Consider the following 57,671-nt stretch of genomic DNA (forward strand, 5'->3'; position numbering starts at 1 on the left):
CGCAAGCATTGATTTGGCGGAGAAAGGAGTGCTTCATACGGTCGCGACGAACCTGAGTATATACTTGTAGGAAGCTAGGAGCTGGTTCGGTTGGTTTAATTGCCATGTCAATACAGTTAATTACATATTAAAGATAGTAATAATCAGAGATATATACGACGTTTCTAGCCCAAAAGAGGCAAAATGCCGTGCAACGGTCTCNCATGTCAATACAGTTAATTACATATTAAAGATAGTAATAATCAGAGATATATACGACGTTTCTAGCCCAAAAGAGGCAAAATGCCGTGCAACGGTCTCCGAAATGAAGTCAGGCATTGCCGAGGTACGGATAAGTCAAGACGAAGCGACCGACAAACTCTTGACAGAACTTCAAACCAAACAAACCACACCTGAAATAAAGCTCTCCAAATACTACCTTTTCGATGTCAAACGCTGGGCAGAATGGCTCATATGGGGAGTGATGGTTGCTGTCCTTGCCTGCGTCATCGGTTGGGCAGTACATCTCTACGGTGTCAATCAAGCCCTTGATAGTCTTGCTCTCCGTTATCGTATCCTACGAATGGAGCTCGGCTATACACAGCCAAACATCGCCAGCCTTGATAGCCTTTTCTCCTCCGAAGACTCAGACGACAGCATCCGCAAGCTCCGCTCTCGCGTCACGAACTACGAACTTGCCATCGAACGCCAAGCCGATTTACTCTTGCAGCAACAACGGATCACCCAAGAACAAGCAGAAGTTCAAAAGGCATTAGGGAAATAATGATTTGCATAGCTCGTAAACCGCAGGCAAAAACAATACTATCAATGAGATGAAGCTTACTCGTAAATATAGTAGGTAAGGTTGGATATAAGCTTTAGTAAAAGGTTGTTTTTATCCTTTTACTAAAGCAACTCTATTTCTTGCTCTGTGAACCAATCTTTGCTTATGACTTGATTTTTAACTTTATTAGGATCATTTGTATACATAACAATTGCAAGTGATTCTTTTGCACGTGTACATGTTACATAAAACAGGCGTTGTGTCCTGTTAACCGATGACTCTTCCCCCGCTTCAATATGCTCCATATCTGTTCTGGTTAATTCTTTTACACCGAATAACTTATCATAGCTAAACATGAAGCCTTTTGCTTCAGAATCATCAATAATAACCATAACTCTATCAAACTCCAGACCTTTCACACCTTGATGTGTATCAAAGCATGTACGTTGATTCACATAATCATCATATCTCCTAACCATACTTATTGGTAAATTCATAACCTTAGCCCATGCCTGCAACTCCTCTTCCAGTTCATCATTAATATCATCAGGTGTGAGCTCACTGGCTTGTCTTATAACCTCAGGAACTGTTAGTAATTGAGAGTTCCAGACGGCTTTAGCAACCTCACGGATAGATTGATCATCATTGACTTTATTAGAGACTTTACCAGCTTCTTCTCTACAACGTAAGTAGAGTTTGTATGGATTCTCTATATTTTGCTTGCTTAATAATGGTGAATAAGCCTTCAATATATCTAAGGCAATCCGACCATCCGTTTTGATCGAGTCCGCAATAGGTAGCACCATTTTTGTGAAGAATTCCAATTCTGACACAGTACCCTGCAGCAAAGTCATCTGGTACTTGGTCACTTTGGCTAATGGTCCAAAAAACTGCTCAAAACCCAATCGCTTTGCTGCCATCATGTGTTCCAAGGTCAGTATTTTGACATCAGCATTTGACTCAAACCATTTTGCATCTTTAGTAAGGTTACACATTGATTTCATAACCGTTTGTTCAACCTTATTCTTATTTATTCCATCGCATTGTTGAACAACAAATAGTCGAGTGAATCCTTCAATAGCATTTTCACGTGAAGTCTGTTCTGCATGAGTGTCTATGTCTTTGCCGATTGTGTTCGCCAGCTTTACAATTCGCTTAGCACAACGATAGTTCATCTTTTTGACTGGTTGCTCCCACTCTGGGGGAATAATACTCACCATATTATCTTTCCCATCAGTATAGATTCGTTGTTTTTGGTCTCCAAGAAGTCCAAGCGTAAACACATCACCGAAATTCTTTTGAATTTCAAAAAAAGCATCCACAAGTTCTTTCTTTGTATCTTGGCTCTCATCTATCAGCAAAATTGGGTATCGTTGTGCGATGATTTGTTGCAACATCCTACTATTCAAAATCATTTGTGCCGAGATTTTTATGACCTCTGCATGCTTAAGCGCATTATACTCTAGATTACTACCATTGGGATTATAGACAAACTTTTCTATCGTACGTGATTTTTCCAGCTTTTCCTTTAGATATTCACACTTAGCAACATTAGTGGAATATGTTTTTGTATTCTTATTCTTTGCTGCCTCAATTTTTCTGCTCAGCTCTTGTATATCTTTCTCAATATACTGACAATATAGTTCTCTTATGTCTTTTGGATACCACTTGATAACATCCCACACAAAACTATGTATAGTGGATATATGAAAAACCGAGCTATGCCCCAAACGATTTATAATCTCATCTGTAGCTGCATTCGTAAACGTAATTACAGCCACATTCTTACCTTGTAACAACAAATCTGCACCAATTCTGTCACGTATTTTCTTTAATAGAAGTACCAAAGAGTACGTCTTCCCAGAACCAGCACCAGCAAAGAGAAAAAAACTCTTGCGAGGTGTTGCTAGAACACATTTCTCTAGGGTATCGTCGACATGTGAATCAATATTATTATTTGACATAATCTACTCTTTTGAGTCCAAACATTTTTTCAACCATTCCAAACCTTCTTGAATATAGGCCGGAGCATTCATTTCACAGAAATCCTCTTTATATAAGAGGGAGTTTGCAAAATCTGCTTTTTGGAAGCCTCCTTTACTTTCCAGTTTATCAAAGATTGACTTCTGTAAATCCTCAGCAGAATGATTTTGCTGTAACAAGTTGGCGATCGTAGTAATAGTACCCATCTTCTTTAGTCCATCTTGCCTGAACAGTTCTAAGTTGGAAAAGATCAAAGCGTCTTCAAACGTATAGGGGCATATTTCTGTGTATTCGTCCTTTTCTTTAGTCCAATTTATTTTGATTGGAGTCTGAAAGGCGATTCTGACATTATCTATAGTCTTACTATTCCCTTCAAGTGTGATAAGGTCATCGATCAGGCCCTTATCTGGTAACCAGCTCCGTATTGATGGATTGCCTGTCTTATATCCTTTTCCTCGGGTCGTAATTACAGCTTTATGCTTTACTTTCCCATTTTCTTCAACAACTTCTGTAGCATCTATATCGGTCACTATCAAAGTAGGAATTCCTATTTTGTTTATCAAACTACGAAAACTATGAGCATGACGACCATTTACTTCAACGACAGAAATATAAAACGAATCAAGTCCAGCTTTAGCAAGGAAACTTGGGACAAGGATTTTTTCTGCAGGTCCTTCAACCAATATCACTGCATCAGCAAAAAACATATCACAATGTGTTAAGCGGATATATCTTGTTACAAACCGCTTAGTTTCGTCACTAGAGCCAAAGGTGTTTGACAAATTTATAACATCTGAAATAGGTATCTTATCTCCTGCATTATCCATCACTCGTCTAAAGTAACGCATACAACTCAAATCAAGTTCGTTAACAATATGATTAGAGTGCGTGCTTAGTACTAGCTGAGTATTAAGCCATGGCTCGTCCTTGATAATTTTGTTATTACATAGAGCTTCAAACGCTTTCTTTACAAATACTTGCTGTGCTTGTGCATGAAGATGTGCTTCAGGTTCTTCCACAAACACCAAGTGGATAGGTTCTATATTCTTCCTCTCACTTGATGTCTTTAACCACTTCTCTCTGAAATCCATCAATTTCAAATAAATGGAAATCAGATTTCGGTAACCTAATCCATTATATTTCTCAGGCAAGGCTAATTCACCCAATCCTTGGAGCGCAAACTGCACCGCAGAGTCATGCTTAATCGCCTCCTCTATCTGAATCCTACTGCATATCTTAATTTCGGGGTTCTGAAACCCTGGATAGTTGATATTCCTCAATTCTGCAACTGGTGTTTCAAAGGTCTTGGTTAATTTCGCATTGTAAGTTTCATTTGCTTTTGCAATTCCGCTGACAAGCTCTAAATCACCTGGTAGTAAAATTTCTTCTTCTGGATTTGAATTTGAATAATACCTTTGAAATTGTCTTGATAAAGTGTCGATCTCGCTATCCGAATGACCATTTGGATCTGAGAAATCTCTTGAAGCCAAAATGGCATCCACCCTTATTAGTCCTTCCAATGGATTTTTATCAAGTGCATTATCTGGAGTAGGCTGAACCTCATGATCATCTTTTGGTTCTATTTCTGAATCAATAATATAGTATTTTACATCAAAATAGTCTCTTAGGTTTGACCCTTTGCCTAAGAACTCACTAAGATTCTTTGGGAACAATTCTGGCGAAGATGCTTTCTTCCATTCTTCGGTAGATTGTAATTCTTGAGCTTTCTTTTTAGCATCTCTGTAGGCAATATATAGCATCTCAACGTCTTTGGGAACATATTGACCTCGAACACCAACTTTCCTTCCATTCCATGTGTTAAGCGATGGGATTAAGTGGTACACCTTGTATTCCTCTCCATCTTCAACGTTAATCCAAATATCCATTGATGGAACAATATTGTCCCATTTATGTGCGTCTAGCAATTCAGCATCTACTGAGTCTTTAGTCAACCATTGATCTCCAAGATTATTGATCTTTACCCAGTTGGTAGCAGTAAATTCCCTGAGAGTGAACTTTTCGTTGTTGTTTAGAAACCAAACAATTGCACTTATAGCAGAAGTCTTTCCACTATTATTAGCTCCGACGAATACCGTTTCTTTTTCACCGAAGTCTATATGGCAATTCTTTAGTTTGCGAAAATTTCTAATATGAACTGATTGTATCTTCATGTTTCTATCTTATTTCTAGTATTTCTTCCAAGCCCTCAACGATTGGATAAACATCACGGTTCCACTTATTAATTCTGGTGGTAATAATGGACAAATTCTTCATTTATAACGAGACATATCTTACGCTAAAGCCTTCTCTAGAATTGTGCAGTGTATTTAGCTGTTCCTTTTTGCTCTGAGTAAACTGGACATTTTCCCAATACTGAACATATTCGAGATTATTGCTATTATTAATACCACATAAAACATTATTTAATGCCCTTCCCAATCACCTGTTTTGTTGCCTCAATCTCTCGTCGGCATAGAGAACAACATCCTTGATTACTAGCTTCTGGATAGCAGAAATGAAGGTTCCCATTTTGGAGAAGTCCACCTGTCCATGGAAGCAAGGAAGCAGTATCTTGTCTTTCTGAATCTTTCGATTGCTCACGCTATATCCCCACGAGTACTTATGTCCAAGGCTCTTATTGATACAAGTAACCAAGTAGAGTTGCTTGAGCTTAGTTCGATGTTCAGAATCATATAGACGCAGCGTAAGGTTATGGCTATCATTGGAGAAAAAATCGCATTCTTGATAGGTAACAACAAATGTCTTTCCTCCAATGAATATACAGTTCCCTTCAGTTATCAACTCTTCCCGATACGAGATATAGGAACTAACAGCATTATTCTCTCTACTAGCACATAAGTAAGGGGTAGAACCACTTCCTTCTACAATTTCATTTGCTAAAATATTACCAGCATTGCGAACATCAAAGACCTTGATCACATCAAACTCTCCCCATTTGACACTCCCAGTCTCGAAATCCTTAATAGCTTGCTCCTCTTCGGGAGTAAGACTATAGTCTTTGAGTCCTGTTATAGTGAGATAAGCGTTTAGCTCGGCTAAACGTACAGCGTTTAGCTCGGCAATAAACTTTTCCATAAATTCAAAGTCTGGTGCTCCTGAACGAGACGGCAAGACTAAGACTTGCTTCTCAAGCACTTTTACTTTGAAGCTACTAGCCCCCCAAGCAAAAGCTAAGAATGTTTTTTGAAGACAAGAGATAAAGAATTGAGCATTTTTATGATTAAACTGAGAGAACCTAGGCCTCAACACTTTTATTTTGTCTCCTGTAAAATAAGGCAGAGGCTGATAATACATTGTCGCGGTATCTTGCCCAAAAGATATCGTATTAGACTCATTGAGAAATTCTTCATCCTCCTCAATAAAACCTCTAACTCCATTGTTCTGGCTTGTCCTAACTACATAAGGATATCCTTTGCGACCAATAACAACCTTATTGGCATCAAATCGCCTCTTTGGAGAAAGTATCTCAAACAAATTACCGAGTCTGTATTCGCCCCACTCAACGCTCTCAAGCATCTTGTTGAGTGGGGCTTCTATTTTCCCAGGCTATCTTCGCCAGCGGATTGTCCTTTGAGCAGATTTGAGACTTCCCAAGCGAGGTATTCAGCCACCGTACGCTTAAAGTCATTCAATGTTGGACGCGTATCTATGGGAGCTGACTTATTCCAGTCCGCGCCATTCTTCGGATCTATGGGTGCCTCGTAGTACTCTTTCTCTGTGAATATATTGAGGTATTGTTTGCCATATAGAACTAGATTTACCAGTTCATCGTAACGCTCCTTAGCTCGGTCGGTGTCACGGAGGTTAATACTTGCTTTTTTTCGATTCGTACGCGTATAGCCATCGTTGGAGAAATCTATGAACCTTACGATATGCTTTGGATCATGCTTCTCCCCAACCTTGAACACATAGATATTCGTCTGCACACTGGATTTTCCGAGAAAGAGGTCTATTGGCATCTTAATGCTTGCGATGAGCGTATTGTGGTGGAGTATACGCTTATTAATGTCTCGTGCCTTGCCACTACCTGCTGAGTTTTGGATGATAATTGCTGCGTAACCTTTGTTCATCATACTGAGCGCACGCTCAACAAAGTTCATGCCATTCCCTTCTGCAGAATAAGGGGGGTTAAGAATGAAAGCATCAGCAGGAAACGCAATTTTATTTTTTCCGAAGCCGTACTTACCGTCAAAGTCAGTGAGCGAGTTTTTGTTGAGAATGTTGGAGCTACCATCACCCATCAATATCATATTGAGAATCGCGAGCATATATACGCTAGATAGGAGCTCTAAACCGAGTAGTTGCTCTGCTTTGATGAGGGCTTCTTTATGGGCGAGTTCGTCTGGAGAACTAATCGTGTTGCGTGCATCATTGAGCATTTCATTCATTGCGGCTACCAAAAGACCTGCCGATCCAGTCGCAAAGTCCCAAACATAAGAGTCTTTGTTCACCCTAGCCAGGCGTACGAGAAGCTGTGCTACATAAGAGGGCGTTAGCACAACGTCATTGAGCTTATCCTGAGTAAAGCCAAGCCACGAATACATCTCATTGAAGAGTTTACCTGTGAAGTCCGTTGTCAGACCAATCTTATAATAGATACCTAGGTCATCTATAATCTTGCAGAAGACACGCTTAAGCTGACTCTCACCATTTTCAACTTTATTGATATTCTCTGTGGTGAGGGTATTCTGCAGGGTACGCACAATGAGATCTCGTTTCTCTGTCGGGATAGTTTTCTCTCCGAGAAATGCTTTAATCTTGCGCATAATAATCTCTCCATCCGTATTTCCCTCTTCACTGGATGACTTCAGGTCTGTCTTCTCTAGTGGAGCGACCTTACCTGGGACCCCTAGTGTAGCAATAATAGAGGCTGCTACGAGGTACACTCGGTCATTCTCACCAAGCCCCTTTTCGGTTGGGTAGATATCATTATTAAGCTTCGTAAGACTAGTATTTATCTCCTGCTCTCGTTGCTCTTTGAGGCGCTGTAGTTCTTCGGGAGTAAGGCTTAGTTTGTTCACACGATCAATAAAAGTATCGAAGTTCTCAGCCTTGAGAAAAGATAAGTCTTCATACTTTCCGACCTCTTGCCCTACCCCTAGATTACTCTTGGATACATAGTAGACTCCAATCTCATGCAGAAGTTTGCCTCTCTCGTCGCGATATCCTGTTACCCCAATAGAGATGATGTCGGTATAGCCCGTGTGGTGTAATATGGCGTTGGCATAGTGAATAGCTCCATTGACCGCATAGCTGTTGATGTTCTTAAAATTAGGCTCATTCTTAGCCTTCTTATTATCGACTAGACCCTGAGCATCGAGCTTGACCAGCTTATCTTTGTAGCCTTTATACTCAATCAAGATTGGGTAATAGTTGAGTTGTTTGTCTTGCAGGAGGAGTTTCGCATCAGGTCGGTTGGCTCCACTCCCTCCGTTTTTGGTGAAATACTCCGTGAGAGCTTTGTCTATCTCTGCATTGAGACTCTCCTGCTCTAGCTTATAGTCTAACTTGTAAGACTTGAGCCAACCATTAACTAAGTCAGCGATATTGGGTTCTACCGATTGAATACCTTTTGCCATTATATCAAATTTGTTTTTATTCTGAACGTTATTGCTACTCGATAATGAAACTAAGTCGATTTCTAATCAATTGAATATACTGTTCCTGCATCTCCTCAGGAAGGAAGCTCTGGAGGATGCAGGTTTCCCATTCGGAGAGGATGCGCCCAAAGCGAGCGAAGATGTTGTCGCACACTTTCTCATCCAGTCCTGAGGCTGTCATCGCTTCGAGGAAGTGTTGGCGAGTGAGTTTGCGCTTTTTACCACAGAGGGTCAATGCAAGTTCTTCTGTATCCTCAGGAATAACAAGTGCCGTAGACAGCAGGTCATAGGCTGGAGTGAGTTGATATTCATTTCCCTCTGGAGCATAGAGCGAGTAATTCTTGAGGTGCATATCGGCATTACCTATCAGCCACGAAAAGAGTACCTGCTCCCAGTACTTGACAAGATCAAGTTTTGGCACAGAGCTATACTTGGAGATCAGCTTGGCTACCTGCTCGTGTGAGCCTTTGTATTTATATTCGGTCAGACGCTCTGATAGCTGACACATATCTTCCATTGGGAGCTTCTCCCCCTGCTCTGTTCGATCTATGCGACGAGTGATATAGCATAGCTCGCTATCGCTAAATCGCATCAATACATGAGGAACTGTTTCAATCTTGGCAATCTCTGCAAGGTGCATCGACACATCCTCCAACTCGGGGAGATGCGGATAACGCTCTGTTTGAGGTTTAAGGATAAACCGTCCCCACAAGCCAACGATGGTAAATCGCTTGGGCGAATTGCTCATTTGGTCAAAGTCGAGAGACAGCTTGGGTTGTACTCCTGTCACTGTGGTCTGCGAACGAACAACCTCATCAGCCAACACTCGTACTTCGCTACTTGTATAAGGCAATATCGGAGCTTGGGGCGCCCCAAACAATTTGCGACAACACTTGGCATGGTAATCCACCTCTCCATCAACCAAAGGTTCGTAGCAGTATAGGCATCTATTCTTCATCTTCAGTCGTATTTAGGGGTTCGATACTTACCGCTCCTATGCAGTCACGGCAACAAGCCAACAGCAAAGCCATTCGATCCCTTGCTTCTATCTTCCAATTCTTCTGAGCAATATCTAACAGCCATCCCTCTGGGATAAGTCCATCGAAGAATGGATGAAGCGTATTGCTTTGAAAAGGTTCTTCTCGCAAAGGCATTGTTAGGCTTATGCCTTGAGCTTCGGGCATAGTCAGATAGTCTTTGTCGTAAGCAAAGGAATAGCCCTCATCACTTTCTGTGAGAACGCCTGCTTTGAGTGTCTTCCAATAAACAATTGCCTGCTTCATCGATTTATAATGTTTTTTTTTGAGATTTTTGAAGACTAACAACCTCAGAAGAAGTATGATTGTCGTAAAAGAGTACAACATTTTTTTTCCCAGTCAGGGAGCTCTGATAGACAATGCCATCTATTGGTCCTCTGGACAGATAGCGCAGATATTCTGTAAAAACCTGAGTAGGGATATAGATTTGTTCATCCTCTATAGAAGATGGATGAGTGATATTATTATGAAATTTATGAAGAAACTTATACTCTTCATAGTATTTAGGCATCCAGAAAGACAACTTTGACGGAATGTTTGATAAGTCTACAACACTTAATGCTTTAGTTACAGAAAACTCTCCTACGTCAATACTCATAGGATTACAGTAGTTTTTTATTTCTCTCAGTACTGTATCCTCATCAAAAGCACCATAAAATAAAGATATCCCTTCTGCACTCATTCTATTGCTTTTAGCATATTTCGATGGGGGAGAGGTCAAATCACTAAAATCAGAAAAGCAAGACGCTAAGTCTTCATTGGGTCTTCCTCTGTAAATAATAAAACCTACTGGTATTAATCGAAGTAAAATGGATTCACACAACTCTTTAATCTCTGTTAATATATCACCTCTCCACTCCTCTTGGGGAACAAACTGAGGAGAACAAAAAAAGGTATACCTTCTTTGATGCTTTACTATTTCAACAAATGAATTCCATTTCCTTGAAAATTCTTCATCTAAGTCTTCTTTGAAAAAGTCGTTCTTTATCCATTGGTTATCATTGAAGCAAGAAATGATGTCTGAGTTCAAATTGCTATCAGAAGTCTCTAATCCATACGCACAAAGCATATCCACTGTATCTTCGTATTGTTCTGGATAAGTTGGAGCGATAAAAGGACCGACTCTATGAAATCCAGGTATCTCTTCATCCTCGTCATCATAAAATGAACTTGCGAGAAAAAGCCCTGCATCATCAATTGGGCAGAATCTACCTGAAAGTTTAGATCTCACAAAATCAATAAAAGCATGCATATTCACTACTGGAACAACTGTTCTAGAGCAATATGTACAAGTTCCTCTATTCCCATTATCCTCTATCCACTTATTGATGTAACAATCTTCAAAATGCTCAGTGCATACATATTTATCACTTAACCTTTCATCAGTCAAATCATATTCATCCTCAATCATCATAGTCTTAATATGCATAGTTATACTATTTCAGACTTCATCTCCTTCTCGTTTCATTGGCACAGGACCGCACTCCGAACCGAAGAGTTCAAAAACTTTATTGACCTTATCGAGGCGAAGAGTGGTCTTGCCTTGCTCTAGTTCTCGCACGAAGCGTAGCCCCACTCCAGCTTTCTCAGAGAGGTCTACTTGTGTCAGTTTATATTTCTTGCGCATCTCCTTCACATACTGCGCTATGATTGTCCTCGCTTGCATCATTTATATCAATTACTTGAAGTCCCATACTCTGAATATGTACCCAAAATGCCGTTTTCGGGAACACGTCCCAAGGATACGTACTCGTTTTGCCTCTTTGGGGGACATATTCAAGGCACCTCATTGTGTACCGCACACCCCATCAAAATCATTATATACCTTATCAGTAGCAAATATAATGAAAAGAAAACCATTATACCCCTTTTCGGGGTTATTTTGTCCTAATGCTTTGCCGAAAACTCCCAACGATCAGCAAAGAGGGCTATTTCTCTCTTGGTAATTCCCAGTCGAGTAGCCAAGGATGTCCAATCTTTCAGGGCACTACACACTTCCAAGATAATGGTATCGGCAATCTCCTTGCTCAGCATATATTCCTCTGAGGCATCTCTAAGAAGCGAGAGGTCTGCCTCGTTAGACGTAGAAGTAACCAGCAAACTCTGGTGCTTACTTAATGTCGGATTTATGTCGTAAGCAGGGGATAGTGTCCAGCCTTTGGACGTAAGTAAGAATCCGTGGTTTCGGAAGTGATCATCACTATTGCCAATGCAGATGTTGAAAACAACGCGACGATATAGTTCTCTTAGGTTACTCTCTACATCTGTACAGTGGCGAATGATAAAATCCACAATATCTAAGTAACCGTACCCATTCATGGAATTATCTCCATCATGCAATCCAAGAAGCGTCATAGCCGAGGCAAAGTGGATACGTTTCCCTTGCTCTGTTCTATCAAAACGCTTGGAGATTAGGGAGTGATAGGTCTCTGAGGTTTGTAATACCCTTGTGTCAGCCACAGTAATCCCAGCCCTTTTTGCAAGCAAATGGCTGAGATGCTCCCACAATTCGGCATCATAATCATCCTTACGAGAGGGAAACTTTGCAATACATAAAGAGCCATCGGTATCCAGTACACTGGCTTTGGGACGTGCTCCACCAAGAGAAGTGCCAGGCTGAATCAGCTGTACGATCCATCTTTTGTCAGGGAGTTCGTTCCGTTCCTCACTTTGTTCTATCTCCTTGCTTGCGGCTTCCAATGCGCGAATATCGGTCAAGGGTGGAATTCTAAGTGTCGGAGAGCTATTAATAAAGTCAGCATCTGCACTTTCTTTGAAACGGAAACCTCCCATTCGGGAATAATCATCAATCCCCAAGAGGTAATCAAAGGAGGTAAGACGACGAAGAGGGCGTTTCTCCTCTTGTGCTAAAATCTGCTCTCTGCGATTAAGTAGTGTTCGCCCCCATCTATCGGGCAATGCATCCGAAAAGCATCCAAAAATATCACCACCTCCTGTTGTATATTGTATGCCTGAGTAATTGTTAAGATCTGCACTTAGGAATAATCCTCCCTGTGTTCGTAGCCATTCTTCATTGAAGCAGAAGCCATAGCTGTCTGTCCCCCGCAGAGACTCATAGCTCAATTCCCCAACAATTGTCGGTTCTTTCAGCCAATCAAAATCAGCATATACAAGTAGTTTCTGCATAATTTATTCTTTCTTGGAGGCACGGCGGCGATTGATGAGAGAAAGGTCTTGGAGACGCCGCCCCAGTTCATCGTCTTTAGCAAGATGGAGGATGTCGTCCTCAAGTTGAAGGGCATAGAGTACTCGCAAGTAAATCCCGATCGACACAGTAGGAGCTCCTTTCTCCACACGAGAGACGGTCAAAGGGGAACAAGTAGCACGCTCAGCAATCTGTGCCACACTAAGATTACGACGCAGTCGGGCTAACTTGATTTGCTCTCCTACAATCTGCATCTTCTGCTCTAATTTTCGGGGCAACTTAGTCCCCATTGTATTCTTTGCCATATATTCAACATATTATATAGTATGCAAATATACGCTTTTAATCTCACTATTATGATTGTTGAAAGAAAAATAAGTATATCAAGTGTTTTTCCTGCACCACATTGCCTTAATATGCTCCGAAATGGGTACTTTTGCAGTGGGCAAGCATGCTAAGTACAAATAGGAGGTGTTGTAATCTATTGATTTACAGAATACAAAACCCAAAAGAAGACTGAAAGACTGAGAACTAAGCTATGCGGTACAAGTATGTAAATCCCTATAGAACAGCAAGATAAAACTGTTTTCCCATTTATTTGAGGGGTGTTTGTACCGATTAAAAGGCTAATCGCCTAATTGACAGAGAGGTAAATATATTGCATTGGCAAATAAAATTATGGTTAATGTATTCTTTCTTGTATCCGACTTAAGAATCTTATAGTGTGCCTCATCACTTCTCTATTATATCGCTCTTCAAGGTTCACGAAAGATTCCTGAATAATTGGATGCTCAAGTTCTTCAATTGTCTCTTTTAGGCGTATTATTAGCTGTTCTTTTTCCTTTGTGTTGTTGGCTTGACGGAGTGCTCGATATGTTTCAAGGCCGATTTCATAAATTACTGGAACATCATCCTTAAAAGGAGACTATTGCGCAATGCGCAGCTCAAAGTAATAATCAGAGATATATACGACGTTTCTAACCGAAAAGCGGCAAAATGCCGTGCAACGGTCTCAAAAATAACTTTTACGCCTCGTGCATACCCACAACTAAACTCAAGTCACACACGACAACTTGGCTAGCGAATAGCCAAGCGTAGAGACCCCCAAAAAGGCAAGAGGCCGCAGTGAACATACGAGCTCGCTGCAACCTCTTGGCACTCTGTGTGGAGATGCGGGGGGTTGAACCCCGGTCCAAACACAGAACTAATTTGCTTTCTACATGTTTAGTTTCTCTTGAGATTTTCGAGAGTCGGGTGCGGCAGAAACGACCAGCCAAACTCCTTATCCCCCTAAATCTGACTCACGACAGAGGGCATCTCGTGAGTGATTCCCGAATTTCCGGCACCACTATAACCAGCTCGCCTCGGGACGGGGGCTCTCTGAGTGATGTCTTGTCGCCGCATCCATGCAGCGATTAAGCGGTTAGTCTACTATACTTCGACTACGCAGCAAGAGCGTAATTGTTTTCGCCAGCTAAATTGTTCGATGTCCGAGATTATAGTGCTGGGCACCCACGCACTACATGCTTACAAATCACTTCGTCGCGCTGTCAAAGCCAATTCATCCCCATAATTTGCAGGCGCAAAGTTACTCATTTCTGCGCATCTTAGCAAATGCCACGTCCCTTACTCAGGGAACCCGCATCAAATTTTTAGCAGCTTTTTGAGATAGTCTATATTCAGAGCAGCTTTGAACAGCCTCTTGCGTAAGGATAGCTTGTCTTTATACTGAGAAACAATGGCTAAAGCAAACTTTCTGAGCGTGTTTAGATTCGTGGCAGAGTAGTCCTTGCGGGCTCGGCAAGCATCTTCCCTAAAGGTTACATCCAAATGCCAATGAAGCCTATTCTCAATCCCCCAATGCCCTCGAATATATTGCCCAATCAACTAACAATCTTCGTGTGGTAAACTGCTGATATAATACTGCTTATCCACACGAGTCTCTCCCTCTAAACTACTAATCTCACGCTCCACCTGAATTAAACTTCTTAAGCCTTGCCATTGACTATATTCCCCCTCGTCAAAGACCTCGGAGGCGTGTAATGTGGTATAGGTTCGTTTCTCGATACGACCATGATTTTTCTCTAAAGTCTCATACGTATGACGTCCATATTGCCCTGTAAAGCCATCCTAAACATCCTCATACAAGTGTTTTTGATTGCCCTTGAGACTTAGGATATAGTCAGCTTCTGATTGGATAATCTGCTCTGCAATGTTGGTTTGAGTCCCCATAGCATCGATGCTGATGACTGCTCCCGACAAATCAAGGCTATCCAAAACTTCCGGAATGGCTTGTAACTCATTGCGTTTCTCGGCAACAGTTTCTTGAGCAAGGCTTAAACCTACTTCATCAACCCAAGCTGAGAGAACATGTGTACTGCCGGTTTTCTTCTTCGAGCCTCTCAGACGTTTGCCGTCAATGGCGATGTGCTTACCTTCTAAGTCTCTATCAGCTCTTTACCATAGACTTGAAGACAAGCATAGAGAGACTGAAGCTCAATGCGTTGGAGCACTCTCTCGAACGTGTCTACGCTCGGACAGCCATTAGGCAATTCAACCAGTGGGCGAAGCGATTCTCCACGCTCTAAGCAAAGTTCATGCATGGATTCATAGTCCTCGCCTCCACATAAGTAACTCGCCAGTGTAATTACTAGAATATCGCTCAACTTATGTTTGCAACGACCCACGGCACGTGGATCTGCTACTGTTGAAAAACAATCTTGTATACGCATATCCCAAAGATAACTCTATTTTGATTCGGGTGCCCTGGAGCCTTGCCTGCCTCGATAAACTCCTTTTTCCACTTGTAGTAGGTAGTATCCTAATACCATACTTGCGACATAGCTCTGCCACGCTAAGCTCCCCGCGAATGCCCTCCATAACGGTAAGTATCTTTTGTTCTGAGCTGAAGATACGCTTCGTGTTACGACGAATGTCTTTGAGTAGTAACTCTGGGCTAGTAGATTTAGCCCGTTTACCTTTCTTTGTCTCTGTTGCCATAATCTTTGTTTTTGTTCTCTAAAGTTACACGCAATTCATCAACTAATTGGGACCCCTAGCAGCGCACTTTTGCTCGACAACATACAAGGCTGTGGTAAAATTGTTTTTCACCACAGCCCCAAATGATTAGTTAAGGTTATATGACTACTGACATCTATCGGCTAACGGGGTACACATACTCCATAGTCAGCAGACGCCCCGGATCTCCCATTGGCGTATTAGGCTTGCGCTTGTAGCGAACGATGCGGATCTTGGCATACTTACCACTAGGCGTGCGAATGATATACACCTTCTTCGACAGCTCCATAGACGGCGGCATACGGCTTAGGTCCATGACAATGGCTCCACGGCGGTGGACCTTGTATTGGATAAAGCCATTATCTCCAAGAATAGGCTTTCCGTCCTTATCCAAGATGGGTAGCGTCTTGGTCGTAAGCACGGGATTCACGGGAAGGCGCCCCTGCACAACCCCCTCCTCATCGGTGTGCCTAATGGCTACGATGTAGGGGACATCTGTTTCGAACTTATCATCAGCTGGGATAGCGATCTGTTCGCTCAGAAGCATAGAGTTCGTTTCCACAGCACCGCCCTTGGCACCAATGGCTGTACTCTCCCCGCTATTGGTGCGCATATCGGCTCTGTGGAAGGCCATATCCCAGTTGTCGTGGTGGCGGCTCTGCTCGTCGGATATGGTTACGATCCCTCTATCGAAAGAGAAGTAAACAAACTTATCATACGCACTCACGTCTAGCTCCACAGACTTAATTTTAATCCCCGTGGAGGGATCGACAGTTTCTTTCTCCTCGCCCTTCGATTCCTCTGGAGTAGGAGTTGGCTTAGGCGTCTCGGTCTGAGAGATGATAGGCTCATCGGCACGTTTCTTCTTGCAAGATGTCGCAACGCCTGCAATCAGCGTAGCCGATAGGACATAGACGAATACTCGATTTAGTTGTCGCATAGTTATTTGTTATTTTCGGTTAGAAAGATAGCGCAATACCTACATTAAGAATATTGAACTCGGAGTAGCTCCCCCAAGAGTAAGATGCCCCAAGGGATAGGGGACCTAGGTTGCGCCCAAGCCCCATGGTCAGATAGCTACTCTCTGGCTGATAGACCGCACCGAAACGTAGTGCCACGATACGCTCAAAGTCGTACTCTAGTCCTGCGCCAGCAGACATTGCCCGATCTGAAGTGAGTGTGGTCTGGTAGCGAGCCGTTAGCCCAAAAGTTAGCTGCTGATGCTCTGCTGTGGCAAAGCTCATCATTCCCGAGGCCTGCAAGTAAGTAGGTAGAGCTGCACTGGACTTACTGCGCTGACCGTAGTTGAGCTTAGGCCCTAGGTTGCGTGCCACGAAGTCAAGCGCATAGCGACCTTGATTGAGGAAGCTCAGCCTGCCCAGATAAGTAGCCCCTAAATGCATCATCAGACCATGAGCCGTCTGGGAGCTATAAGTATTGAGATACGAAGCCCCTGCGTGTAGGCGCAAACTAGGAGATAGGGCGAAAGCATAGCCTAGATCAATAGTCCAATCACGTGGGTGGATCTTCCCGACCTTAGTCCCTACGGAGTTGAAGTAGTCCATTTGCAGACCGCCCCAATGCCTTGCTCCGATGAGCAGACTATGCTTAGAAGACAGACGATAGCCAGCCGAGAGCGTATGGAAATACTGACGGCCGCTATGGCTCTTCTCAGGCGACAGCCCCATTGCGTAGCTCGCTTGCAGGGACTTGCCCTCTAGATCAAACATAGCACTCGGAGTGGAGTAGAGAGGCATCAAGGTAGAGCCTACCAGAGGCACAGTCCCCATCGCCGCCGATCGCACATCGGCAGTAGCCGTAAGCACCGAGATGCTTGTCTGAGCATTGGCTGGTAGCATACTGAGTCCCCCCAGCGTAACAAAAGATATAGTGATGAACTGAAAAATTCGCTTCATAATACTTAGCGTTTGATAAATGACTGCATAAACTTCTTGTCCTTGCTCTCTACGAGTAGCGTGTAAGTCCCAGCCGATAGGAGTCTTAGGTCGAGCGAAATCTTAGTCCCCTTATCTAGATCAAAGGTCTTCTCTGCCATTACTGGAGCTCCAGCAGGGGTCAATACCGCAACGTACACACGGCGCACACCATCGGCCACACGTATATTCAAGAAGTCTTGAACGAGCGTAGGATATACCATGTGCACAAGGTCGCTGGTTACACACTCTACTGATAGACCAGTCTTAACGGTCATCCCCAATGGATCTTGTGAGGCGATCTCGAAGCCAGCCAACCCAACAGCTTGCGCCTTGATTTCTAGCTTAGAGCCAGAGATCTTGGCAGTAGCCATATCGGGATTAAGCGCACGCACAGAGTAGGCTAGCTTGTCTGTTTTGTCTTGATCGTAGAAGTATTCGGACAAATCAATCTTTGCGGTCTGACCAACCGAAGCATAGATGCGGCCGAGTGGCTTAGCCAGCTGAGGAGCGTGATTTTTGTAGAACTCAAAGGGAATTTCTATCGTAGACTTCAGTCCGAGCTCATCAGTTACCGACACCACAATAGCATACTTACCCTTGGGGCGAGAAACTCTGAAGGTAAGCTCAATCTCTCCGGCCTCGTTACGCTTGTGTTTGACGTCGTAGTCCTCTCCCTCAACTTCGTAAGCCCACTTCTGACCATCTGGCTCAGTTACCAAGATTTTGCGTGTCAATGTTTCGGCTCCCGTGAGGCGAATCGAAGAGTCATCATCTAGCTTGAGTATAGGAGCGATGTTCTGCATCGTAGTTACCGTAGCGAGAGCTACAGACTTGGCCACAGCCCCCCATCGGTCTACTGCCTCTACTGCATAGTAGTAGGTGCTACTAGGGCGCAGACCTTGGTGCAGGTATTGGATTTTCTGCCCCAGCTTACGAGCGCCCATTACCTCAACCTTGAGGGCTTCCTTATAGCTCTTGGCGTCAATTTTAACCTCACTATAGTATAGGTTATAGGCATAGGCCGTACCATCGTTGGCGTCACTAGCCACATTCCACGAGAGCTGGACACCCGTATGTGTCGCCTCTGCCGATAGCTTGGCCACACCCTCGGGAGCTTCGTTCTCTCCCCTTGGGGCAAGAGCCAGAGCGGCATCTACGTAGCCAGCACCTAGGCGCTTGACAAACTTGGGATTAAACTCATTGATGTCGTCCGCACGCACGGCGGTAGTCAGACGCTGCTTGAGCTCTTCGTTGGTGAAGCCGGGGCCACCATACTTAGAAACGATGAGAGCGGCAATACCTGACACATGTGGACAAGCCATAGAAGTCCCCTGCATATAGCCATAGGCGTGATTGGGCAGTGTACTCAATACCTCGCCCTTAGAGTAGAGGAAACTACCTCCCGGAGCCATAACCTTGACCCACTCACCTCGATTGGTATAGTAGGCTGCTGTGAAGTCGGGCGCCATAGAGGACACAGACACCACTTGGCCGTACGCAGCTGGGAAAGACAAGTAATCTCGCCCATCATTGCCTGCGGCGAAGATCACAACCCCGCCCTTCATCGGAGAGTCGGCACGCTGATTGCCGTCCTTGTCGCAACCTGCATACTTGATGAAGTAGTCGATCGCCTCTTGGTCGGACTGACTTAGTGGCTGCGCTTGGTTAGGCGCATTCCTATACCCCCAAGAGTTTTGGCTGATGACCGCACCCATATTGGCTCCATAGACAATGGCTCTAGCTCCTGCGCTTGCGCTCGATACGGTACGCCCCTCCTCATCGGTGTGGAACATCTGGCACGAGAGCAATCTAGCCCCAGAGCCTTCTGTGCCATTACCGCCTGCTACTCCTGCCACTCCTACGCCATTGTTGCTGCGGGCTGCTACCGTACCAGCGACGTGGGTGCCGTGATCATGGGGCGTTATGTCCCCAGACTCTGTGACGAAGTTGTAGCCATACACATCGTCCACCATACCATTCTTATCGTCATCGACCCCAATCTCTCCGTCCATCTCCTTTTGGTTGATAAACATATTGTCTTTGAGGTCCTCGTGTAGGAAGTCAATCCCCCCGTCCACGATCGCTACGGTAACGTTCGGCTTACCAGTTTCGCTCTTCCAAGCCTCGAAGAGATTGATGTCGGCACCAGCCTTGGATCTCATCGTCTGACCTACATTATGGTAGTGCCACTGCTTAGAGAGCTCGGGGTCGTCGAAGCCACTTGCAGACTCTGCCCTAAGACCTTGGGAGGGCTCTACGAGCTTGTAGGCGGTAGAGGGAGTCTGTAGCACACGCACCTCCTCGGCCACCTGAATACCTGCAAAGGATTTGGCTCGCTTCATTGCTTCGGCTAGTGCCTGATAGGGAGCGGCCTTCTGGTCATCGAAGCTAATATCGTACCAGAGATGAAGCCCAGCGGCTCGCTGACGCTCCTCAAGCTCTCCTGCGTGGGGGAAGACACGCTCAATCTTGAGCGCACCGATATGCTCCAGCAAGCCACCTAGCTCACCGCCGAGGCTACGCAAACCTCCCTCGGAGGCTGCGAGCTGCTTCTCCAAGCGTGTAGCTACATTGGGTGTGAGCTTGACACGCAGCACATCGGAGAGTACGCCACGATCTGCCGAGGTATCTAGTACCGGCGTGGAGGTCTGCGCCCGCTCCGCCTCTGAGATGTCTATATCTTGATTACACGAGGCCAAGGTAAGTAGGCCCATTAGACCGCATATTTTGATCTTAGTCATATTCTAACGCATTTATTGATTCGTGAGTTTTACACGGCGGAGCGCCTTGGTGATGATAGCTTTATCGAGCGAGTCATCGGTCTGGCTAAGCTGAGTAGATAGGAACTCCAGCTTAGCCACGATGATCTGCTGATCCTTATTCTGCGGATCCTCAACCTCTGAACGATATACACCCATATAGAGCGTACGATCCTTGTGTTCGAAGAGGAAGATACGTGCATCCAGATATCGGCTGAACTCAAACTTCTCCTTGCGTGCCAGTGTAGCAAATTCATTAGTTAGTACTGTAGCTCCTCGATCGTAGTAGTAGACTTGATCGGTCTTGGTGAAAACATGCTGTACTCCTACAAGAGGACGAACATCGTTGCGTTCATTGATCGAGTAGATCCTAAGCATGCCTCCGAACTCATCAGAGGCAAAGACGAGCGAAATGCCACCGTCATCCTCTTCCTCTAGCACAAGACGCCCTCCATTGGCCTTCTCCCAAGCCTCGACACGTTCTCGATCATAGTCCCTCCATTCCTTATCTTGGAGCACCCCCCAAGGGAACTGACCGAAGGTGGCCATCTCTTTGGTCTGCTTAGGCTCGAAAGTGTACATAATGAAAGAGCCTTCATTGCTCATAGCTACAAGTGCTTGACACTCGTGCTTCTCGCTGTAGTAAGTAGAGTTGCGACGTGGGACGAAGCCCTCCTTGAGCAAAAAAGCGACTGCCTTGTCGAACTCTCTATCTCGAGCGAAAAGCCTAGGATCCGTAGCCCAAGCAATTGCATTGCGGTAGCGTCGCTCATCTGGCTCTATGACATACTGAATGACGTTGAAGGCCTTGCTCTTCGTCTCGAATGTCCACAAGTTAGCATTCCCTCCGATAAGCGAATTGGCCAAGCCCGATGGCTTACCGATCAGGACACTTCTACGCTGATTCTCAAAGGCCTTTACCTCTTCTTCCGTTTGATTAAAGCCTCCGTAGGGCAGTACGTAGTACATTGCACCCTCCTGCTTGATTGTGATCTTAGAGTCTCCATTGCCATCAGCATCTCTCAGGTAAAGTGTAGCTGTACGTTCGTCGTAGCTTTTGTTCTCCTCCACGATGATACGAAACTCCTTTTTCTTGGGGTTCAGTTCGTACTTGACCCAGTCGGATACAGAGCTGATCACCTCCAAATCTTCTAGATTATTATCCACAATAAACGTAATCTCTCTGGCCCACTGGTCTACCTCATAGGTCTTCTGCCCAGACTCTAGGATCTGAGCCTTGCCTAGCTGCTCTACCTCAATAGTACGAGATAGCTCACCTGCACGGACGATGACGCTTGCCTTGCGCTTCTGTAGCTCCTCGTTGGTCGCTCCCTTGAGGATAAGTTTATTGCCGCTCTTGGAGAGCTTGAGCCAACTACCGCCACCTAGGAAGGACCAATCGGTCTCTGTGGTCTTCACCTGCACCTCTACCTCCTCACCCTCTTGCTTCATCTGTAGCCGCTCCTGAACGGAAAGCTCCAAAGACTGCACCTGAGCAATCTCGATCGAGGGCTTACAAGAAACGAAAGTCCAAGAGAGCAAACATACTAGGGATAAAATATATGTCTTCATTACTTATTTCTTTTTCATTGACTACTTGGCATCTCGTAATCTTGGTGCGACCTGCACTACTACGACACTTGGTTTATTTTTGCCATCTACAAGGGTTTCGCCGATCCTAAAGAAGAACTCAATCTCTAGATCTGGGTTATAATAGCTTACAGCTCGTCCGCTATCTATCGTATCACTATAGACGAAGCCTGCCTGAGCCAGCAATGTGCGAAACTCTTTGGTCACATACAGAGATGCGGAATTATCATCCCAATAGAAGAACTGCTGGGGGTCTGCAAAACTCTCTCTAGACACCTCGAGTGCGGTGCCTGACACACGAATACTCTTTTGTCCATAGAACGGATCAGTAGGATCGACATAATTGTTGATGTAATACTCATAAGTTCTACCCAACCTATACTGACGGTACTGCCCATCACGTTCGAAAACGAGCTGTTCGTAGAACTCACGCCAATACTCTGCTGGGATCGGTTTATTGGCATCGAAGTAAAGCGGCACACGAGTCTTGCGGCTACTCTGGTCACGCTTACGCTCACGCTCCTGCGGGCTATCTCCTGCATTCTTAGGATCTCTGGGGTCATAGGGTGGGATCATCGTCCAGCCCTGTTGCTTCTGGTACTCTATGATTTCGTCCTCACGAGCCCCCTCCTTGACAATCTCGATGATGCGGTCTTCTCCCGAACCTTCTTGCCCAGAGAGCCTCCCTACGTAGAACTTAGTGATACCCAGAGGCAGCTTATCGAAACTCGGATAAGGCTTCTGCGCAGGGTAATTGGTGAATGTGATATTGGGGTTGCGTGTCGTAGTGATGATATTAACCTCCGTGTTAGTAGCATCGCTGTAGTACAGCTCATCAAGTACTTTCTTGTACCCACCACGCACCAGCATCCCTCTGATCTCCTCACCCAGTGCTCCCTTGAGGTTCTCTGGGTTTCTGTTGGTTGAGTAGACGGATGCACTCACATACTTGCCGTTCTTCACTCGATAGACGATGTAATCGAAGATCGGGCTTACAGTTTCGTACCCCCATTGAAATAGGTTACTCCTACCATCTGGCTGATTAAATAGGCGACTATAGCGCTCCGTCTCGAATAGTCGGAGTACCTCGGAGCTCACACCAAACTCTGGATAGGGCATCACGATATATAGGATAGGCAACTGATTGACCTCTACCGTATGCACGAGTTTGCCCAAGGCGTCCCTGACTTGTACCTGAGCCGTACGTGGATCTCTCGCTGAGTTCTCCCCCACTTTGATTGCGATCTCTCCTTGTAGCGTGTAGGGCGTTACCTGAACCCAGTCCTCTGTAGCAGACACCGTCCACGAGGGGGAGGAAGCATCTACATAGAAGCGTTTCTCTCCGCCAAACTGCCCAAACTTGATGGACTTCTGAGCATTAAACTCTAGCGAACGGCCACTCTGCTCAATCTGTAGCTCCTTGGTCTGACTACCAGAGGAGATTTGTACGCTGGCTAAGCGAGTATCGGTCGTCGGATTGGCCTCCACATTTAGGCGTAGCATGCTACCATCTTTACTGGCATGTAACCAGTCTTGGTCTACGAGTGCCACCCAGTCGGACGAGTTGGTCGTCACAGTGATGCTTGCCTCGGAGGCCGTGCTAGAGAACTGCAATGGCTCCGTTTGACTCAGGCTCAACGATGATGTATGAGGCTCTACCACCCTCTGGCAGGCAGGGCTAGCAAGCAAGCCTGACACTAGAATAAGGCGGAAACCCAGTTTAATAATTTGATTCATAATATTGTAGATATCTTGACATTCTTGTAACTCGGCCTAATATATCCTAAGGCTTGTAGATCGTTACTTGGCAGCGTGTCAGTTCTAGATTGGCCATGCGGATCATATTCACAGCGAGACGCAGGTTCTTGGTCTCATTGATGTAGAAGTGCGCTCCTCTACGCTGGTCGTAGGAGTGGTAAACGAAACCTGACGACTTGATCAGAGCGTCGAACTCCCTGCCCATAAAGTGCAGCCCTCCATACTTGTACATACCTTGATATTTGGGGTCTAGTGTGAAATTGACAGCGTCCAGCAGATTGGGATTATCCTCTTTGAATAGGTAATAACGTGTAAAGTAGGGGGCATGAGCGAAGTAGGCAAGCATGCCTAGAGCCTGCGTCAGGTCGTTGCTCTTCTCACCCTTCATCTCGCTCTCCCATTGCTCCACTTGGGCCTTGGTACTGCCCGCAACAAATGGGAAGCCTAGTGGCAGAGCCTCTGGCACTTGATAGCTACCCGACTGCTCTACGATAGGCGTGAAGATGAGGTAGGCTTCTTTGGCTGCATCGTCGGTGCTATACTGCAGATGCACCTTCTTCTGCTCGTTGACGAAGAACTGCGAGGTTTCGGTAGACTTGATATCTGTACGCTTGGTGTACTGCTCCTTGGCAAGGAAGTCGAGGAGCTCTGCCTTGTTGATGGCAGAGAGATCTTGAGCCACCAGAGTGGCCTTGTAGAGGAAGCGTGTACCAAGATTGACGTACTCGTAGCGCACCTGCTGGAATGCAGAGCTAACCGTCGAGAACTGGAAGTACGACACTGCTCTAATGCCTTGAATAGGATCGGCCTCCCTCGGGCGCATCGTAATGCGGCTATTGCGCTGCTCCTCAAATGCCTCGGCCTCCTCCAGATTGCTCTCCCACACCATATAGGGCAAGAAGAAGTGTGGCATGCCGTCTTGGGTGATCACGAGTGTCGTAGAGGCATTGCCAGCTTGTATCTTGAGGCTACAGACACGCGCGCCCTTGCCTTTGTTTTCGTCTAGGTTCACAATGAGCTCGCCATACCGAGGTCTAGGGAGCAGGGTTACCCAGCTAGCATCGGCAGGCTCCTTGGTTACCGTCCACTGGTCGCTGCTCGCCTTGACCCGTACACGATACTCTTGAGCTCCTCTAGGAGCATGTATCTCGTTAGGGTCGAGCGTGATTGCATTGCTCTTGTCTACCAACTGCTTGACGCCTACTTGGAGCTCCTTGCCTCCGGCCACGATCAAGATGCTTGCTAGACGCTCCTGCACCTGCGGATTGGCCAGCGCCTCGATGATGAGGATATTGCCTGCCTCTCTGAGCTTGAGCCAAGAGGCACTAGTAATGGCTTTCCATGCCGACTGATTGGTCGTGATAGGCAACGTGACCTCCTCTCCCGAGCCAGAGATGAGTAGCTCACGATCTAGGTTTACCGACAGAGTGGGTTCCTCCAAATGATCCTGCTGACAGGAACTAAGCCCCAGCAAGGTAAATAAGGAAAGAAGGAATGGGAGCTGTCTAAAAAACTTAGACATACTCCGACCTGCCCGCTCTTGCGGGCATGGCAGGGCGATAGACTTCAAGAGAGGGCTAAGTACAAGAGAAGCCCTACCCTGCCTCCTCTCACCGAGGACGACGGATACGGCTACACTCCCTACTCGCTCAATTGTGCCTAGCATCACTGCACAGACTCTAGAGTAATGTTTTCTCATAAATGTTTGAGTGGTTAAAGTCGAAATATCGGCGTAAAAGTATTCCTCACCACACTCATACACAATACCTAGAAATATCTGATTACCAACGAATAGTTAGCACAATTTGGGTATATAAACTCGAATAGCCAAGAGCCTCTATGACCATAAAGTATGGTTTTAACTACACAAAAAGCAACTAGACATACGGGTATAGAAACCTAAAATAGGCATGAAACTCTGTACAATAACACCTTAAGAAAATATCCAAAATGGCTACCTACCAATTATTAGCCCATACCTACACACTACACGGATTACTCATTTATAGGGATTTATAGGGATATCACTCTAGGCAAATAAATCGCCCAAACAGCATAAATAGGCTAGAGCGAACGAGCAGAAAACAAAAAAATATAAATTAACAGCTTACATGACGATTAATGCTTGAACCAAAATACCACGCTTACAGCACTGCGCAAAAGCCACAGCTCATATTTGCCCCCTAGAAGGCTCTGTATTGCGTCCAACCTCATTGGGGCACCTACCCCCCAGACAAACTGAGATCCCAGCCTCAATAGACTATTTACAACAAAATGAAACACAGATATTTACATATTAAATAGGGGTGAATTTACCTACTCGTGGCATATTTCTCGACATTTCTTCCCATCAATCTTGGCTGATTGGTGGACTCACTCGCCAAGATGTGCCCACCAATCCGAATAGATCTTCCCACCAATTTTCCTCGCCCCGCTGATTGAGTTTTACAAATAGGTACGGCATTAGACAAAAAACAAGCATAATGCTTTTACACTCTTTAACTAAAAAGACAGCAAATAGGAGCACTATTGATAGCTCATACCAGCCCATATGGCATAAGTATGGACAAGAAGATGTGGCATAATACGTAAACAGCTCAAGTTACTTAGTGCATTTGTGCCACACGGACTTGGTCATCGGCTTCGGCTACATACTTGAGTATGCTCCGTCAGCCCTAGTCTTCCCCCCTCATACCTCGCTCACTCTGAGGCATCTTAAAAGGGGCTATGGATAAACCCGGGTTTATCCATAGCCCCTTTGTTGGGAATAACTACTGGCTTGGAGGCTAGTAACGCTCGATAAGCTCGTCCTTGGGGCGGCGAACTTTCTTCATTGGACGCATCCAGTCACGCTCCTCATCGGAGTAGCCCAGATAGATCATGCTAACAGCCCTGTAGCCTTGCTCCCTAAGCCCAAAGATCTCATCTACATGCTCGGGACGAAATCCCTCAACTGGCGTCGAACCAATCTCCAACTCGGCAGCCTGAGCGAGAGCCAACCCCATAGCGATATAGGTCTGGCGGGCAGCATGGGCGAAGTTTTGCTCCGAGTCTTGCCCCTCGTAGTAGGCTCGCTTGAGGAAGTCCGTGTACGAAGCAAAGCGCCCCTCGGGCAACTCACGCTCCTTGGTCATACGGTTGTAAACCTCGTCGATACGCTCTGGGGTGTATCTATCCCAAGCGGCGAAAATAATGATGTGGGAGCACTCACGGGCGCACTCCACATTGGAGACTCCCTCGGAGATACGATCCTTGAGGTCCTGCCGCTCCACGACAAGCACCTTGTAGGGTTGTAGACCAGAGGAAGTAGGCGTTAGGCTAATGGCCTCGAGTATTTTTTCCAGATCTTCCTGCTTGATCTTGCGGCTAGAGTCGTAGGCCTTAACGGCATAGCGCCACTCTAGGTTCTTGAGTAATGACATATTATTAAGTTATTTATTCTAATTGTGATGTATTTCGACAAAGCGAATTACCACTATACAACCTCGTTCGAACTCATTGGGTTCATCTCTGTGGGAGCAAAAGGCTTTTTGTCCTTCCTATATAAGGCCGTATCTTTGTCCTAAACGACTCAGTACACATATAAGAAGATTATGACAGATTATCCAAAGTGCCCACAGTGCCTAGGCGAGAACACCTACTTTGATGGTACCACCTACGTCTGCCCAGACTGCGCCCACGAATTTATGCCACAGACCGAAGCCACAGAGCAGGAGGTCGACGATGTAGCCAAGGACTGTAATGGTGCACCACTCGCAGACGGCGATGCCGTGACGGTCATCAAAGATCTCAAAGTCAAAGGTTCGTCCATGGTAATCAAGCAGGGAACCAAAGTCAAGAGTATTCGCCTGACCGACAACCCCGAGGAGGTTGATTGTAAGATAGATGGCTCGGGCATTGTCTTGAAGACTTGCTTCCTACGCAAGGGATAGGGGGAGCGGCTCAATGAAAATACTCCTATGTCCTAGCCCAGAGCTATATCAGCTCTATCATCGCCCAGAGGCAATCGTCGTCATCACAGACATATTCCGCGCCTCCACGACCATAGTTACAGCCATTGCCAATGGGGCTGCTGGCATCTTTCCCGTAGCTACAACCGAGCAGGCGCAAGCTATTGGGCTGGCCAATGGCTATCTGATGGCAGCCGAACGACAAGTGCGTCGCTGCGACTTCGCCCATTTCGGCAACGATCCTCTGGAGTACACCCCAGAGGCTGTCGCCAACCAGCGCATCGTCCTGACCACAACCAACGGTACTCGCTCGCTACGCATCGCTCTAGAGGCTGGTGCGCAGCGGATCCTGATCGGGAGTTTGCTCAACCTCCCCGATACACTGGACTACTGCCACAGATCTGGCGCACAAGAGGTCCTAATCGTAGCTGCTGGTTGGCAAGGGCAGATCTCTACGGAGGACTGCCTATACGCAGGTGCATTTGCCTGCTTTGCCCGAGAGCAGGGTCTAGGAATAGCCGAGGGGGATATGGCTGTGATGATGCAAGACCTCTGGCATGGGCACTGCCAAACGATGCAGGAGCGTATGGATTACATCAAGCGCACCGAACACTATGCACGTCTCGTGCAAGCAGGCCACGCCGATGCAGCCGAGTACTGCATGACTATCGGCACACACAGCCTAGTAGTAGGGCTAGTAGATACGCAGACTGGTTTGCTAGGCAAGTTATAGCGTCTTGCGGGGAGCCCAATGGTACGCAGAGCTATGCGACTGAGTGGGCAACAAATTATTCTTCCTAGACGAAGGCAGCGAACGAACTATCAGGTACGACTCCAGCTGCGCAACCTCTCTATTCACTATGATCCCTCGAGAAATGAGCGTAGCCATCCGTTGGACGAGGTAAGGCACCTCGACCTAAAACCTCCAGTGAGGTAATCAGTGCCTCGGCACAATAGGACAAAATCAAATCCAGTTATCAAGCGTATGAAACCAATCATCTATCTGCTCTTGGCAGGAGCAGCACTACTGACAGCCTGCCAGAGCTCCAAACAAACTCAGAGTGCCACCTCTCGCCTCGACAGCTTGGAGCAAGCCCTTGACCAATCTACCGAGCCGCTGGAGCGTATTGCCCTCAAACAGGAGATCGTCGGCCTGACAATAGAAGCCGCTACACCACAAGAGCGGTGTCGGATATTCGACGATTTCGCCTCTCTAGTGGCACAAGCGGCAGATATGCTCAACGAACGTGAGAGCGACTACCTAAATCGCTATTACGAGTATCATCTAGACGAAGAGGGCAACCTCATAGAGCCACACGACAGCATCAAGCAGAGAGAGCGAAACTACGAGCAGGCAGGGCTACAACTAGAGGATGTCGGGGAGGGTATTGTCTTGATTACCCCCTCGCCTACCCTTTTCGCCAAATATCTCACCCTGCTACCGGCCTACTATCAAGAGCACTGGCAACTGCTGAGAGATGGTGAAAACTTTGCTCCCGATGCTTGCCTCAGACTAAGCTGGCGGGAGCTCGGAGATTTGATAGCTCGATACGAGGCTTACGTTAAGGCCTTCCCCGGGCAAACGGAGCTATTCGGCAGACTTAGCGAGAGCTACCAATCCCTCCAAATGGCCTATCTAGCCGGTGTAGACAACACGCCTATCGGAGACAGATCTGGGGGGCTCGACCCAGACCTCAAGGCCGAGTGGCAGCGATTTAGACAAGCATACCCAGACAGCCCAACGACTAAGCTCATCGAAGAGTCCCTCAAGCAAAAGAACTTCGACGACCCTCCTCTGCTCGTAGGACATGTATTCATGGCACAACAGAGCTCAAACTATCCTCTGTACTCGGCTTATCAAGATTGATTACACAGCTAGAACAAATAGATAAGCTCTACAAATAACATCGAGGCGAACGTAGTGTAGCCAAAGCCTCTCTCAAGACTCATATTGTACAAAAGGAACGGCAGTGTAGGTAGTCTACACTGCCGTTCCTTTTGTACATAGTTCTGACCAAACCCTCTAGAGCTTAAACTCCGCCCATAGTGGATAGTGGTCGGACATCATGAAGGATAGTTTCTGCTTGGTTAGCCCCCTATTTTTGAGTGCCGTGGCGACGAAGTCGTAGCTACCACCACGCACAAACTCGAGGGAAAGCTTGGGTTGCCCATTAGCTCCGTTGAACCACGCAATCTGATCGTAGTACTTGGTATCGTTGAATATCGAACGGCTTACCTCCTTACTCTGTAACCCCTCTGGGATATATAGCCCCTCGGAGAGGAAGGTCTGGTCAAGCAAATCACCTCGGGCCTCGATATTGAAGTCGCCAAGTATAATTAGATTTTGATGATAGGCATTGATGTCTTTCGCCCAAGACGACAGCCACTGAGCGATCCCCTTGAGTTCGTTGATGCGATCTGTCGATTTCTTGCCATAGAGCACGTGAAGAGTGATGAGAATGAAGGTCTGATGCTTGGATCGGAAACTCACCGCATAGGGCGAACGAACAAACTGCTCCTGCATCACGTTTTTGGACACGCCATTGCGCCACTCGTCAGGCACAACCAGCTCTCCAGCCAAACCCGAGAGATTGACCCTACGAGTATCGAATAGATAGGCCATGCGCTCACCATTGCCTGCATCGCCTTGGTTCACATCGGTCAGAATCATAGACCACTCGCTCCCCAAAATTTTGAGGGTATCTCTTAGTGCCCTGATGTTGGATTTAACTTCTTGGATAGCGATCACATCAAATCGCCTTAGAATCTCGGCAATACAATGTACCGAGTGCAAGTCACGCCGAGGGGTATCGCCCTCTTTGCTCATCCAGACACGTGTCAGATCGCCGAAGCCTCGGATATTCCATGTCGCAATAAGCAGGTTACGATCAAGTTGCTTAGGAGGGATTTTCTCGTCTAGATCCTTGAGTAACTCCTCTAGATTGTCCTTAACCTCCTGAGGTTGTGGTTCCAATGTTTTCATAATCCTTACTTTTCTTGTTGGGTTAGTAGATGATTGCTCTTGCCATCGTGGTGACGAAGTCCCCCACTATCTCCCACAAATGTAAGGGATTACTCGTAATACACAGTCAATGGCACCACAGATCATCACAAACGTCAAGGAGTGTTAAGAGATTAATTAGAGATTTGAGGAAATAAGCCAGAGGTTTATAAATAGCAGCGGGGTGATTGAGGGAAATTGATGGGCTGATTTCTTCAGATTGGTGGACACATCTTGGCGGATTGGTGGACTCACTCGCCAAGATTGATGGGAAGAAATGTCGAGAAATATGCCACGACTACGCAAATCCGCCCCAAGAAACACCATAAACACATAAATATCAACACATTAAAAACAGACCATTTAAGGCTAGGATCTCGGCTGTCTGGGGGTTAGGTGCCCCAATGAGGTCGGACGCAATACAGAGCCTCCTAGAGGGCAAATACGCAGTCTGGCGTTTCTTCCCTTGGCTGAAGAGCAACCCTTCAATCAACACCCAGAAGCGTAAACAAATGTATAAAATACAGAGGCAGTGCACACAGCAGATTGTAGGCCCATCAACCGCCGAATAGCGACAAGAAAAAAATTAAAATAGTTATTGCTTTGAGATGAATTTAATTCTAACTTTGCCTTTTCCGAGGATCTTCTAGAGAAAATCGGTCGGAAGCCTTATGGCACATAACTTTAAGGGGTACAATACTACCACTCAAGTCCGTTGTATTAGGCTGTCGTCCTCTAGATGCCTACAGGCAAAACCAATTTAATAAGCAAATCAAACAACTATGACGCAGGTCTACCATGTGCCAGTCATGCTGCAGGAGTGCCTAGACGGTATGGATATCCGCCCAGAGGGTTGCTACATCGATGTAACCTTCGGAGGGGGCGGACACTCTCGTGCCATACTCGATCGCCTAGGAGCAGAGGGACATCTGTACTCGGTCGATCAGGACGCCGATGCGCTAGCCAACATAGCTCCGCACCCTTCATTCACTTTCATAGCATCAAACTTCAGGCACATAGACCGCTTCATGGACTACTATGGACGGCTGGGGCAGGTAGACGCCATACTAGCAGACCTAGGAGTATCATCGCATCACTTCGATGCTCAAGAGCGGGGGTTCAGCTTCCGGACAGAGGAGCCCCTGCTAGACATGCGTATGAATGCTCGCTCTGGGCTCTCGGCCAGAGATGTCCTCAACGACTACGAGGAGGAGCGACTAGCCGACCTCATCTACAACTACGGAGAGCTGCGCCAGAGCAGACAGATTGCTGGCCGCATCTGCCGTGCACGCCAAGAACGACCTCTCTCGACCATAGGCGATCTGCTCGAGGTTGTACGCCCCTGCATCAGCCCAAGAGAGGAAAAGAAGCAGCTAAGTATGCTCTTCCAAGCCTTACGCATAGAGGTCAATGACGAGCTTGGTGCTCTAAGAGATATGCTGGAGGCCTCCAAGCGCATACTCCGCCCCGGGGGGCGCCTCGTGGTGATGACCTACCACTCTCTGGAGGATCGCATCGTCAAGAATTTCTTCAAAGAGAGTGGTCAGCCAGATACTCAAGCACAGATCTATGGCTCGGCTCGCTCGCCTTGGCAGATGATCACACGTAAGCCTATCACACCCTCGAGAGAGGAGGAGGCACTCAACCCTCGCAGCCGTAGCGCTAAGCTACGAGTAGCTCAGTGGCAACCACATTAACCACTGCACCACATACATATTACCTCGTATATATAGTAAAGCCCACATCACTATGACTGACGAAAGCCAACGACACCCAAGCGATATGGAGGCGCTCATCGAGCGTGCCCATCAAGATGCTCACGAGGAGAAGATGACAACGCAGAGCTCAGCGACACAGGGCGATGAGCACGCCCAGCTCAGCGACGAGCAGCGAGAGCGCAGAGAGGCCGTACTCAAGCGGATTAGCGACCTAACGGAAGATGATACTACTACTGACTCTCTGAAGATAAGCGAGTGGATACAAACCAACGGCTCTAGGCTCGTACGACGCTTTGGCCTCTTCGGCATATTCTGCATAGTGCTATCGCTGCTGGCGGTGTTTTGGGGCGTCTATGTGCCCATGGTAGATCGTAGGGTAAGCAAACTAGAGCAAGAACTAGAGGATATCCGCTACAAGTCCCTATTCACCACGGCAGAGCTTATTAAGCATGAGCAGATCAGCACCATTACCCAAAACATCGAGAGTTTTGGGCTCGACCTTGAGCCCTCGACATACCCTCCCTACGAGATCGTGAACCACTCGGCACAAACCTCCAAATAGCACTCGGCATGGACAAGAAACAGCGTGTTACCCCACAACTCATCTATTGGCTGTTCGGGATAGGGTTTGCAATTATCCTCGTCGCTATATGTGCCAAGATGATCTTGATGATCACGGGGCAAGACGGCGAGCAGTGGCGCAAAGTCGGGCAGACACTGCACCGCCCAGAGCCCATACAGTTGGAGCCCATACGTGGCTCTATCTACGCCTCGGACGGCCGTCCCGTGGCGATCACGGCACCCTCCTACAGACTATATCTAGACTTCAATGCTGGAGCCATCCGCTTGGCGCACAACGACAGCCTCAAGATGCCCAAAGACAGTGTGCTGAGAGCCAAACGCCAAGCCCTACGCAACCAGCTTAGCCGAGAGCTAGACTGGCTAGAGGTGCGCCTCGATAGCCTCTACGGCATCAAGACCAAGCCACAGAGAGAGCGCTGGAGCAAAGCCTTCCGCAAGAAGCATCGCTACTGCCTCGTAGCTCCTCTCGACATCAGCTACCTAGATCTGACTCAGATCCTAAGCCAAGCCCCCTTTGCCCACCACTACGAGCATGGGCGCCTCAAAAAGAAGAGCCTGCTGCGCCAAATGCTCATCACCGAGGAGCGCTCCAAGCGCATCAACTCTTTCGGCTCGCTCGCTCTGCGTACCATTGGCTCTGTCTATGCAGAGAAAAAGGACGGCCTCTCGCAGGGCAAACAAGGCCTAGAGCTACACTACGACTCTCTGCTTCGGGGGCAAATAGGCGAGGGCGTCAAGCGCTACAATGCACAGCGCTACAACCTCAAGGTAGTCACGCCTCCTAGATCTGGTATGAACATCTACACGACGCTCGACATGAACAAGCAGAATCTGCTCGAGGGCATAATGCGTAATCGGCTCGGCAGCCTCAAAGCGGGTAGTGGCACTGCTGTGCTGATGGAGGTGCAGACAGGTAAGGTGCTAGCCATAACTAACCTCGAACGCAACAGCGAGGGAGTATATCGTGAGACGATGAACTATGCCGTGTCGGACATGAGCGAGCCGGGCTCAACCTTCAAGGTAGCCTCTATGATGGTCGCCCTCGACGACGGAGTAGTCAGTCCCTCGGACAGTATCGACGTGGGCAATGGTGGTTGGACGGTGGGCAAGCGCCTTCTCAAAGACCACAACTACGGGCGAGGCTACGGACGTATCTCCGCCTCGCAGGTCATCGAGCGATCGAGCAACGTAGGTGTAGCCAAAATCATCGTCAAGGGCTACGCCAATCGCCCCGACGACTATGTGCAGAAGATCCGTGACCTAGGCTTCGGGCTAGACCTAAAGCTAGAAATACCGGGGGCGGCTCAGGCCAAAGTGCGCAAGAGAGCAGACAATCCCAACCGCTGGTATGGGACGACGCTGGCGTGGATGAGCTTCGGCTACGAAACGCAGATACCGCCTATCTACACACTCGCCTTCTTCAACGCCATCGCCAATGGGGGCAAACTCATGCGCCCCTACATGGTCACTCAGATACGTGACGACGAGGGTGAGATCGTCGAACAGCAAGAGCCGACCGTACTCAAAGAGAGTATCTGTAAGCCTACGACACTCTCTGCACTACAAGATATGCTCCGCAAGGTCGTAACCGATGGAACTGGGCGCAGCCTACGCACCGATGTCGTGGCCATTAGTGGCAAGAGTGGTACAGCTCAGATTGCCCAAGGCGGTAGCTATAGCGGCCCAGATGGCAAGACGCACCAAGTTTCGTTCTGTGGCTACTTCCCTAGCGAGGCGCCACGCTACTCAATGATTGTGGTTATCCGTAATCCCTCCAAAGAGTTCGCCGCTGGCGGAGGCTCTATGGCTGGCCCTGTGATCCGTGATTTGGCTGAGCGCCTCATCTCTATGGAGACGCCACGTAGCCTAGATTCTATCCCACAACCCTCTATTGCGCAGCAGCGTATGGCCATAACCTCGGGGAGGAAAGGCACGCTACAAGCCCTGCTACATCAGGTAGACGGGCGGTACCAAGCCAACACCGAGATTGCTGCCGAGGAGTATATCCACCTAGACACCGAGCTCCACGAACACAAGCTCCCCAAGGCTCCAGCAGGATCAGTACCCAATGTCGTAGGGCAGAGTGCAACAGACGCGACACACACACTGCTGAGCCGAGGCTATATCCCTCGCTTCTCGGGTAGCGGTCGAGTCGTAGGGCAGAGTGTCCCAGCAGGCGCCAAGGCCAAGCAAGGCACCAAAATCAACATCACTCTAGGACAATAAGCATCAAGAAAAGGGTTCGGCAAGCCTAGGTTCTGCCGACCATCAAACTCATTCTCAACTATGTTATTGACAGAACTACTGCGGGCGACGGCCTCTAGAGGCATACAGCCAGAGCAGATCCCATACGAAATCCTTGGCTCGGCCGAGGGCGTAGAAATAACGGCATTAGCCGAGGACTCACGCAAAGTGAGCGAGGGTACTGCATTCGTGGCCGTACGTGGCGTGGCTGTAGACGGACATAGCTACATAGACAAGGCCATAGCCTCTGGAGCCAAGGTGGTAGTGACTCAAGAGCGCCCCGAGGCACCTCGGCCGGATGTGTGCTACATCGTCACGCCAGATAGTAGAGAGATGCTCGGGCGTATGGCCTCGGCTTGGCACGGACACCCTAGCCAGTCGCTCAGGGTAGTAGGTGTGACGGGGACCAATGGCAAAACAACTATCGCTACCCTACTCTACAAGCTGTATATGTCTGCAGGCTACCCCACGGGGCTCATCAGCACCGTACGCAACTATGTCTGCTCCGAGGCAATAGACACTACCCACACCACTCCCGGCGCACTAGAGCTACAAGCATTGCTGGCTCGCATGCGTGATGCTGGGTGCTCCTTCGTCTTCATGGAGGTGAGCTCGCACGCTGTGGAGCAGAGGCGCATCGCAGGGCTCTGCTTCGAGGGGGGTATCTTTACCAACCTCACGAGAGATCATCTCGACTACCACGGCACACTCAAGGAGTATCTCTATGCCAAGAAGCGCTTCTTTGACCTCCTGCCTAGAGAGGCTTTTGCCCTAAGCAACGCCGACGATCGCAATGGCGAGATCATGCTACAGAATACCTCTGCCAGACGCAAGCTCTATGCGCTACATACTCTGGCTGACTTCAAGGGACGTATCCTAGAGCAATACGCAGACAGTACTCTGCTCGAGCTCGATGGGCAGGAGATATCGGTACGCCTAGTAGGAGCCTTCAATGCCTACAACCTACTAGCTGTCTATGCTACCGCTTGTTTGCTAGGAATGCCTAGAGAGGAAGCACTACGCTACCTCTCGACACTAACCTCTGTCGATGGTAGGCTCGAGGCACTACGATCGCAGAGGCGAGGCTATACCGCCTTCGTGGACTATGCACACACCCCCGATGCTCTGAGCAATGTGCTACAAACTCTCGACGACCTAAGGCAAGGAGCACGGCAGAGTGATGCTCGCATCATCTGCGTCGTGGGCTGTGGTGGAGATAGGGATCGTGGGAAGCGTCCGCTTATGGCCATGGAGGCGCTCCGCTATGCCGACCTAGTCATCTTAACCTCGGACAACCCACGCAGCGAAGACCCCGAGGCTATTCTAGATGAGATGCAGGCAGGCATTGGAGTTGGAGATGAGTACCGTGTACAGCGTATCACCGATCGAGCCAAGGCGATACAAGCAGCTTGCTCGATGGCTCAGCCACACGACCTAGTGCTCGTGGCAGGTAAGGGGCACGAAGCCTATCAAGAAGTGAAGGGCGTACGCCACCCCTTCGACGACAGGGAAGTCATTCGCCAGCAGTTTACCACCGAGTAGCAGTACTCTCTGCACTAGCTCTACAGATAAATATCATCACTATGCTATATCATTTATTCGACCTTGTCCAAGACTGGGGTATCCCCGGTAGTAGACTTTTTGCTTATGTTTCTTTTCGTACTGGGCTAACCTTGATCCTTGCGCTCTTAATCACGACGATACTAGGGCATAAGATCATTCGCTACCTGCAACGCTTACAGATCGGGGAGAGCATTCGCGACCTAGGTCTAGAAGGCCAGTTGGCCAAGCGTGGTACCCCAACAATGGGTGGTCTAATAATCATTCTAGCCATTCTAGTCCCTACCCTGCTTTTCGCTCGGCTAGACAATATCTACATTCTGCTGATGATCCTCACCACCATACTGATGGGGCTACTCGGCTTCCTTGACGATTACATCAAAGTCTTCAAAAAAGACAAAGAGGGTCTACCCGGGCGATACAAGATCGTAGGGCAAGTATTCCTCGGCCTAGTCGTAGGACTAACCCTATATCTAAGCCCTGCTGTCGTAATCAAGGAGAATAGCGAAATCACGACCCACAGTGGCACGAGGGAAATCCACTTCTCTCAAGTGGATAGCAAGAGTACCCAAACCACTATCCCATTCGTCAAGAACAACAATCTCGACTATGCCAAGCTCCTACCCCTAGCAGACGGTACGACCAAGACTCTACTAGGGTGGGCGATCTTCGTAGCGATGACGGTTTTCATTGTGACCATGCTCTCCAACACGGTCAATCTGACGGACGGTATCGATGGCCTAGCCTCTGGCTCTTCGGCGATTGTGGGCGTTGTACTTGGGGTATTGGCCTATGTATCGTCACACTTCCAGATGGCGAGCTACCTCAACATCATGTTTATCCCCGGAGCAGAAGAGCTGGTAATCTTCGCAGCGGCTTTTGTGGGTGCAACGCTCGGTTTCCTTTGGTATAATGGCTTCCCAGCTCAGGTCTTCATGGGCGACACAGGGAGCCTTACACTAGGGGGAATCATCGGTGTATTTGCGGTAATCATACGCAAGGAGCTACTACTACCTATACTCTGTGGGGTTTTCATCATGGAAGGAATATCCGTTATCCTACAAGTAACTTACTTCAAGTACACCAAGCGCAAGACAGGCGAGGGGAAACGAATCTTCCGTATGTCCCCTCTACACCACCACTATCAGAAGGGAGCAAATAGTGGTATCGAGTGTCTGTGGAATAAACCACGTACGGCACTCCCCGAGGCTAAGATCACGATGCGCTTCTTCCTCATTGGTATTATCCTCGCTGTACTAACGGTAGTAACCCTCAAAGTACGCTAGGCAGACCAATCTAATAGCCCAAGGTTAAACAGAGGGCGGCTAGGCAATATCATTGGTTTTGCCTAGCCGCTCTACTCATTGTAATACCGTGCAGAAACGAACTCCCAAAGAGATCGCTGGCTCTTTGGGGCTTTTTGAGTAAGTTTGTGCTCCGTATTAATAGGAAAAGCAAACTTAATGAGTGGCAGATCGCTAGCCGAGGAGCTAGAGCAGGTCATACAAAATAGGGCAGGACTATTCGCCTACTGTAGCCCGGGGACGTGTGTCCCTAGGCTTTTTCTATTTGCCACTGACGAGATACGGACATATTGCTCGTGGGCATCGCTCCCCGATAGCAAGGGCTTCCTAATAGCTCCTTTTGCTCTATCACCCTCCACACCCATTGTTTTCCTCCCTTTAGACGGCAAGACCGACTTAGCTCAAGACTATATCTGGCCTACAGTCACCGAGGCTCCCAGTGAGCAACAGCTCCGACATGAGCCAACGGAGGCTTACCGCCACGCCTTCGGGACATTCGCCCAAGCCTTAGCTTCAGGGCAGTTCGACAAGCTCGTACTTGCTCGGCAAAAAACCTCTGCCATGCAGGCACCTATCGATCCCATAGCGACTTTCGCCTGCGCCAGTAAGCTCTACCCAGATGCCTATACATATATATTATATACCCCCGCCACTGGGCTATGGCTTGCTAGCACTCCAGAGCTCCTGCTCTCGGGGAGCTACAATAGCTGGCAGACAATGGCTCTGGCTGGCACGCTACCAGCGGAGGCTATTGAACGAGGCGGATGTTGGAGCGACAAGAACATTCGCGAGCAAGCCCTCGTGACTACCTACATCTGCGACAGGCTTTCCTCTCTAGACATAGAAACTCATACGAGTACTCCCTACACCGTCAGGGCAGGACGACTAGTCCATTTGCGTACAGACATTGCTTTCTCCTTGGCAGAGAGTAACTCTATCGGGCAGCTGGTCGGGTCCCTACATCCCACTCCTGCTGTATGTGGCCTACCCAAGGAAGAGGCAATGCAGTTCATCATAAGCCACGAGCCAGAGGGGAGAAGCTACTACTCTGGTTGCCTAGGACTCATTGATCCCGAGGGGAATACAGCCCTCTACGTCAATCTAAGGTGCTTGAGCATCGAGAGCGGAGTAGCTAGGCTATACGCAGGCGGAGGATTGCTACCCAACTCAACGCTACAAGACGAGTGGCTAGAAACCGAGCGGAAGATGCAAACCATGGGAGCGGCACTCAGATAATAGATACAAAACCATGTACTCGGACAAACCCAATATACTACAGCTAGTAGCCCTACTCAAGACACATGGCATACGCCAAGTGGTGCTATGCCCCGGTAGCCGCAATGCAGCCATCGTGCATAGCCTAGCAGTGGATGCAGACTTTGTATGTCATCGGGTTACGGACGAGCGTAGCGCAGGCTTCTATGCCATAGGCTTGGCTCTCTCTACGCAGAGCCCAGTGGCGGTGTGCTGTACCTCGGGGAGTGCAGTGGTCAATCTATTCCCTGCCGTTACCGAGGCTTACTATCAGGGCGTCCCGCTTGTCTTGATCACAGCAGATAGACCAGAGGCATGGATCGGACAGATGGACGGACAGACAATGCCTCAGCGGTCAGTCTTTGGCTCACTTGTGCACTCTAGCGTTTATCTCCCAGAGGGCAAAGACGAGGAGGAGCTCTGGCACATCAATAGGCTCATCAACGAAGCTCTACTCGCAGCGACTCATCATGCAGGAGGGCCAGTACACATCAACGTTCCGCTCTCCGAGCCACTATTCAACTTCACGACTAAGCAGTTACCCAAGGTGCGTACCATACGCCGCCTCTCTCTCTCGGCTCTGTCGGATAGCTCTGGAGCGAACAACCTAATCAGGCAGCTCAAACAGATTGGCGCACAAGCAAAGCGCATTATGATCCTCGTCGGTCAGCTTCCTCCCTCCCAAAGGCAAACACTTCAGCTCCTAGAGGCTCTGCTGCCCAAAGCTGTACTCCTCAAGGAACACTTGTCAGGGCAAATCGACTCAACGAGTGAATTTATAGATAACTTCGACGCCCTGCTCGCTGGCCTTAACTATATGGAAGCCAACGACTACTGCCCAGATCTACTCATCACTCTAGGTGGACATATTGTATCGAAGCGAATTAAGCAATTCGTTCGTTCATACAAACCTCGTGAGCATTGGCACCTATCCCCTAGGGGTGAGGTAGTAGACCTATTCGGTGGGCTTACCTTAGTTATCGAGGGGGAGCTCAAGAACTGGGAAGGTTGCCTTTTTGACGAGGCAATACACTGGGGTGATAGTAGCTACCGCCAGCTCTGGCAGGAACACTCTAGCCGACTAACCCAACCTCAATTCCTCTACTCGGCCATGCAGGCTGTCGGCTCGCTACTCGCTCTGATGCCTAACGGATGTGCCATACATCTGGCTAATAGCTCTGCCGTACGTCACGCTCAGCTCTACCCTCTACCTCACGATACCGAGGTCCTGTGCAATAGAGGGATTAACGGGATTGAGGGCTCGCTCTCAGCGGCTCTGGGTTATGCTAAAGCATCGGAACGTACAAACTTCATCATCATCGGTGATCTAAGCTTCTTCTACGATATGAACGTGCTTGGGGCAGACAAGGTCGGGGAGAACGTGCGCATCCTACTGCTCAACAACTCTGGGGGAGGCATCTTCAGAGGCCTACGCGGTATGCCACACGATGCGCCAAGCTTCGGGAGTATTATGGGCGCTCATGGACAATCGGCTAAGGCTTGGGCGGAGGACTGTGGATTGGTCTACCATGCGGTGCGCTCCAGCGAGGAGCTAGAGCAAGTCCTACCAGCCCTCTGCTCAGAGGAGGCGTCGAGCCCTCTCGTCGTGGAGGTATTTACCTCTATGGACGAGGATACAGAGCTACTACAAGCATATTACCAACAATTATAAAAGCATAAGATTATGGCTAAACGAGAATGGACTACAATCCGTGAGTACGAAGAGATTCTCTTCGACTTCTATGGCGGCATCGCCCGTATTACGATCAACCGAGAGCGTTATCGCAACGCATTCACCCCAACGACCACAGCAGAGATGAGCGATGCCCTGCGCATCTGTCGTGAAGAGGCCGACATCAATGTCGTAGTCATCACTGGGGCAGGAGATATGGCCTTCTGCGCTGGTGGCGACCAAAACGTCAAAGGCAAGGGCGGCTACATCGACAAGAACGGCGTGCCACGCTTGAGCGTCCTAGATGTACAAAAACAGATCCGCAGCATTCCCAAGCCCGTCATCGCAGCAGTCAATGGATTTGCCATAGGCGGCGGACACGTCTTGCACGTGGTTTGCGACCTTACCATCGCCTCTAAGAATGCTCGGTTCGGACAGACTGGACCTCGTGTGGGTAGCTTCGATGCTGGCTTCGGGTCATCTTATCTAGCTCGTATCGTAGGACAGAAGAAAGCTCGTGAGATCTGGTTCCTCTGTCGCCAATACGACGCACAAGAGGCTCTAGACATGGGGTTAGTCAATAAGGTGGTTGCACTCGAAGACCTAGAAGACGAATATGTACAGTGGGCAGAGGAGATGATGCTGCTCAGCCCTCTGGCTCTACGTATGATCAAGGCAGGTCTTAATGCCGAGCTAGACGGTCAAGCTGGTATTCAGGAGCTAGCAGGCGATGCTACGATGCTCTACTACCTCACAGATGAAGCTCAGGAGGGTAAGCACGCATTCCTAGAGAAGCGCAAGCCTGACTTCAAGAAGTTCCCCAAGTTGCCCTAATCCCACTAGGCAAAAAAATGGAAGCCCTCGGCTAGCGCATTCTTTAGAGATGCTAGCCGGGGGCTTCCATTTTATATATTCAGAAGTTACTTTCTGATAAAGGTTCGGCTATCGCCTTGAGCTTGTGGAAGAATAAGCATATCGGCGATATTGACATGATCGGGGGCCCCAATCATAAAACATAGACAGCTTGCGATGTCTTCACCCGTGAGGGGTTGGTAGCCATCGTACACTTTATCCGCCCGCTCTTGATCTCCGTGAAAGCGAACGAGGGAAAACTCTGTATTAACAGCACCTGGAGCGACCTGCGAAACTTTAATTCCCTGCCCTACTAGGTCTACACGCATGCCTCGAGTTAGGGCATCGACTGCGTGCTTGGTAGCACAGTAGACATTACCATTGGGGTAGACTTCCTTACCAGCAATGGAGCTGACATTGATAATATGCCCCGACTGCTGCCTGAGCATATAGGGGATAATAGCCTTAGAAACATAGATCAAGCCCTTGAGATTGGTATCGATCATCGCTTCAATATCCGAAAAGTCAGCTGTGTCGAAACCGTCCAACCCAGAGGCTAAACCCGCATTGTTGATAAGAACGTCTATACGCTCCACACTCTCGGGCAGCTTGGCGAAAGCGACATCGACAGCCACCTTATCTCGCACATCGAGAGTGATAGTGTGTACAGATGTACCAAGTAGCCGCAGCTGCTCGGCAAGTGTAGCAAGGCGCTCCTCACGTCTGGCTGCTAGAATGAGCTTGCCACAGCCTTTTTGAGCCAGCATGCGGGCAGTTGCTTCACCAATGCCAGAGGTTGCTCCCGTGATTAGAACGCAAATGTTTTGGAGATCTTTCATTTCGTTTTAGAAGTCTAATGTGTTTATATTAATAGGCTCAGACAAGCGACTCATCATAGATGAATCACTTGATCACAAGCCTCGGCTACCGCTGAGTGATGTGTGATGAATAAGATGATACGTCCGCCAAGATGCTGGCGTAGATTTTTTAGAAACGCCTGCTCTGTCGCTCCGTCTAGAGCGCTCGTTGCCTCATCTAGCAGGAGGATACGCCCGGGGCGCAGGAGGGAGCGTGCGATAGCGATGCGCTGTGCTTGTCCCTCAGAGAGGCCAGCGCCTCGCTCCCCTAGTACTGTATCCAGACCATGAGGTAGATCGAAAACGAAGTCTGCCGATGCAATCGATAGTACTTCTCTCAGGCGCCGATCATCGGCCGTAGCATCGCCCACCAATAGGTTATCCCGTATCGTACCGCTGAAGAGGGAATTACCTTGTGGCACGTAGATGAAGTTGGAGCGTGTCGCCTCGCTGATCCGCAACGTACGCTGCTCCGAGATCAGCTCCAAGCGCCCCTCGGTAGGGTGCACCAAACCAAGTAATAGGCGCAGCAGTGTGGTCTTGCCAGCACCAGTGCGCCCCATCACCGCAACCATGGAGCCAGCCTCTACCGACATCTCGAAGTCACGGAAGACCCAAGGACTATCCTCTTCGTAGCGGAAGCTCACCTGCGAGGCCCTCAGACGAAGCACCTCGCTAAGAAGCGTACGCTTATCTCTCTGCTCGACCTTAAACTCAAGCAAATTGACTAGACGATCGATCCCAGCCTTGGAGGCTATGATAGTAGGGAGCGACCCCATAAGGTCGATCATCGGACGCTGAATACGATTGACCAACTGCAAGAAGATCGTCATCATACCAAACGTGATCGTCCCATGCTTAAGTCCATAAGCACTCCAAAGAAAAGCAATGATATAGCCACCACTAAAAGCGGCACTAACCATCATGTTGGCATAGATGGTCAGACCTATACGTTGGCGGACGTTGCGGTAGAGCTTCCCTTGGTTCAAGCGCAGGTGGTCAATCTCAGCCTCTTGCCGCTCAAAGGTGCGAATGACTGTCTGATTGCCCAAAGCCTCCTGCATCTGCGAGTTGATGCGACTCTCGGTCTGCTTGATCTGATTGCTAAAATCAAGCATACGACGGTAGAAAGCCTTACTAAAAAGCAGGACAAGTGGCATGCCGACCCCAAGGATAATGGCCAATACAGGGCTCAGGACATAGAGCATGACCAAAGATGCTGCAAGCTGAGCTCCGCTGAGTATGAAGTTGGGCAGAGCACTCGTCAAGAGCATCACCAAATCGTCCGTATCCTTAATAATACGGGTGAGCATATCGCCACTATGGATCTGTCCAAGACTCTGCCAGCGAGCATAGAGAAGATGTGAGAATACTTTGAGCCGAATGGTATTACCCATCAAAGTAGATGTACGCCCTATAAGCCAGATATTGCACAGACGCAGTAGAGCTTGGGCGGCGAGGGTAATAATCAGCCAAATAGAATACTGAACCCAGCTCCCCTGCATATCCCCCGTAGCAATATCAATGACACACTTGCCCAGCCACACAAAAAGTAATGCAGCGGCGATGTAGGCAAAGCCCACAAGGATCATCAAGATCAGCGACCACTTGTAGCCTCGGACGAGATAGCGAACAAACTCAAGCATAACTTCTAATCTTATTTAGGAGTCTTGGCAAATAGCAATTTGATACGATTACTGATAGCTACCAGCGGAGTCATACGGATATGCTCTGGAGCTACTGCACCGATACGCAGGCTCCGGGCGAAAGTTTTGCGAAACATAAACCAACGTCTAAACCAGATATTGGAGAACTTCTTGCCTGCGAAGGTTTCCATACCGAAGTTCCCTCCTCGGAAGATGTCTTGAATAATGAGATCGGATAGACGAATACTCTCCTCGTCTTGTGGCAAGTCGAAAGGGAATATCTCGGGGCGTACACCTAGGTAGCGCACAGTCGTCAGGGCAAATAGGCGCATAGGGCGAAGCAAGTCTAGCTGATCGGCCAGCATCTGGTATTGATCGACATCTAGCTCATCTTGATGGTCGGTAAGCAAAACGATCCAGTCACAAACCTGTCTTAGCCCGATGCCAAGATAGCAGAAATGGTGAAGAATATGCTGGAAGACGTAGACGGCATTGAGCTCTTTGGGAAGTGTGCGGTAGGTTAGCCCCTCGAGCTCTAGCAAAGCGAAGTCGTCTTGTTCTATCAGAGGGCGAAGCATCTGGGCAAAAGCTCTGTCGTAACGTTTCTGACCAAAGTAGGCAGGGACTCTATGGTTCTCCACAGCTACCTTGCCTCTATAGTAGAGTTGCTCGTAGAGGGAATGCCCGATGAGGCGATAGCCTTGGGCTACCGCCCACTCATTGGCTCGCTCATAGTCGCCCGTACGGTAGAGATAGAGGTCTAGGTCGCCCGAGCTACGCAGTAGGGGCTGAGGATAATAGTAAGCAAGGGTTTGCCCTTTGAGCAGGACAAAGGGCAGATCCTCGGCTTCGTAGTCTGCACGTACAGCTTGTAGGGTCTGATTGATGCGTTTGTTTCCTCGCTCTACCATATCAACCTGTAGGGCCAAACGTAAGCGAAATTCCCGATCTTGTGGCACCGCCTCTCTAGGCAAGCTCAGAATACGGTCTGCGACAAGTGCAGGCACGCTCTGCCTGAGTGCTGTGCGCTCAATAGCTCGCCATTGCTCATCGGACACCCCGTCGAATAGGGAGGCCTCTGGCGGCTGATTATGTATGGCGGAGGATAGAAGATGGAGGAATAAACGCTCCTCGGCTGTGATCACGGACATACGCTTGGTTGGGCAGATAGGCTACGAAAAAGTGCTAGACGGAGGCTAGGCTTAGCTAGGATTGTACGCAGACAGGGAGCAGTACTGGCACAGGGCTCACTCAAGGATCCCAACCTCTCTGAGTTTGTCTATCAGTTTAGCCACATCGGCTAGTGCCTCCTCATAGCTAACCTCATAACGCTCGGTCAAGAGCTTAGCCCAGAGCTCAGCATCAAACTCTTTGCCCTGTACAGACTCGATGAGGTAGACAGCCGTTTCGTTTAGACCAATAGCCTTCGTGTAGTCAAGGTGATCGCCTACATCAGCGATCATGATATATTCGTCTGCTATCTTACGCAGGGACAAATTGTCTTTTACTCTCATATTTACTTAGGATTTCTCTCACAAAGATACGAAATATCCATACAGCAGAGGCTGTACTGCCTCTCATCACGATGAGATAAGCAGCACAGCCTCTATGCCCAAAACTCGAATTACCTACTTCTTGCGGAAAAGGCCTACCACAAAAAGGATAACGCAGGCACCAATGGTAGACACCACAAGCTGTGGCCAGAAGCTCTCGCCAGCCTCGGCGCCCAATAGGCTATACACCAGCCCACCAACGACGCTACCAAGCAGCCCCAAGATCATGCTCTTGAGCCACCCCATAGAGCCCCCACGCATTATAGCCGAGCCAATAAGACCCGCAAGCAATCCGACAATGATTGTTCCAATCCATCCCATAGTTTTATCAATTTTTCGAGTTAAACAATATGTATATCCTTCCATCTTCTCCGTCAAGTAAATGCTAGAGTACAATAAATACTCTGCACAAAAACCTAAAACGAGAACGGGATATACCGCTAATTTACGAATAAATATCCGAATTTGCAAAAAAGTTTAACCCAAAGCCTCCATTTAGTCCATATCTACAGGCGCCACTTACCCCGATTGAGCTCGTTGAGCAAATAGCCTCCGCAGATCCCTGCAAACCCTCCCACAAGACCCGAGCCTTGAACCCCCGATAAATAAACGCTTGGCAGCACGACAAGGGGGATCATCGCCACGAGCAATAGGGCTAGGTAGCGCACACGCACCCCTCTCTTTTCCCTTAGATAGCGCACGAGCACGAGAGCGACATAGCAAACAACAGTAGCTATAAGCACCTCTAGCACAAAATCAGCCCAATAAGATCTCGACTCCATACAAAGTATTTTTAAGGCATTCTGTATTCTTAGTAGCTATTTACATCGTATACACAAAGATAACTATTCTCATCGGGAGAAATAATGTAGACAACACACGAAGAGATGCACCAGAGTAGAAGTATCTAAGTGATGCAACGTATCTTGGTGGATTTGTGGCAAATTCATACCTTTGCATAAAAGATTTAAGATATTTATCCGCAATTAATAAAGAAGACGATGACAATCGAACAGTTTAATTTCTCTGGTAAGAAAGCATTCGTGCGTGTGGACTTCAACGTACCTCTAGATGCTGACTTCAACATCACCGACGACACACGTATCCGTGCCGCTCTACCTACCCTCAAGAAGATCATTGCCGATGGTGGTTCTGTGATCATTGGTTCGCACCTAGGCCGTCCCAAGAAGGTAGAGGACAAGTTCTCTCTGCGCCATATCCTCGCTCACGTATCTAAGCTCCTAGGCGTAGAGGTACAGTTCGCCAACGACTGCATTGAGGCAGAGGCTGTAGAGAAGGCTGCTGCACTCAAGCCCGGCGAAGCTCTACTGCTAGAGAACCTCCGTTTCTATGCAGAAGAAGAGGGTAAGCCACGTGGTCTAGCCGAGGACGCAAGCGACGAAGAGAAGGCCGCAGCCAAGAAGGCTGTCAAGGAGAGCCAGAAGGAGTTCACCAAGAAGCTCGCTGCTCTAGCAGACTGCTATGTCAATGACGCTTTCGGCACTGCACACCGTGCACACGCCTCTACGGCTCTGATCGCTGCATACTTCGACAAGGACAATAAGATGTTCGGCTACCTCATGGGTAAGGAAGTGAATGCTGTGGCTAAGGTTATGGAAGACATCAACCGCCCATTCACAGCGATCATGGGTGGCTCTAAGGTATCTAGCAAGATCGACATCATCGAGAACCTGCTGGGTAAGGTGGACAACCTCATTCTCACTGGAGCTATGACCTACACCTTCTTCAAGGCTGAGGGCGGCAACATCGGCAACTCTCTCTGCGAAGACGACAAGCTAGACCTAGCTCGTGAGATCGTAGCTAAAGCTAAAGCCAACGGTGTAAACCTCGTCCTAAGCACAGACTCCAAGATCGCTGATGCTTTCGCCAACGATGCCAAGACCGATTTTGCTCAGAACGACAATATCCCTGCTGGCTGGATTGGTATGGATATCGGCCCCGACAGCATCAAGGCATACGCCGAGGTGATCAAGGCCTCTAAGACGATCCTATGGAATGGCCCAACGGGCGTATTCGAGATGGACAACTTCGCCGATGGTACTCGTGCGGTAGCCGAAGCGATTGCTGATGCTACGGCAGCTGGCGCATTCTCTCTTGTGGGTGGTGGCGACAGCGTTGCTGCAGTGAATAAGTTTGGCTTTGCCGACAAGGTATCCTATGTATCTACTGGTGGTGGCGCTCTTCTAGAGGCCATCGAGGGTAAGAAGCTACCCGGTATCGCAGCTATCGAAGACTAAGCAGCAGACAATAGCTAACATCACATAAAAAGGGGCTGTGGCAAAAATGAATTTCGCCACAGCCCTTTTTGCGTGTTTCAGAATGTGTAAAATGCAAGGATTGCATAAGCCGAGAGTAGAGCGGAGTTTACTCCAGCTATGACGAGGCGAGCAATCGTGCGTGAGAGGACTCTAAGACTGAGCTAAAGGAAGCATACTGAAGTATGCAACCGAGCCAAATGTCGCAAGCAACACCGCCTTTTGTTTTATCTATTCTAAGCGTCTACTCCTCTATTGGGCAGGAATCAAGTCGAATCCCGTGTAAGGCACGAGTGCTTTGGGGATACGAATGCCCTCGGGCGTCTGATGATTCTCCAGCAGAGCTGCTACGATACGTGGCAGAGCTAGAGCACTACCGTTGAGCGTATGCACGAGCTGTACACCTGCCTCGCTATCACGGTAGCGGCACTTGAGGCGATTGGCCTGATAGCTCTCGAAGTTGGATACAGAGCTCACCTCCAACCAGCGCTCCTGGGCGGCAGAGTAGACCTCGAAGTCGTAGGTCAGTGCACTCGTGAAGCTCATATCACCACCGCTTAGACGTAGAATGCGCCAAGGGAGCTCCAGCTTCTCAACCAAAGTCTGCACGTATGCCACCATTTCGTCAAGACGCTGATAGCTACGCTCGGGCTTGTCGATGCAAACGATCTCTACCTTGTCGAACTGATGCAGGCGATTAAGTCCACGCACGTCCTTGCCATACGAACCAGCCTCACGACGGAAGCAAGCCGAATAGGCGGTGTTGCGGATTGGCAAATCCTGCTCATTAAGAATCACATCACGATAGATGTTGGTTACCGGTACCTCCGCCGTAGGGATTAGGTAGAGATTGTCTGCCGTGGCATGGTACATCTGACCCTCTTTGTCGGGGAGCTGCCCAGTGCCGTAGCCAGAGTCTTCGTTTACGACGTAGGGGGGCTGCACCTCTAGGTAGCCAGCCTCACGAGCACTGTCGAGGAAGAAGTTGATGAGCGCTCTTTGTAAGCGAGCGCCATAGCCCTTGTAGACAGGGAAACCAGCACCTGCGATCTTGACACCTAGCTCGAAGTCGATGAGGTCATACTTCTTGGCTAGCTCCCAGTGTGGCTGGGCATCGGGCGCTAGTGTAGGGATCTCCCCACCCTGAGATACACAGACATTGTCCTCGGCTGTCCTGCCCTCGGGTACAATCTCGGCTGGTAGGTTAGGGATCTGGTAGAGCTCTTGGCGTAGCGCCTCCTCGGCTTGCGCTTTCTCCTCCTCCATAGCTCTGCTCTGAGCCTTGAGGTCTGCCACACGTGTGCGGATCTTCTCGGCCTCTTCCTTGAGGCCTTGCTTCATCAGAGCACCTATCTCCTTGGCGATGCTATTCTGCTCGGCAAGTGCAGCGTCTAGTCTTTGCTGCATGGCACGGCGCCTCTCATCTAGCTCCAACACACGAGCGATGGCGACTGAGCCATCGAAGTGCTTCTTGGCGAGGCGACGTACGACATCGGCAGTATTATCTTTGATTTGCTTCAGCGTAAGCATATAAACATTGGTATGATGAATAAATAAGAGGTTGCCTAAGGCCGTATAGACCTTGTGAGGCAACCTCTTTTTTTAAGTTCTGAAAATCTCCTCTAGTTGCGGAGTAGATCGGATTATGCCTCTGCCTGAACAGAAACGTACGATCGGTCGTCACGCTTGCGCGTAAACACAACCTTACCATCTACTAGGGCATAGAGCGTGTGGTCCTTACCGATACCCACGTTCTCACCGGGATGGTGCTGCGTACCACGCTGACGCACGATGATGTTACCAGCCTTAGCGAACTGACCGCCAAAGAGCTTCACACCCAGACGTTTGCTTTCCGACTCACGTCCGTTCTTAGAACTACCTACACCTTTTTTATGTGCCATTATTCTGTTTCTTTTAAGCGGTTAATAATTATGCTACGATCTCCTTAACAAGAACTTCAGTAAACTGCTGACGGTGTCCGTTGAGCTTACGATAGCCTTTTCTTCTCTTCTTGTGGAAAACAAGTACCTTGTCCCCCTTAACCAGTGGGCTTACTACTTCGCAAACAACCTTGGCACCTACGATCGTAGGTACACCTACCGTTACATTGCCTGCATTGTCTACTAGGAGTACCTTGTCGAACTCCACTACTGCACCACTCTCTGCACCCTTGATGTGGTGTACGAATAGGCGACGGCCCTGCTCAAGCTTGAACTGCTGTCCCTGAATCTCTGCGATAACGTACATTTGTTATACTAACTTATTAAAATTAGCCCCGTAAGGTGAGCGACTTAGGCCGCTACTTGACACCAACCCTACTTAGGAAAATCGTGCAAATTTACGGACTATTCTTCTAATTACCAAACCCATCTACCCTACCCCAAGTGTATGCTAACTCTACTCTCAACGTTCCGAACGCAGAAACCGCAAAAAAACATTAAAACGGAGAGTCTACTCTCGAGCTCATTTGAGCCGAACGGACAAGATCGGTCAAAAAATTGAAGGACTGGTTTTGCCAAGTTGTAGGACTACTCCCGAGCAGTGTGTCCATCAATCTCTCGGGATTGATGGGAAGAAAATCTCAAAAGTGCGAGTCAATCAGCCAAGGACGAAGGAGAAAACCAAATAAATAACTCAATATCAACACTCTACAAAAACCTCCTATAAGCGATTATTTTCGGGCGTCTAGACGGAGAGCCCCAAACACTGCAGGAGGCAATCTGAGGCCTTCTAGGGGGCAAATACGAGGTTTGCCATTTTTATCTCACCAGAGCGAACACCTCCCCACCAACATTCTGAAATATGACCGAAAATATAAATTCCGAGGCTCCACTTGTATTGGATTATTAAAGTCACATGTACTCATGACCTCCCCAACAGCAGAGTTGCCCTCCGTGGCACCCGCCACCAGACATCAATCATATCATGAAACCATTGCACGGCACTTATCTTCCCTTAATCACTTTCTTTTATCTTTGCATCAGTTTGTAACAACCTTAGTTGATAAGTCTAACTCTTAACATAACTTTCAGCAGTATGAATAAATGTCTTATAGTGGCGAGATGCCTACTTGCGGCTCTAATGGTAGGTCTCATCTTACCTAGCTGTAAAAAAGAACTTCCCAAGCCAGAGAAGCCCAAGGAAGAGGAGAAAAAGGAACAGCCTAAAAAAGACAACGAGAAGCAAGATGGCGAGAAACCCAATCCACCCAAGGATGACAACGAAGGGGACAAGCCGACCCCTCCTAAAGACAACGAAGGAAACAAGCCCAATCCACCCAAGGACGACAACGAAGGGGACAAGCCGACTCCTCCTAAAGACGACGAAGGAAACAAGCCCAATCCACCCAAGGACGACAACGAGGGAGATAAGCCAACCCCTCCTAAAGACGACGAAGGGAACAAACCCAATCCACCCAAGGATGACAACGAGGGAGATAAACCCACGCCGCCGACTCCTCCAACGCCTCCCACTCCTCCAGAACCACCTACTCCACCTACTCCACCAGCAACGGACCCTACGATGGTAGATGAAGAGCCGGGATTGCGCAACGTGGTGCTGCTCAACTTCACAGGGCAGAGGTGTACGTACTGCTACCGAAATGGTCAAAGCATCAGAGAGAAAGCCAAGGAAATTGGGGAACAGTACATTCCTGTATTCATACACGATAGCTACTCATACTCCCCCGATCTGTATTTGCGAGAAGCTGCCAAGTACTCTGCGCCACTCAACGTAAAGGGATATCCAAGCATTCGTTTCAACAACACGCCAGTGGAGAATCGTCCCCTAAACGAGATGCTAAAAGAGAAAGATCTCTACAAGGCCGAGATTGACCTTAAGCGTAATGGGCGGGAGATAACTCTGGAAGTCCTCACACGTGTATATAGCTCACAGAAATCCCTGCATAAGACGCCTCTAAACCTGCTAGTTTGGGTGGTAGAAGATGACCTGAAGTTCCGCCAAAGCTCGCCTATGGGCAACATCGAGGGCTACGTACACGACTTCGTCTTCAGAGGCTCTCTAAACGGAACTTGGGGACAGCAGATAGAGCTAGGCGAGAAAGCTACTATCAAGCATACACTTGGAGCTGTGGTCAAGAACCCAGAGAATGCATCAATCGTAGTATTCGTGATGGAGCGCAGGTCGCACCGATTCCTAGACGCAACCAAGATACCTCTAGCCAAGAAATAGAGGTAGCCCCTTTAAGTAGGATCCCCCAGAGTGCATAAAGTACAAGACTCCAGAGCCGAGCTAGTACAAGTGACAACAAACACCTCTATACCTAATATGAGATTCCTATACTGGTCAGCTATCTTAACCCTGCTACTCTGCTCGAGCATCAGCATCACGGCTCAAACTAGACTGAGCGGCTACGTAAAAGACGTACAAGATGGGCAAAACGTACCCTACGCAAGTATCCTGATCAAAGAAATCAACTCTGGCAGCATCACAGACGAGGACGGAGCCTTTAGTATTGAGCTACCTATAGGCCGCTATCATCTAGAGATTAGATCCCTAGGCTATGAAGCTAAGCAGCTAGAGATAGAAGTAACTCAGAATAGTCAGCCGATCGAGATACGGCTCAAGCCAAGCATCGTGCAGCTCAGAGCAATGGAGGTAAGCGCACGCAAAGGAAAAGAAGATCCCGCCTACCCCATTATGCGTAGGGTGATGTACCGAGTTCCCGTCTACCGCAGAGCTGTGGAGCGGTACACCCTACAAGTATACACTCGAGCAGTCGCCTCTATACGCAAGCTCCCCCGCCTAATCAACGCAGAGATAGGCGAGGGCAAAGTGAAGCTACAAGACCTCGTGGGTAAGACTTTTGTGGAGGAGAAGATCAGCCGCATCTCGTACTCTAGCCCCAATACACTCGAGCAGGTTGTCCTCTCCAAACGCTCGTCCATACCACAGGCTATCAAAGACGAGATGAACCTCGACAACGATAGCACAGACGAGTTGCTTGGCAGTGACTTCTATGCCCCTCACTTCAATGATATCCTTAACCCAATTACACCGGGAGCCTTCGGCAGATACAAGTATCGTCTACTCAGCCGCACCCAAGAGGGGGATCATGTCGTCTATCGCATCAGCTTCCGCCCTCGCACCAACCAGATAAGCCTAGCATCTGGGGAACTAGAGATCATCGAGGGAGCTTGGGCTGCTCGCACGATGACCCTAGACATTGATCGCCTCGGCATGCTGAAGCAACGAGTCACCTACCAGCTGAGCCGAGTAAACTCGGGCATCTACCTCCCCACAACCTTTACCTCTAGCAGCAAGCTCCAAACCCTAGGCATCGATATGTCGATTAAGTATGTCGCCTCAATGCGCTACAAGAGTATTGAGCTAACCGCCGAGGCCAAGCAGTTTGCTCAAGATAGCCTCTCAAGCAATCGAATAAGCAATCGAGAGATCGAGCGACACGAGGAGCTCCTCAACGCCCGACATCGACGCACGCCTAACACAACGGCCAAACGCCATCGGTACGAGAGGAGGCTCAAGGAGCAGGAAGAGAGCATACAACTCTCCATAAAAGACAGCATAGACACCTGCATTGATAGTGCCTATTGGCAGAGCGCACGCCCAATACCTATGCAGCGAGATGAGCGGGAGAGCTTCGTCAAGCTAGACTCAATCAATCTAGATTGGGCAAAAAAAGCCCAGCGACGCCCAAGCTCCATTGTTCTAGCACCGAGCGAAGAAAGCGGCGAGCCCAAAGTCAGAACTGCCTCTGCGAAGCCTAGCGCCATAGGTGTCATCAGCAGATTGCTTTTCTCTGGCAATCTATACCAAAAAGATGGTTGGCATCTGGGGACGACTAGCCGTGGGGGGCTTATTAGTCATGCTCTATACAACTACAATGTAGCCGATCAGCTCCAGCTTGGCCTACAACTGAACCTAAGCAGAGATATAGACAAACTCCGGAGGTGGAGCCTGAGCGGAGGCGCTTACTATTCGACCCGCAGACGGGCTGTACTCTGGGACGCAGAGCTCAGACTACTCCCTCTGTACAAGAAGAATCTAGACATCAAGCTCGGTATAGGTCGAGCGACTAATGAAATAGGGAATGAGCGCCAAGGTACCCTAGCAAAGCTCCTGTACAATACACTTACTGCGATCACGGGCAAGGGCTACTCTGCGCTCTACGAAGAGCAATATATCGACTTGACAGCCTCGATGATCCCAATGCCTGCACTAGAAATCAAAGCCTCGACCTCACTGCGTCGCAGTCAAGGTCTAGACCTTAGCCCCATCAAGACGTCCAGTAGCTGGTTTGCTAATCTGGGCTACTGGAGGCAAGCAGGCTGGGAAGGGTATGAGCATCTACAAAGCATCTTGCCACTGGCACACAGAGCGGAGTACATCGACCTGCGTACCGAGGCAACATGGAGCACTAAGCCCTACCACAAAAGGAGCCAATCTGGCTGGCTAAGCTACTACAACGATCGGCGTCTTGCTCCTATCTATCGACTAGAAACGCACACCAATATCCCCGTTGGGGTGGGTGGCTCAGCCTTTAGCTTCGTCAAAGGGAGCATGGAGCATACCATTAAGCTAAAACGTTATGTAGACGACTTTTTAGCTTATCGACTAGAGCTGGGCGGATATCTCTGGCGGGATCGAGTAAGTCCGGAGTCTGCCTATTACTTCAAGGGGAGCAACAGCATGATAGTTCGCCCAACATCGGGGACAAGTTTCTATACGATGAGCCCCTACACGGCACTAGATGGTCAATTCTTTGGCACGGCATCGATGGGATATGCCTCCAATCGAATTCTCGTCAATTACCTGCCTTTCTTGGTCAATCGTATGACGCAAGAGCAGATTCACCTCAAGTTGAGCTACCAGCAGCATCACTCCCCCTATGCAGAGCTCGCATATCTCTGGGGGCTGAAGCAATCTTTTTGGGTTGGCGTCTATGTGGGCGGAGCTATTAGGCCCAGTGCCTTCACGCCCTCTCTAGCCATAGCGGTGCAAACCTCTCTCTAGTATGATCTCCTTGTGGCGAACTTTTAAGTTGCGACAAAGAGAAGCATAGACAATACTTCCAACAAAAGGGCTGACTTCGGATTGTGAAGTCAGCCCTTTCTTATGTCTGATTGCTTAGCTCCCTCGCCAGATGATTTTCATACTTCGGCCGATGGCTCATTGCTAAGACGTCTAAATTCTTGGTTTGAGTCGTCTAAAAAGTTCTGCTCTGACATCTAAAAAGTTTTGTTTAGACGTCTAAATTCTATATTTCAAGACTTAAAATATACATTTCCAGCTTTGATATATATATTTCCAAACTCGAAATGTACATTTCAAGTCTTGGTTTATGCTTTTTATTAGGAGCTTCTCAACTTTTACTAGTACCATTTAGGACTTTTCTATGCACAAAAAGAAGAATTAACGTAAGGGAATAAGTGCTCTACTCGTGGTTTTATCTGTAAGACAGAGGGGTATTTGCCCTGCAAAATTGCTACCTTTGTATCCTTGTAAGTACATTAAAGACAGAATAGATGAATGTAGCAATCGTCGGCGTGAGCGGAGCTGTAGGGCAGGAGTTCCTACAAGTACTTAGCGAGCGCCCATTCAAAATAGATCGACTAGAGCTATTCGCCTCTGCACGCTCGGCTGGCAAGGTGATCAAGTTCCGAGGCAAGGACTATACGGTCAAGGAGCTCAAACACGGGGACGACTTCAAGGATATTGATGTCGCTTTCGTTTCGGCAGGGGGGAGCGTTTCGCTCGAGTTTTCCGATACGATCACCAAGCATGGTACGATTATGATTGACAACTCCAGTGCCTTCCGTATGTACGAGGACGTCCCTCTAGTGGTGCCAGAGGTCAATGCCAAAGACGCTCTAGTACGGCCCAGAGGTATCATCGCCAATCCCAACTGCACAACCATACAAATGGTAGTAGCGCTCAACGTGATCGAGCAGCTCTCACACATCAAGCGTGTGCATGTGGCGACCTATCAGGCAGCCAGCGGAGCCGGAGCGATGGGCATGGCTGAGCTAGACCGCCAGACCAAAGAAATCGCCGCAGGTGAGGAGCCTTCGGTTGAGAAATTCGCCTATCAGCTCGCCTACAACCTAATCCCCCAGATTGATGTCTTCACAGACAACGACTACACCAAGGAGGAGATGAAAATGTACCACGAGACTCGCAAGATCATGCATAGCGACATCATGGTGAGTGCCACTTGTGTACGTGTACCAGTAACACGTGCACATAGCGAGGCTATCTGGCTAGAAACAGAGCAACCTCTCGAGCTTGATGCCGTACGTGAGGCCTTCCGTGAGGCCCAAGGTATTGTCTTGCAAGACGAGCCCGCCGATCAGGTCTACCCCATGCCACTCTTCATCGCAGAGAAAGATCCTGTCTACGTAGGTCGCCTGCGTCGAGATCTAACCAGCCCCAATGGTCTGAGCTTCTGGTGCGTGGCCGACCAAATCAAAAAGGGAGCAGCCCTCAATGCCGTGCAAATCGCCGAGTGGCTCGACAGACAAGGGGAGTTTAAGAAGAAATAAACGCCTCTGCACATTAATCAAGTAGTATCAATGAAAGTATTCAATAGCGCTGCCGAGCTACAAGCATACATCACCACGGAGCGCACAGCAGGACGAACCGTTGGTTTCGTCCCAACCATGGGAGCTCTACACGCAGGACATATTAGCCTTGTGAAGCGTGCACTACAGGAGTGCGACCGCTGTGTAGTAAGCGTTTTCGTCAATCCAACTCAATTCAACGACCCCAAAGACCTAGCGACTTACCCAAGGACCTTCGAGGCCGATGCCCTGCTACTAGCAGAGGCTGGAGCCGACGCCGTATTCCACCCAAGTGTCGAGGAGGTCTATCCCGAGCGTGATGAACGCATCTTTGAGGTAGGGCGTGTGGCGGAGGTCATGGAGGGAGCTCATCGCCCCGGACACTTCAATGGCGTGATGCAAGTAGTGAGCCGTCTCTTCGATATTGTTCGTCCCGACAAGGCATTCTTCGGCGACAAGGACTTCCAGCAGATTGCCGTGGTTCGTGCTATGGTTCGCCTCATTGGCTCGCCTGTGCAGATCGTCGACTGCTCTATCGTACGTGAGGCCGATGGCTTAGCCCTAAGTAGCCGTAACGTACGTTTAACTCCAGAGCAACGCTCTATCGCCCCCAATATCTACCGCATTCTTCGTGAGAGCCTTGACTTCGCCAAAGAACATACTCCCAAGGAAACAGAGCTTTGGGTAATCAATCAACTCAACGCAATCGAGCAGCTTAGAGTCGAGTACTACGAGATCGTAGACGCCGATTCGCTGGAGCGTGTCGAGAGCTGGCAAGATAGTCTACGTATCCAAGGTTGTATCACCGTATTCTGTGGCGAAGTTCGCCTCATCGACAACATTGCTTATAAGTAGCCTAGAGTGAAGATTATTCAATTATGCATATACAGCCTACTGTTAGCTCTGCTAGCGGTAGGCTGTGGTACTAAGAAGAAGAGGATTCTTGAGGCTGATACGCCCGAGGTACCGACACCTCCTGTTTCGTCCGTACGAGCTCCCGAAGCATGGAAGCCACCTATGGGGGACAGTA

General features: G+C 48.5%; 46 protein-coding genes, 1 other RNA gene and 2 pseudogenes (1 of these 49 running past the window's edge). 19 read left to right on the plus strand and 30 right to left on the minus strand.

The window, feature by feature from the left end:
• Positions 1-304: 304 nt before the first annotated feature.
• Complete coding sequence (locus tag HQ41_RS00650) at positions 305-763, plus strand: hypothetical protein (RefSeq protein WP_235316871.1); 459 nt, start codon at positions 305-307, stop codon at positions 761-763.
• A gap of 122 nt (positions 764-885) precedes the next feature.
• Here the strand turns inward: HQ41_RS00650 and HQ41_RS00655 are convergent, their stop codons facing one another.
• The 20 genes and pseudogenes from HQ41_RS00655 to HQ41_RS00750 all read right to left on the minus strand — a co-directional run bounded on the left by HQ41_RS00655 (position 886) and on the right by HQ41_RS00750 (position 27,054).
• Positions 886-2,727, minus strand: coding sequence for a UvrD-helicase domain-containing protein (locus HQ41_RS00655; RefSeq protein WP_052405195.1), 1,842 nt, complete (start codon positions 2,725-2,727; stop codon positions 886-888).
• Positions 2,728-2,730: 3 nt separating this feature from the next.
• Positions 2,731-4,917: an ATP-dependent endonuclease gene (locus HQ41_RS00660; protein ID WP_044186529.1), complete on the minus strand. Its 2,187-nt coding sequence runs from the start codon at positions 4,915-4,917 to the stop codon at positions 2,731-2,733.
• Between the two features lie 268 nt (positions 4,918-5,185).
• Complete coding sequence (locus HQ41_RS00665) at positions 5,186-6,283, minus strand: restriction endonuclease subunit S (protein WP_044186532.1); 1,098 nt, start codon at positions 6,281-6,283, stop codon at positions 5,186-5,188.
• 17 nt (positions 6,284-6,300) lie between these two features.
• Positions 6,301-8,346 carry a class I SAM-dependent DNA methyltransferase gene (locus tag HQ41_RS00670; RefSeq protein WP_044186535.1) on the minus strand — a complete coding sequence of 682 codons (2,046 nt, stop codon included), beginning with the start codon at positions 8,344-8,346 and terminating at the stop codon, positions 6,301-6,303.
• Positions 8,347-8,380: 34 nt separating this feature from the next.
• Entirely contained in the window at positions 8,381-9,325 is a 945-nt protein-coding gene (locus HQ41_RS00675) for a HipA domain-containing protein (protein WP_044186536.1), read from the minus strand.
• On the minus strand, positions 9,315-9,650 hold the full coding sequence (locus HQ41_RS00680; RefSeq protein ID WP_044186539.1) for a HipA N-terminal domain-containing protein: 336 nt from the start codon (positions 9,648-9,650) through the stop codon (positions 9,315-9,317). The genes HQ41_RS00675 and HQ41_RS00680 overlap by 11 nt, the downstream gene beginning before the upstream one ends.
• Before the next feature lie 4 nt (positions 9,651-9,654).
• Positions 9,655-10,833 (minus strand): HEPN-associated N-terminal domain-containing protein, encoded by a 1,179-nt coding sequence (locus HQ41_RS00685; RefSeq protein WP_081964698.1) that lies wholly within the window; start codon positions 10,831-10,833, stop codon positions 9,655-9,657.
• Between the two features lie 12 nt (positions 10,834-10,845).
• Entirely contained in the window at positions 10,846-11,070 is a 225-nt protein-coding gene (locus HQ41_RS00690) for a helix-turn-helix transcriptional regulator (RefSeq protein WP_044186647.1), read from the minus strand.
• A 221-nt stretch (positions 11,071-11,291) separates the two neighbouring features.
• Complete coding sequence (locus HQ41_RS00695; RefSeq protein WP_044186543.1) at positions 11,292-12,551, minus strand: type II toxin-antitoxin system HipA family toxin; 1,260 nt, start codon at positions 12,549-12,551, stop codon at positions 11,292-11,294.
• A 3-nt stretch (positions 12,552-12,554) separates the two neighbouring features.
• Positions 12,555-12,875, minus strand: a complete 321-nt coding sequence (locus tag HQ41_RS00700; protein WP_018965526.1) for a helix-turn-helix domain-containing protein — start codon at positions 12,873-12,875, stop codon at positions 12,555-12,557.
• An 857-nt stretch (positions 12,876-13,732) separates the two neighbouring features.
• Positions 13,733-14,139: a transfer-messenger RNA gene (gene ssrA / locus HQ41_RS09425) on the minus strand.
• A 75-nt stretch (positions 14,140-14,214) separates the two neighbouring features.
• Positions 14,215-15,302 (minus strand): annotated as a pseudogene (locus HQ41_RS09430) (ISAs1 family transposase).
• Between the two features lie 41 nt (positions 15,303-15,343).
• A pseudogene (locus tag HQ41_RS09810) lies at positions 15,344-15,570 on the minus strand (transposase); the annotation flags it as partial.
• A 154-nt stretch (positions 15,571-15,724) separates the two neighbouring features.
• Entirely contained in the window at positions 15,725-16,528 is an 804-nt protein-coding gene (locus tag HQ41_RS00720) for an HmuY family protein (RefSeq protein ID WP_044186548.1), read from the minus strand.
• Positions 16,529-16,547: 19 nt separating this feature from the next.
• Positions 16,548-17,504, minus strand: coding sequence for a PorV/PorQ family protein (locus HQ41_RS00725; protein ID WP_044186551.1), 957 nt, complete (start codon positions 17,502-17,504; stop codon positions 16,548-16,550).
• Between the two features lie 5 nt (positions 17,505-17,509).
• Positions 17,510-20,266, minus strand: coding sequence for a S8 family serine peptidase (locus HQ41_RS00730; protein ID WP_081964699.1), 2,757 nt, complete (start codon positions 20,264-20,266; stop codon positions 17,510-17,512).
• A gap of 12 nt (positions 20,267-20,278) precedes the next feature.
• Complete coding sequence (locus tag HQ41_RS00735) at positions 20,279-21,856, minus strand: BACON domain-containing protein (RefSeq protein WP_081964700.1); 1,578 nt, start codon at positions 21,854-21,856, stop codon at positions 20,279-20,281.
• A gap of 21 nt (positions 21,857-21,877) precedes the next feature.
• Entirely contained in the window at positions 21,878-23,611 is a 1,734-nt protein-coding gene (locus tag HQ41_RS00740) for a BACON domain-containing protein (RefSeq protein ID WP_044186569.1), read from the minus strand.
• A 46-nt stretch (positions 23,612-23,657) separates the two neighbouring features.
• Entirely contained in the window at positions 23,658-25,331 is a 1,674-nt protein-coding gene (locus tag HQ41_RS00745; RefSeq protein WP_081964701.1) for a BACON domain-containing protein, read from the minus strand.
• 1,087 nt (positions 25,332-26,418) lie between these two features.
• Positions 26,419-27,054: an NAD(P)H-dependent oxidoreductase gene (locus HQ41_RS00750; protein ID WP_044186575.1), complete on the minus strand. Its 636-nt coding sequence runs from the start codon at positions 27,052-27,054 to the stop codon at positions 26,419-26,421.
• Between the two features lie 171 nt (positions 27,055-27,225).
• On the opposite strand from HQ41_RS00750, the gene HQ41_RS00755 reads away from it, so the two are divergent.
• From HQ41_RS00755 to HQ41_RS00765, 3 genes are all read left to right on the plus strand, one after another.
• Positions 27,226-27,564 carry a zinc ribbon domain-containing protein YjdM gene (locus HQ41_RS00755; protein WP_044186577.1) on the plus strand — a complete coding sequence of 113 codons (339 nt, stop codon included), beginning with the start codon at positions 27,226-27,228 and terminating at the stop codon, positions 27,562-27,564.
• A 13-nt stretch (positions 27,565-27,577) separates the two neighbouring features.
• A complete protein-coding gene (locus tag HQ41_RS00760; RefSeq protein ID WP_044186579.1) occupies positions 27,578-28,315 on the plus strand; it encodes a 2-phosphosulfolactate phosphatase in 738 nt (245 codons plus the stop codon).
• 252 nt (positions 28,316-28,567) lie between these two features.
• Complete coding sequence (locus HQ41_RS00765; RefSeq protein ID WP_044186581.1) at positions 28,568-29,449, plus strand: hypothetical protein; 882 nt, start codon at positions 28,568-28,570, stop codon at positions 29,447-29,449.
• Positions 29,450-29,605: 156 nt separating this feature from the next.
• Here the strand turns inward: HQ41_RS00765 and HQ41_RS00770 are convergent, their stop codons facing one another.
• A complete protein-coding gene (locus HQ41_RS00770; protein ID WP_081964702.1) occupies positions 29,606-30,565 on the minus strand; it encodes an endonuclease/exonuclease/phosphatase family protein in 960 nt (319 codons plus the stop codon).
• A 422-nt stretch (positions 30,566-30,987) separates the two neighbouring features.
• Between HQ41_RS00770 and HQ41_RS09695 the strand changes: the two genes are divergently transcribed.
• The 9 genes from HQ41_RS09695 (at position 30,988) to menB (ending at position 41,751) form a co-directional block, all read left to right on the plus strand.
• Positions 30,988-31,155 carry a hypothetical protein gene (locus HQ41_RS09695; RefSeq protein WP_161780566.1) on the plus strand — a complete coding sequence of 56 codons (168 nt, stop codon included), beginning with the start codon at positions 30,988-30,990 and terminating at the stop codon, positions 31,153-31,155.
• A 210-nt stretch (positions 31,156-31,365) separates the two neighbouring features.
• Positions 31,366-32,280, plus strand: coding sequence for a 16S rRNA (cytosine(1402)-N(4))-methyltransferase RsmH (gene rsmH, locus HQ41_RS00775; protein WP_044186585.1), 915 nt, complete (start codon positions 31,366-31,368; stop codon positions 32,278-32,280).
• Positions 32,281-32,332: 52 nt separating this feature from the next.
• A complete protein-coding gene (locus tag HQ41_RS00780; protein WP_152567287.1) occupies positions 32,333-32,863 on the plus strand; it encodes an FtsL-like putative cell division protein in 531 nt (176 codons plus the stop codon).
• 8 nt (positions 32,864-32,871) lie between these two features.
• Positions 32,872-35,109 carry a penicillin-binding protein gene (locus tag HQ41_RS00785; RefSeq protein ID WP_044186588.1) on the plus strand — a complete coding sequence of 746 codons (2,238 nt, stop codon included), beginning with the start codon at positions 32,872-32,874 and terminating at the stop codon, positions 35,107-35,109.
• Positions 35,110-35,169: 60 nt separating this feature from the next.
• Complete coding sequence (locus HQ41_RS00790) at positions 35,170-36,669, plus strand: UDP-N-acetylmuramoyl-L-alanyl-D-glutamate--2,6-diaminopimelate ligase (RefSeq protein ID WP_044186590.1); 1,500 nt, start codon at positions 35,170-35,172, stop codon at positions 36,667-36,669.
• Between the two features lie 41 nt (positions 36,670-36,710).
• A complete protein-coding gene (mraY, locus tag HQ41_RS00795; protein WP_044186592.1) occupies positions 36,711-37,973 on the plus strand; it encodes a phospho-N-acetylmuramoyl-pentapeptide-transferase in 1,263 nt (420 codons plus the stop codon).
• A gap of 177 nt (positions 37,974-38,150) precedes the next feature.
• The gene (locus HQ41_RS00800; RefSeq protein WP_044186594.1) at positions 38,151-39,227 is read left to right on the plus strand and encodes an isochorismate synthase; all 1,077 of its coding nucleotides are present in this window, start codon (positions 38,151-38,153) and stop codon (positions 39,225-39,227) included.
• 13 nt (positions 39,228-39,240) lie between these two features.
• Positions 39,241-40,917 (plus strand): 2-succinyl-5-enolpyruvyl-6-hydroxy-3-cyclohexene-1-carboxylic-acid synthase, encoded by a 1,677-nt coding sequence (gene menD, locus HQ41_RS00805; RefSeq protein WP_044186596.1) that lies wholly within the window; start codon positions 39,241-39,243, stop codon positions 40,915-40,917.
• A 9-nt stretch (positions 40,918-40,926) separates the two neighbouring features.
• Positions 40,927-41,751, plus strand: a complete 825-nt coding sequence (gene menB / locus HQ41_RS00810) for a 1,4-dihydroxy-2-naphthoyl-CoA synthase (RefSeq protein WP_152567288.1) — start codon at positions 40,927-40,929, stop codon at positions 41,749-41,751.
• An 86-nt stretch (positions 41,752-41,837) separates the two neighbouring features.
• Here menB and HQ41_RS00815 read toward each other — a convergent pair whose 3' ends face one another.
• From HQ41_RS00815 to HQ41_RS00840, 6 genes are all read right to left on the minus strand, one after another.
• Entirely contained in the window at positions 41,838-42,608 is a 771-nt protein-coding gene (locus tag HQ41_RS00815) for an SDR family NAD(P)-dependent oxidoreductase (protein ID WP_044186600.1), read from the minus strand.
• Positions 42,609-42,661: 53 nt separating this feature from the next.
• The gene (locus HQ41_RS00820; protein WP_044186602.1) at positions 42,662-44,272 is read right to left on the minus strand and encodes an ABC transporter ATP-binding protein; all 1,611 of its coding nucleotides are present in this window, start codon (positions 44,270-44,272) and stop codon (positions 42,662-42,664) included.
• A gap of 11 nt (positions 44,273-44,283) precedes the next feature.
• Complete coding sequence (locus HQ41_RS00825; RefSeq protein WP_052405196.1) at positions 44,284-45,423, minus strand: nucleotidyltransferase family protein; 1,140 nt, start codon at positions 45,421-45,423, stop codon at positions 44,284-44,286.
• 96 nt (positions 45,424-45,519) lie between these two features.
• On the minus strand, positions 45,520-45,786 hold the full coding sequence (locus HQ41_RS00830; RefSeq protein ID WP_044186603.1) for a PqqD family protein: 267 nt from the start codon (positions 45,784-45,786) through the stop codon (positions 45,520-45,522).
• A 114-nt stretch (positions 45,787-45,900) separates the two neighbouring features.
• Positions 45,901-46,146 carry a GlsB/YeaQ/YmgE family stress response membrane protein gene (locus HQ41_RS00835; protein ID WP_044186605.1) on the minus strand — a complete coding sequence of 82 codons (246 nt, stop codon included), beginning with the start codon at positions 46,144-46,146 and terminating at the stop codon, positions 45,901-45,903.
• 185 nt (positions 46,147-46,331) lie between these two features.
• Positions 46,332-46,607 carry a hypothetical protein gene (locus HQ41_RS00840; protein WP_044186607.1) on the minus strand — a complete coding sequence of 92 codons (276 nt, stop codon included), beginning with the start codon at positions 46,605-46,607 and terminating at the stop codon, positions 46,332-46,334.
• Positions 46,608-46,826: 219 nt separating this feature from the next.
• Here HQ41_RS00840 and pgk point away from each other — a divergent pair, with 219 nt between their 5' ends.
• Entirely contained in the window at positions 46,827-48,083 is a 1,257-nt protein-coding gene (pgk, locus tag HQ41_RS00845) for a phosphoglycerate kinase (protein WP_044186609.1), read from the plus strand.
• Positions 48,084-48,353: 270 nt separating this feature from the next.
• Here pgk and serS read toward each other — a convergent pair whose 3' ends face one another.
• The 3 genes from serS to rplU all read right to left on the minus strand — a co-directional run bounded on the left by serS (position 48,354) and on the right by rplU (position 50,348).
• Positions 48,354-49,631 carry a serine--tRNA ligase gene (gene serS, locus HQ41_RS00850; protein WP_044186654.1) on the minus strand — a complete coding sequence of 426 codons (1,278 nt, stop codon included), beginning with the start codon at positions 49,629-49,631 and terminating at the stop codon, positions 48,354-48,356.
• 113 nt (positions 49,632-49,744) lie between these two features.
• The gene (rpmA, locus tag HQ41_RS00855; RefSeq protein ID WP_044186611.1) at positions 49,745-50,002 is read right to left on the minus strand and encodes a 50S ribosomal protein L27; all 258 of its coding nucleotides are present in this window, start codon (positions 50,000-50,002) and stop codon (positions 49,745-49,747) included.
• Between the two features lie 28 nt (positions 50,003-50,030).
• Complete coding sequence (gene rplU, locus HQ41_RS00860) at positions 50,031-50,348, minus strand: 50S ribosomal protein L21 (RefSeq protein ID WP_044186613.1); 318 nt, start codon at positions 50,346-50,348, stop codon at positions 50,031-50,033.
• 789 nt (positions 50,349-51,137) lie between these two features.
• Here rplU and HQ41_RS09200 point away from each other — a divergent pair.
• The 5 genes from HQ41_RS09200 to HQ41_RS00885 all read left to right on the plus strand — a co-directional run.
• Complete coding sequence (locus tag HQ41_RS09200) at positions 51,138-52,292, plus strand: Omp28-related outer membrane protein (RefSeq protein WP_152567289.1); 1,155 nt, start codon at positions 51,138-51,140, stop codon at positions 52,290-52,292.
• A gap of 96 nt (positions 52,293-52,388) precedes the next feature.
• On the plus strand, positions 52,389-55,094 hold the full coding sequence (locus HQ41_RS00870; protein ID WP_044186616.1) for a DUF5686 and carboxypeptidase-like regulatory domain-containing protein: 2,706 nt from the start codon (positions 52,389-52,391) through the stop codon (positions 55,092-55,094).
• Positions 55,095-55,606: 512 nt separating this feature from the next.
• Entirely contained in the window at positions 55,607-56,623 is a 1,017-nt protein-coding gene (locus HQ41_RS00875) for an aspartate-semialdehyde dehydrogenase (RefSeq protein WP_044186618.1), read from the plus strand.
• A gap of 30 nt (positions 56,624-56,653) precedes the next feature.
• Positions 56,654-57,496 (plus strand): pantoate--beta-alanine ligase, encoded by an 843-nt coding sequence (gene panC, locus HQ41_RS00880; protein WP_044186623.1) that lies wholly within the window; start codon positions 56,654-56,656, stop codon positions 57,494-57,496.
• A 6-nt stretch (positions 57,497-57,502) separates the two neighbouring features.
• Positions 57,503-57,671 carry the 5' portion of a glycoside hydrolase family 10 protein gene (locus tag HQ41_RS00885; protein ID WP_044186626.1) on the plus strand. 1,412 nt of this gene lie beyond the right edge of the window, so 169 of the gene's 1,581 nt are visible here — the first part of the coding sequence; it begins with the start codon at positions 57,503-57,505; the stop codon falls past the right edge of the window.

Origin of the sequence: Porphyromonas sp. COT-290 OH860, assembly GCF_000768935.1 — a bacterium.
GTDB lineage: Bacteria > Bacteroidota > Bacteroidia > Bacteroidales > Porphyromonadaceae > Porphyromonas.

Excerpts from the sequence above, each read along its gene's own strand:
- rplU (WP_044186613.1), bottom strand. The coding sequence starts at position 50,348 with ATGTACGTTATCGCAGAGATTCAGGGACAGCAGTTCAAGCTTGAGCAG.
- HQ41_RS00720 (WP_044186548.1), bottom strand. The coding sequence starts at position 16,528 with ATGCGACAACTAAATCGAGTATTCGTCTATGTCCTATCGGCTACGCTG.
- HQ41_RS00870 (WP_044186616.1), top strand. The coding sequence starts at position 52,389 with ATGAGATTCCTATACTGGTCAGCTATCTTAACCCTGCTACTCTGCTCG.
- HQ41_RS00820 (WP_044186602.1), bottom strand. The coding sequence starts at position 44,272 with ATGCTTGAGTTTGTTCGCTATCTCGTCCGAGGCTACAAGTGGTCGCTG.
- HQ41_RS00790 (WP_044186590.1), top strand. The coding sequence starts at position 35,170 with ATGTTATTGACAGAACTACTGCGGGCGACGGCCTCTAGAGGCATACAG.
- HQ41_RS00750 (WP_044186575.1), bottom strand. The coding sequence starts at position 27,054 with ATGTCATTACTCAAGAACCTAGAGTGGCGCTATGCCGTTAAGGCCTAC.
- HQ41_RS00875 (WP_044186618.1), top strand. The coding sequence starts at position 55,607 with ATGAATGTAGCAATCGTCGGCGTGAGCGGAGCTGTAGGGCAGGAGTTC.
- HQ41_RS00755 (WP_044186577.1), top strand. The coding sequence starts at position 27,226 with ATGACAGATTATCCAAAGTGCCCACAGTGCCTAGGCGAGAACACCTAC.
- panC (WP_044186623.1), top strand. The coding sequence starts at position 56,654 with ATGAAAGTATTCAATAGCGCTGCCGAGCTACAAGCATACATCACCACG.
- HQ41_RS00650 (WP_235316871.1), top strand. The coding sequence starts at position 305 with ATGAAGTCAGGCATTGCCGAGGTACGGATAAGTCAAGACGAAGCGACC.
- rpmA (WP_044186611.1), bottom strand. The coding sequence starts at position 50,002 with ATGGCACATAAAAAAGGTGTAGGTAGTTCTAAGAACGGACGTGAGTCG.
- rsmH (WP_044186585.1), top strand. The coding sequence starts at position 31,366 with ATGACGCAGGTCTACCATGTGCCAGTCATGCTGCAGGAGTGCCTAGAC.
- HQ41_RS00685 (WP_081964698.1), bottom strand. The coding sequence starts at position 10,833 with ATGCATATTAAGACTATGATGATTGAGGATGAATATGATTTGACTGAT.
- HQ41_RS00655 (WP_052405195.1), bottom strand. The coding sequence starts at position 2,727 with ATGTCAAATAATAATATTGATTCACATGTCGACGATACCCTAGAGAAA.
- HQ41_RS09200 (WP_152567289.1), top strand. The coding sequence starts at position 51,138 with ATGAATAAATGTCTTATAGTGGCGAGATGCCTACTTGCGGCTCTAATG.
- HQ41_RS00800 (WP_044186594.1), top strand. The coding sequence starts at position 38,151 with ATGAGTGGCAGATCGCTAGCCGAGGAGCTAGAGCAGGTCATACAAAAT.
- mraY (WP_044186592.1), top strand. The coding sequence starts at position 36,711 with ATGCTATATCATTTATTCGACCTTGTCCAAGACTGGGGTATCCCCGGT.
- HQ41_RS00765 (WP_044186581.1), top strand. The coding sequence starts at position 28,568 with ATGAAACCAATCATCTATCTGCTCTTGGCAGGAGCAGCACTACTGACA.
- HQ41_RS00695 (WP_044186543.1), bottom strand. The coding sequence starts at position 12,551 with ATGCAGAAACTACTTGTATATGCTGATTTTGATTGGCTGAAAGAACCG.
- HQ41_RS00675 (WP_044186536.1), bottom strand. The coding sequence starts at position 9,325 with ATGAAGAATAGATGCCTATACTGCTACGAACCTTTGGTTGATGGAGAG.
- HQ41_RS00700 (WP_018965526.1), bottom strand. The coding sequence starts at position 12,875 with ATGGCAAAGAATACAATGGGGACTAAGTTGCCCCGAAAATTAGAGCAG.
- HQ41_RS00770 (WP_081964702.1), bottom strand. The coding sequence starts at position 30,565 with ATGAAAACATTGGAACCACAACCTCAGGAGGTTAAGGACAATCTAGAG.
- HQ41_RS00725 (WP_044186551.1), bottom strand. The coding sequence starts at position 17,504 with ATGAAGCGAATTTTTCAGTTCATCACTATATCTTTTGTTACGCTGGGG.
- HQ41_RS00760 (WP_044186579.1), top strand. The coding sequence starts at position 27,578 with ATGAAAATACTCCTATGTCCTAGCCCAGAGCTATATCAGCTCTATCAT.
- HQ41_RS00815 (WP_044186600.1), bottom strand. The coding sequence starts at position 42,608 with ATGAAAGATCTCCAAAACATTTGCGTTCTAATCACGGGAGCAACCTCT.
- HQ41_RS00785 (WP_044186588.1), top strand. The coding sequence starts at position 32,872 with ATGGACAAGAAACAGCGTGTTACCCCACAACTCATCTATTGGCTGTTC.
- HQ41_RS00680 (WP_044186539.1), bottom strand. The coding sequence starts at position 9,650 with ATGAAGCAGGCAATTGTTTATTGGAAGACACTCAAAGCAGGCGTTCTC.
- HQ41_RS00740 (WP_044186569.1), bottom strand. The coding sequence starts at position 23,611 with ATGAATCAAATTATTAAACTGGGTTTCCGCCTTATTCTAGTGTCAGGC.
- HQ41_RS00735 (WP_081964700.1), bottom strand. The coding sequence starts at position 21,856 with ATGAAGACATATATTTTATCCCTAGTATGTTTGCTCTCTTGGACTTTC.
- HQ41_RS00665 (WP_044186532.1), bottom strand. The coding sequence starts at position 6,283 with ATGCTTGAGAGCGTTGAGTGGGGCGAATACAGACTCGGTAATTTGTTT.
- HQ41_RS00660 (WP_044186529.1), bottom strand. The coding sequence starts at position 4,917 with ATGAAGATACAATCAGTTCATATTAGAAATTTTCGCAAACTAAAGAAT.
- HQ41_RS09695 (WP_161780566.1), top strand. The coding sequence starts at position 30,988 with ATGAGGTCGGACGCAATACAGAGCCTCCTAGAGGGCAAATACGCAGTC.
- HQ41_RS00690 (WP_044186647.1), bottom strand. The coding sequence starts at position 11,070 with ATGCAAGCGAGGACAATCATAGCGCAGTATGTGAAGGAGATGCGCAAG.
- menD (WP_044186596.1), top strand. The coding sequence starts at position 39,241 with ATGTACTCGGACAAACCCAATATACTACAGCTAGTAGCCCTACTCAAG.
- HQ41_RS00825 (WP_052405196.1), bottom strand. The coding sequence starts at position 45,423 with ATGTCCGTGATCACAGCCGAGGAGCGTTTATTCCTCCATCTTCTATCC.
- HQ41_RS00670 (WP_044186535.1), bottom strand. The coding sequence starts at position 8,346 with ATGGCAAAAGGTATTCAATCGGTAGAACCCAATATCGCTGACTTAGTT.
- HQ41_RS00730 (WP_081964699.1), bottom strand. The coding sequence starts at position 20,266 with ATGACTAAGATCAAAATATGCGGTCTAATGGGCCTACTTACCTTGGCC.
- serS (WP_044186654.1), bottom strand. The coding sequence starts at position 49,631 with ATGCTTACGCTGAAGCAAATCAAAGATAATACTGCCGATGTCGTACGT.
- HQ41_RS00780 (WP_152567287.1), top strand. The coding sequence starts at position 32,333 with ATGACTGACGAAAGCCAACGACACCCAAGCGATATGGAGGCGCTCATC.
- HQ41_RS00835 (WP_044186605.1), bottom strand. The coding sequence starts at position 46,146 with ATGGGATGGATTGGAACAATCATTGTCGGATTGCTTGCGGGTCTTATT.
- HQ41_RS00840 (WP_044186607.1), bottom strand. The coding sequence starts at position 46,607 with ATGGAGTCGAGATCTTATTGGGCTGATTTTGTGCTAGAGGTGCTTATA.
- pgk (WP_044186609.1), top strand. The coding sequence starts at position 46,827 with ATGACAATCGAACAGTTTAATTTCTCTGGTAAGAAAGCATTCGTGCGT.
- HQ41_RS00745 (WP_081964701.1), bottom strand. The coding sequence starts at position 25,331 with ATGAGAAAACATTACTCTAGAGTCTGTGCAGTGATGCTAGGCACAATT.
- HQ41_RS00830 (WP_044186603.1), bottom strand. The coding sequence starts at position 45,786 with ATGAGAGTAAAAGACAATTTGTCCCTGCGTAAGATAGCAGACGAATAT.